The organism is Pseudomonas sp. GM48 (assembly GCF_000282335.1).
Taxonomy (GTDB): domain Bacteria; phylum Pseudomonadota; class Gammaproteobacteria; order Pseudomonadales; family Pseudomonadaceae; genus Aquipseudomonas.
Window position 1 is genome coordinate 55,579 of the sequence record NZ_AKJM01000075.1, and the last position, 51,423, is coordinate 107,001.

The 51,423-nt window shown below is 59.2% G+C and carries 48 protein-coding genes and 2 pseudogenes (1 of these 50 only partly in view); 35 read left to right on the plus strand and 15 right to left on the minus strand.

Annotated elements, in window-relative coordinates; translation table 11 throughout:
• The 4 genes from PMI28_RS15015 to PMI28_RS15000 form a co-directional block, all read left to right on the plus strand.
• A protein-coding gene (locus PMI28_RS15015) for a DUF1302 domain-containing protein (RefSeq protein ID WP_007986767.1) crosses the window boundary here: on the plus strand, positions 1–796 show its end. It extends 998 nt beyond the left edge of the window; 796 of the gene's 1,794 nt are visible here — the last part of the coding sequence; the start codon falls outside the window, past its left edge; it ends in the stop codon at positions 794–796.
• A 23-nt stretch (positions 797–819) separates the two neighbouring features.
• Positions 820–2,187 (plus strand): DUF1329 domain-containing protein, encoded by a 1,368-nt coding sequence (locus PMI28_RS15010; RefSeq protein WP_007986768.1) that lies wholly within the window; start codon positions 820–822, stop codon positions 2,185–2,187.
• A 141-nt stretch (positions 2,188–2,328) separates the two neighbouring features.
• Positions 2,329–4,866: a LuxR C-terminal-related transcriptional regulator gene (locus PMI28_RS15005; protein WP_007986770.1), complete on the plus strand. Its 2,538-nt coding sequence runs from the start codon at positions 2,329–2,331 to the stop codon at positions 4,864–4,866.
• A 162-nt stretch (positions 4,867–5,028) separates the two neighbouring features.
• Positions 5,029–5,724 carry a hypothetical protein gene (locus PMI28_RS15000; RefSeq protein WP_007986772.1) on the plus strand — a complete coding sequence of 232 codons (696 nt, stop codon included), beginning with the start codon at positions 5,029–5,031 and terminating at the stop codon, positions 5,722–5,724.
• Here PMI28_RS15000 and PMI28_RS14995 read toward each other — a convergent pair.
• Positions 5,689–6,513, minus strand: coding sequence for an IclR family transcriptional regulator (locus PMI28_RS14995; protein WP_007986775.1), 825 nt, complete (start codon positions 6,511–6,513; stop codon positions 5,689–5,691). The two genes, PMI28_RS15000 and PMI28_RS14995, sit on opposite strands and share 36 nt — an antisense overlap.
• A 163-nt stretch (positions 6,514–6,676) precedes the next feature.
• On the opposite strand from PMI28_RS14995, the gene hmgA reads away from it, so the two are divergent.
• The 3 genes from hmgA to maiA are packed head-to-tail and all read left to right on the plus strand — an operon-like array spanning position 6,677 to position 9,937.
• On the plus strand, positions 6,677–7,981 hold the full coding sequence (hmgA, locus tag PMI28_RS14990; protein ID WP_007986776.1) for a homogentisate 1,2-dioxygenase: 1,305 nt from the start codon (positions 6,677–6,679) through the stop codon (positions 7,979–7,981).
• Positions 7,982–7,984: 3 nt separating this feature from the next.
• Positions 7,985–9,289, plus strand: a complete 1,305-nt coding sequence (gene fahA, locus PMI28_RS14985; RefSeq protein WP_007986778.1) for a fumarylacetoacetase — start codon at positions 7,985–7,987, stop codon at positions 9,287–9,289.
• A 12-nt stretch (positions 9,290–9,301) separates the two neighbouring features.
• Entirely contained in the window at positions 9,302–9,937 is a 636-nt protein-coding gene (gene maiA, locus PMI28_RS14980; RefSeq protein WP_007986780.1) for a maleylacetoacetate isomerase, read from the plus strand.
• Positions 9,938–10,043: 106 nt separating this feature from the next.
• Here the strand turns inward: maiA and PMI28_RS14975 are convergent, their stop codons facing one another.
• Complete coding sequence (locus tag PMI28_RS14975; RefSeq protein ID WP_007986782.1) at positions 10,044–10,847, minus strand: SirB1 family protein; 804 nt, start codon at positions 10,845–10,847, stop codon at positions 10,044–10,046.
• A 183-nt stretch (positions 10,848–11,030) separates the two neighbouring features.
• On the opposite strand from PMI28_RS14975, the gene PMI28_RS14970 reads away from it, so the two are divergent.
• Entirely contained in the window at positions 11,031–12,050 is a 1,020-nt protein-coding gene (locus PMI28_RS14970; RefSeq protein ID WP_007986784.1) for a Glu/Leu/Phe/Val dehydrogenase family protein, read from the plus strand.
• 197 nt (positions 12,051–12,247) lie between these two features.
• On the opposite strand, the pseudogene PMI28_RS14965 reads toward PMI28_RS14970, so the two are convergent.
• A pseudogene (locus PMI28_RS14965) lies at positions 12,248–12,487 on the minus strand (YebG family protein); the annotation flags it as partial.
• A 275-nt stretch (positions 12,488–12,762) separates the two neighbouring features.
• On the opposite strand from PMI28_RS14965, the gene PMI28_RS14960 reads away from it, so the two are divergent.
• Positions 12,763–13,263, plus strand: coding sequence for a phosphate-starvation-inducible protein PsiE (locus PMI28_RS14960; protein WP_007986788.1), 501 nt, complete (start codon positions 12,763–12,765; stop codon positions 13,261–13,263).
• Here the strand turns inward: PMI28_RS14960 and PMI28_RS14955 are convergent.
• Positions 13,260–13,577, minus strand: a complete 318-nt coding sequence (locus PMI28_RS14955) for a DUF3509 domain-containing protein (protein WP_007986790.1) — start codon at positions 13,575–13,577, stop codon at positions 13,260–13,262. The two genes, PMI28_RS14960 and PMI28_RS14955, sit on opposite strands and share 4 nt — an antisense overlap.
• Before the next feature lie 309 nt (positions 13,578–13,886).
• A complete protein-coding gene (locus tag PMI28_RS14950; RefSeq protein ID WP_007986792.1) occupies positions 13,887–15,263 on the minus strand; it encodes an L-serine ammonia-lyase in 1,377 nt (458 codons plus the stop codon).
• A gap of 135 nt (positions 15,264–15,398) precedes the next feature.
• Here PMI28_RS14950 and PMI28_RS14945 point away from each other — a divergent pair, with 135 nt between their 5' ends.
• The 5 genes from PMI28_RS14945 (at position 15,399) to PMI28_RS14925 (ending at position 21,433) form a co-directional block, all read left to right on the plus strand.
• The gene (locus tag PMI28_RS14945) at positions 15,399–16,346 is read left to right on the plus strand and encodes a LysR substrate-binding domain-containing protein (RefSeq protein WP_007986794.1); all 948 of its coding nucleotides are present in this window, start codon (positions 15,399–15,401) and stop codon (positions 16,344–16,346) included.
• Positions 16,347–16,560: 214 nt separating this feature from the next.
• On the plus strand, positions 16,561–16,968 hold the full coding sequence (locus PMI28_RS14940; protein ID WP_007986797.1) for an HPF/RaiA family ribosome-associated protein: 408 nt from the start codon (positions 16,561–16,563) through the stop codon (positions 16,966–16,968).
• Between the two features lie 235 nt (positions 16,969–17,203).
• Positions 17,204–17,776: an RNA polymerase sigma factor gene (locus PMI28_RS14935; RefSeq protein WP_033063326.1), complete on the plus strand. Its 573-nt coding sequence runs from the start codon at positions 17,204–17,206 to the stop codon at positions 17,774–17,776.
• Positions 17,773–18,762 (plus strand): FecR family protein, encoded by a 990-nt coding sequence (locus PMI28_RS14930; RefSeq protein WP_007986801.1) that lies wholly within the window; start codon positions 17,773–17,775, stop codon positions 18,760–18,762. Before PMI28_RS14935 ends, PMI28_RS14930 begins: the two co-directional genes overlap by 4 nt.
• A gap of 241 nt (positions 18,763–19,003) precedes the next feature.
• Complete coding sequence (locus PMI28_RS14925) at positions 19,004–21,433, plus strand: TonB-dependent siderophore receptor (RefSeq protein WP_007986803.1); 2,430 nt, start codon at positions 19,004–19,006, stop codon at positions 21,431–21,433.
• 144 nt (positions 21,434–21,577) lie between these two features.
• On the opposite strand, the gene PMI28_RS14920 is transcribed toward PMI28_RS14925, so the two are convergent.
• Positions 21,578–22,453, minus strand: a complete 876-nt coding sequence (locus PMI28_RS14920; protein WP_007986805.1) for a helix-turn-helix domain-containing protein — start codon at positions 22,451–22,453, stop codon at positions 21,578–21,580.
• 151 nt (positions 22,454–22,604) lie between these two features.
• Here PMI28_RS14920 and PMI28_RS14915 point away from each other — a divergent pair, with 151 nt between their 5' ends.
• On the plus strand, positions 22,605–23,507 hold the full coding sequence (locus tag PMI28_RS14915) for a DMT family transporter (RefSeq protein ID WP_007986807.1): 903 nt from the start codon (positions 22,605–22,607) through the stop codon (positions 23,505–23,507).
• A gap of 26 nt (positions 23,508–23,533) precedes the next feature.
• Here the strand turns inward: PMI28_RS14915 and PMI28_RS14910 are convergent, their stop codons facing one another.
• Together PMI28_RS14910 and PMI28_RS14905 are read right to left on the minus strand one after the other, a co-directional pair.
• A complete protein-coding gene (locus tag PMI28_RS14910; RefSeq protein ID WP_007986809.1) occupies positions 23,534–24,043 on the minus strand; it encodes a DUF2165 domain-containing protein in 510 nt (169 codons plus the stop codon).
• A 190-nt stretch (positions 24,044–24,233) separates the two neighbouring features.
• Positions 24,234–25,208: a 2-hydroxyacid dehydrogenase gene (locus tag PMI28_RS14905; protein WP_007986811.1), complete on the minus strand. Its 975-nt coding sequence runs from the start codon at positions 25,206–25,208 to the stop codon at positions 24,234–24,236.
• A 198-nt stretch (positions 25,209–25,406) separates the two neighbouring features.
• Here PMI28_RS14905 and PMI28_RS14900 point away from each other — a divergent pair, with 198 nt between their 5' ends.
• Together PMI28_RS14900 and PMI28_RS14895 are read left to right on the plus strand one after the other, a co-directional pair.
• Positions 25,407–25,664 (plus strand): hypothetical protein, encoded by a 258-nt coding sequence (locus PMI28_RS14900; protein ID WP_007986813.1) that lies wholly within the window; start codon positions 25,407–25,409, stop codon positions 25,662–25,664.
• A 139-nt stretch (positions 25,665–25,803) separates the two neighbouring features.
• A complete protein-coding gene (locus PMI28_RS14895; RefSeq protein WP_007986815.1) occupies positions 25,804–26,946 on the plus strand; it encodes a transporter substrate-binding domain-containing protein in 1,143 nt (380 codons plus the stop codon).
• Positions 26,947–26,999: 53 nt separating this feature from the next.
• On the opposite strand, the gene PMI28_RS14890 is transcribed toward PMI28_RS14895, so the two are convergent.
• From PMI28_RS14890 to norR, 5 genes are all read right to left on the minus strand, one after another.
• Positions 27,000–27,749, minus strand: coding sequence for a YkgJ family cysteine cluster protein (locus PMI28_RS14890; protein WP_033063322.1), 750 nt, complete (start codon positions 27,747–27,749; stop codon positions 27,000–27,002).
• Positions 27,750–27,832: 83 nt separating this feature from the next.
• The gene (locus PMI28_RS14885) at positions 27,833–28,159 is read right to left on the minus strand and encodes a hypothetical protein (RefSeq protein ID WP_007986819.1); all 327 of its coding nucleotides are present in this window, start codon (positions 28,157–28,159) and stop codon (positions 27,833–27,835) included.
• Positions 28,160–28,334: 175 nt separating this feature from the next.
• Positions 28,335–28,793 carry a GNAT family N-acetyltransferase gene (locus tag PMI28_RS14880; protein WP_033063327.1) on the minus strand — a complete coding sequence of 153 codons (459 nt, stop codon included), beginning with the start codon at positions 28,791–28,793 and terminating at the stop codon, positions 28,335–28,337.
• A 27-nt stretch (positions 28,794–28,820) separates the two neighbouring features.
• Complete coding sequence (locus PMI28_RS14875; protein ID WP_007986822.1) at positions 28,821–29,723, minus strand: chemotaxis protein CheV; 903 nt, start codon at positions 29,721–29,723, stop codon at positions 28,821–28,823.
• A 274-nt stretch (positions 29,724–29,997) separates the two neighbouring features.
• Entirely contained in the window at positions 29,998–31,548 is a 1,551-nt protein-coding gene (gene norR / locus PMI28_RS14870; protein WP_007986823.1) for a nitric oxide reductase transcriptional regulator NorR, read from the minus strand.
• Between the two features lie 156 nt (positions 31,549–31,704).
• On the opposite strand from norR, the gene hmpA reads away from it, so the two are divergent.
• The 8 genes from hmpA to PMI28_RS14830 all read left to right on the plus strand — a co-directional run bounded on the left by hmpA (position 31,705) and on the right by PMI28_RS14830 (position 39,954).
• Positions 31,705–32,886: an NO-inducible flavohemoprotein gene (gene hmpA, locus PMI28_RS14865; protein ID WP_007986824.1), complete on the plus strand. Its 1,182-nt coding sequence runs from the start codon at positions 31,705–31,707 to the stop codon at positions 32,884–32,886.
• A gap of 272 nt (positions 32,887–33,158) precedes the next feature.
• The gene (locus tag PMI28_RS14860) at positions 33,159–33,668 is read left to right on the plus strand and encodes a disulfide bond formation protein B (RefSeq protein WP_033063323.1); all 510 of its coding nucleotides are present in this window, start codon (positions 33,159–33,161) and stop codon (positions 33,666–33,668) included.
• Positions 33,669–34,505: 837 nt separating this feature from the next.
• Positions 34,506–35,441: a ubiquinol oxidase subunit II gene (cyoA, locus tag PMI28_RS14855; protein ID WP_007986826.1), complete on the plus strand. Its 936-nt coding sequence runs from the start codon at positions 34,506–34,508 to the stop codon at positions 35,439–35,441.
• A 3-nt stretch (positions 35,442–35,444) separates the two neighbouring features.
• The gene (gene cyoB, locus PMI28_RS14850) at positions 35,445–37,475 is read left to right on the plus strand and encodes a cytochrome o ubiquinol oxidase subunit I (RefSeq protein ID WP_007986827.1); all 2,031 of its coding nucleotides are present in this window, start codon (positions 35,445–35,447) and stop codon (positions 37,473–37,475) included.
• 3 nt (positions 37,476–37,478) lie between these two features.
• On the plus strand, positions 37,479–38,105 hold the full coding sequence (locus tag PMI28_RS14845; RefSeq protein WP_007986828.1) for a cytochrome o ubiquinol oxidase subunit III: 627 nt from the start codon (positions 37,479–37,481) through the stop codon (positions 38,103–38,105).
• Complete coding sequence (gene cyoD, locus PMI28_RS14840; RefSeq protein WP_007986829.1) at positions 38,106–38,444, plus strand: cytochrome o ubiquinol oxidase subunit IV; 339 nt, start codon at positions 38,106–38,108, stop codon at positions 38,442–38,444. It abuts the gene before it with no gap.
• A gap of 11 nt (positions 38,445–38,455) precedes the next feature.
• On the plus strand, positions 38,456–39,343 hold the full coding sequence (gene cyoE / locus PMI28_RS14835; protein WP_007986830.1) for a heme o synthase: 888 nt from the start codon (positions 38,456–38,458) through the stop codon (positions 39,341–39,343).
• A gap of 296 nt (positions 39,344–39,639) precedes the next feature.
• Positions 39,640–39,954 carry a helix-turn-helix domain-containing protein gene (locus PMI28_RS14830; protein WP_007970375.1) on the plus strand — a complete coding sequence of 105 codons (315 nt, stop codon included), beginning with the start codon at positions 39,640–39,642 and terminating at the stop codon, positions 39,952–39,954.
• A gap of 59 nt (positions 39,955–40,013) precedes the next feature.
• Here PMI28_RS14830 and PMI28_RS30345 read toward each other — a convergent pair.
• Both PMI28_RS30345 and PMI28_RS14825 read right to left on the minus strand, forming a co-directional pair.
• Positions 40,014–40,157, minus strand: a pseudogene (locus tag PMI28_RS30345) (DUF3077 domain-containing protein); the annotation flags it as partial.
• A 217-nt stretch (positions 40,158–40,374) separates the two neighbouring features.
• Positions 40,375–41,793 carry an aminotransferase-like domain-containing protein gene (locus PMI28_RS14825; protein WP_007986833.1) on the minus strand — a complete coding sequence of 473 codons (1,419 nt, stop codon included), beginning with the start codon at positions 41,791–41,793 and terminating at the stop codon, positions 40,375–40,377.
• Between the two features lie 148 nt (positions 41,794–41,941).
• On the opposite strand from PMI28_RS14825, the gene PMI28_RS14820 reads away from it, so the two are divergent.
• From PMI28_RS14820 to PMI28_RS14775, 10 genes are all read left to right on the plus strand, one after another.
• Positions 41,942–43,042, plus strand: coding sequence for a hypothetical protein (locus tag PMI28_RS14820; protein WP_007986836.1), 1,101 nt, complete (start codon positions 41,942–41,944; stop codon positions 43,040–43,042).
• A 43-nt stretch (positions 43,043–43,085) separates the two neighbouring features.
• A complete protein-coding gene (locus PMI28_RS14815; RefSeq protein ID WP_007986838.1) occupies positions 43,086–44,366 on the plus strand; it encodes an ATP-grasp domain-containing protein in 1,281 nt (426 codons plus the stop codon).
• A gap of 49 nt (positions 44,367–44,415) precedes the next feature.
• Entirely contained in the window at positions 44,416–44,910 is a 495-nt protein-coding gene (locus tag PMI28_RS14810) for a RidA family protein (RefSeq protein WP_007986839.1), read from the plus strand.
• A gap of 84 nt (positions 44,911–44,994) precedes the next feature.
• On the plus strand, positions 44,995–45,480 hold the full coding sequence (locus PMI28_RS14805) for a cupin domain-containing protein (RefSeq protein ID WP_007986841.1): 486 nt from the start codon (positions 44,995–44,997) through the stop codon (positions 45,478–45,480).
• 231 nt (positions 45,481–45,711) lie between these two features.
• The gene (yfcF, locus tag PMI28_RS14800) at positions 45,712–46,356 is read left to right on the plus strand and encodes a glutathione transferase (protein WP_007986843.1); all 645 of its coding nucleotides are present in this window, start codon (positions 45,712–45,714) and stop codon (positions 46,354–46,356) included.
• Between the two features lie 32 nt (positions 46,357–46,388).
• Positions 46,389–47,729, plus strand: coding sequence for a KamA family radical SAM protein (locus PMI28_RS14795; RefSeq protein WP_007986845.1), 1,341 nt, complete (start codon positions 46,389–46,391; stop codon positions 47,727–47,729).
• 31 nt (positions 47,730–47,760) lie between these two features.
• The gene (locus tag PMI28_RS14790; RefSeq protein ID WP_007986847.1) at positions 47,761–48,633 is read left to right on the plus strand and encodes a branched-chain amino acid aminotransferase; all 873 of its coding nucleotides are present in this window, start codon (positions 47,761–47,763) and stop codon (positions 48,631–48,633) included.
• Positions 48,634–48,654: 21 nt separating this feature from the next.
• On the plus strand, positions 48,655–49,413 hold the full coding sequence (locus tag PMI28_RS14785; protein ID WP_007986849.1) for a TauD/TfdA family dioxygenase: 759 nt from the start codon (positions 48,655–48,657) through the stop codon (positions 49,411–49,413).
• Positions 49,414–49,480: 67 nt separating this feature from the next.
• Entirely contained in the window at positions 49,481–50,440 is a 960-nt protein-coding gene (locus PMI28_RS14780; protein WP_007986851.1) for a diiron oxygenase, read from the plus strand.
• A 14-nt stretch (positions 50,441–50,454) separates the two neighbouring features.
• The gene (locus tag PMI28_RS14775; RefSeq protein WP_007986853.1) at positions 50,455–51,255 is read left to right on the plus strand and encodes an N-acyl homoserine lactonase family protein; all 801 of its coding nucleotides are present in this window, start codon (positions 50,455–50,457) and stop codon (positions 51,253–51,255) included.
• The last annotated feature ends 168 nt before the right edge of the window (positions 51,256–51,423 follow it).

A 51,423-nucleotide genomic window follows, 5' to 3' on the forward strand; every position in this document is an offset into this window, starting at 1 on the left:
TACACTGGCGAGCATTCCAGGGATCGTCGCCGCCGCCAACCGCATCGTCCCCGGCAGCGGTTCAGGCCTCGCCCAGAGTGTGATGCTCGGTCGCGGCCAGTATTACCTCGAATACCCGGAGGACATCCGCCTCTACGGCGCAAGTTTCTCCACCACGTTGTCCACCGGCACCGCGTGGACCGGCGAAATCAGCTACCGTCCCAACGCGCCGGTGCAGGTCAACACCAACGACCTGACACTGGCCATGCTCAACCCGATCGCCGGAGGCGCGGCATCGCCGATTGCGACATCGCCCGGGGCCGACAACAAAGGCTATCGCCGCAAGGAAGTGACGCAGGTGCAGAGCACCCTGACGCACTTCATCGATCAGGTCGCGGGTGCGGACCGCCTGACCCTGGTGGGCGAGGCGGCGGTGGTCCGGGTTGGCGGTCTGGAGTCGCGTACCAAACTGCGCTACGGCCGTGACTCGGTGTATGGCCAGTATGGTTTCGGCGGTAATACCGATGGTTTCGTGACCTCGACTTCATGGGGTTATCGCGCCAGGGCCATCCTCGATTACAACAACCTGATCGCCGGGATCAATTTCAGACCCAACCTCTCGTGGTCCCACGATGTCTCCGGCTTTGGCCCCAACGGTCTGTTCAACGAAGGCGCCAAGGCGATCAGCCTCGGTGTCGATGCGGACTATCGCAACACCTATACCGCGAGCCTCAGTTACACCGATTTTTTCGGTGGGGACTTCAACGTCCTCACCGACCGTGACTTCGTGGCGTTGAGTTTTGGCGTGAATTTCTGATCTGGCTGAAAAGGATGATTTCAATGCGCAAGATGATTCTGCAATTGGGTGCTCTGACCCTGGGGTTGCTGGCCGCCAATGTGATGGCGGCGGTGTCGCCGGAGGAAGCCGGCAAACTCGGCACCAGCCTTACCCCGCTCGGTGCCGAAAAGGCCGGCAACGCCGATGGCTCGATTCCGGCCTGGACCGGTGGCATCCCGAAAAACGCGGGTGCGGTGGACAGCAAAGGTTTCCTCGCCGACCCGTTTGCCAAGGAAAAGCCGCTGTTCGTAATCACCGCAGCGACCGTCGACCAGTACAAGGACAAGCTCTCCGACGGCCAGATCGCGATGTTCAAGCGCTACCCCGAGACCTACAGGATTCCGGTCTACCCGAGCCACCGCACCGTGGCGTTACCGGCCGAGATATATGAGTCGGCCAAACGCAGCGCACTGAACGTAACACCGATCAACGACGGTAACGGTCTGGTCAACTTCACCGGCAATCGCTACTACGCGTTCCCGATTCCGAAGAATGGCGTGGAAGTGATCTGGAACCACATCACTCGTTACCACGGCGGCAATCTGCGCCGCACCATCACCCAGGCAACCCCGCAGTCCAATGGCGATTTCACTGTGATCCGCTTCAAGGACGAAGTCGCCGTACCGTCGTTGCTCGGTGATCTGAAACCGGGCAGCGACGATAACGTCCTCAACTACTTCAAGCAGGAAGTGACTGCGCCGGCGCGGCTGGCGGGCAACGTGTTGCTGGTTCACGAGACGCTCGACCAGGTCAGGGAACCGCGCAAGGCCTGGATCTACAACGCTGGCCAGCGCCGGGTACGGCGTGCGCCACAGGTGGCTTATGACGGTGTAGGCACCTCGTCCGACGGCCTGCGCACCACCGACAACTTCGACATGTTTTCCGGCGCACCGGATCGCTACGACTGGAAACTGGTCGGCAAGAAGGAGATGTACATTCCCTACAACAGCTACAAGCTCGATTCACCAGAACTCAAGTACACCGATGTGATCAAGGCCGGGCACATCAATCAGGACCTGACTCGCTATGAGTTGCACCGGGTTTGGGAAGTCGTCGCCACGGTCAAGCCGAACGAGCGGCACGTGTACGCCAGGCGCCACATGTACATCGATGAAGACAGCTGGCAAGTGGCGCTGGCCGACCACTACGACGGGCGTGGTCAGCTCTGGCGCGTCGCCGAGGGGCATGCCCAGTTTTACTACGATCACCAGGTGCCGGCCTACACCGTCGAAGCACTGTATGACCTGATCGCCGGTCGTTATATCGCCCTTGGAATGAAGAACGAAGAGAAGCGCAGCTTCGAATTCAACATCGATGCAAAAGCGGGGGACTACACGCCGGCAGCCTTGCGTAGCACGGGGGTGCGGTAGGTTTCCTACAGGCTCCTACACAAAAGGGTGACTTTACGGTCACCTTTTTTATAGCGGTCGATCAGTGTGTTGAATACTTCTTCAACAAGCGCTCGGGAGGGGTCTAGGGTGGCGCCAGAATTATAAAAAAGGCGCACAACAATGACTGCAATGACGCACTGTCCGGACCGCCCCGGCTTCCTGCCCCGACTGTCGTCCCATCATCTGTCCCGCGAGCGGCTGATTGAGCCCATGCTGGTCTCGACTGCGCGGGTGAAGTTGCTTTGCGCCCCGGCCGGTAGTGGCAAGAGCGCGTTGCTCACCGAATGCCTGCTGCGAGCGCCGGAGCAGTATCGGGTCTGTTGGCTGCCGCTGGCGGGGGAGTCATTGAGTGCGGCCGATTTTCTGTTGCTCCTGGCGCAGGCGCTGGGCCTGCCCTCGGCGGATGAGCCCGGGTTGCTGGCGCATCTGGCCCGATTGCAGACGCCGACCTGGCTGTTTCTTGATGACTATTGCCGCGCACCCAACCCGGAGCTCGATCGGATGCTCGATCGCCTGTTGGCCGTTGCCAGTCCGGCGCTGACCTGGTGGCTGGGCTCCCGTCGACGACCACCCTGCAACTGGCCACGGCTGCTGCTGGATGATGAGTTGTACGAGTGCGAAGGCCGGGCACTGGCGTTCACCGAGGCTGAAGTCGTGCAGTTGCTCGCTCACGTCGACCCGACCCTGGCTGCACAAACCGCCACAAGGGTGGTTGAGCGCAGCGGTGGCTGGTGCGCTGGCGTGCGGATCGCGTTACTCAATGGTTGTCCGTGGTCGGGTGAGCAGGGCCGTTCGGCGACGCTGCTCGATTATCTGCAACACGAGTTGTTCAACACCCTGCCGCCGGAGTTGGTTGAGGTCTGGCAGGTGTTGGTTCATCTGCCACGCTTCAACGCCAGCTTGTGCGAGCATCTTTTCGGTACGGGTGAGGGCGCGCAGTGGCTGCAAGCGTTGCAGGAAATGGGCTGCTTCATTGAACCCTGGGAAGACTCCGTCGAATGGTTGCGGGTCTTCGAGCCACTGGCCCGGGCGATGCGTGAAGAACCGACGACGACCGGGCTATCCTGGCATCGCCGCGCCTGCCAATGGTTCAGCGCCAAAGAGGACTGGCAGGGGGCGTTCGAGCAGGCGTTGCTGGCACAGGAGCACGAGGTCGCGGTCAGCCTGTTGCAGCACTTCAGCTTTGAGCATTTGTTCAAGCGTCAGAATGTCAGCCTGTTACTCAAGCTGCATGAGCGCCTGGGTGAGCAATTGACCCTGGGGACACCGCAGCGGGTGGGGTTGATCACCGCCGCCCTGCTATTTGCCGGGCGCTTCGAGCAGGCGGCTGCGTGCATTGGGCAATTGGCGCGATTCACCCCGCAGCCGACAGCGCCCTTGCAGCGGCAACTGCTGGCGCGCTGGCAGGCGCAACAAGGCTGGTTGCTGCATTTGCAGGGACGCATGCCGGCCGCACGGGCACATTTTATCGAGGCGCTGGACGAACTGGCGGCCGAGGCGTGGCCTGCGCGGTTGTTGTGCCTGTCCGGGTTGACCCAGCAGGCATTGCTCAATGCCGACCTCGACGGCGCCCAGGCCTACAATCGTGACGCACTGTGCCTGGCGCGGGCACAAGGTTCGTTGTTGTTTGAAGGTTTGCTGGAACTCGATCATGCACAGTTGCTGGAACAGCGTGGTGCACCCCGGCGAGCCGGGCAGTTGTTGGCCGATATCAATGAAATGCTCAGTCGGCAAGCGGATCGACCGACGCCACTGCTGGGGCGAATCGCATTGCGGCGTGGGCGGTTGGCCCTGTGCATGGGGCAAGACGAACTGGCCGGTGAGTGTTTCCAGGCTGGCCTTGATGATTGCCTGCACAGCCAGGACAAGCACGTTTTGTACGGCTTTCTCGGGCAAGCGCAGATGGCGGCCAATCAACGCGACTATGCCCTTGCGTTTGATCGTCTGCGTGAGGCCGAGCGGTTGATGCAGCAACGACAGATCCCCGACACGGTTTATCGCGGCGTGCTGCTGCAAATCAGCAGTCATTTCTGGTTGCAACAAGGGCGCCCGGAGTTGGCACAGGAGGCGCTGACCCGGGTCTTGCGGCATTACCGTGGACCCCGTGCGCGCCAGGCACCCCCGGCCACGCTGCAACTGATTGCCCGAATCGAATACCAACTGGTGCTGGCGCAGACTTATCTGCATCAAGCGCAAGACCCGCTGGATCGACTCAAGGAATTGCTCGAAGACGCGCAACGGCATGCCATGCTGGCGTTGGAAACGGAGTTGCAATTGGTGATCTGCGAAGTGGCCGACCTGATTGGCGAGCCCGTGTTGGCCAGGACGGCACTCGAGGCGGGCCTGGCGCAGGTGAATCGCTGTAACGGGCAGCAGGCATTGCGCGAGTTATGTTTGCGCCAGCCGGATTTGCTCAGTCGTGTGCGCGAAGAAGTACCGCAGGCCATACTGGCGGCCGATGCAGGTTTGCTGAGCTCTCGAGAACTTGAAGTACTCGGTCTTATTGCACAAGGTAACTCCAATCAACAAATCGCCGAACAATTGTTCATTTCATTGCATACGGTTAAAACGCATGCCCGAAGAATTCACAGCAAGTTGGGTGTAGAGCGACGTACGCAAGCGGTAGCCAAGGCCAAGGCAATAGGAATTGTCGGTTGATTAAATATCCTGAATCTTTGCTTAACGATTGCATACATGTGCGTTGTGTTGTTGGGTGGGCTGTCTGCTGTAGATTTGCGCTCAGTGAGTGACGTAAGTCAGATGCAAGTAACCAGCGGGTCGACAGGAAGTTCGATCCGAATAACATGACAGGAGGTTTTTATGAGTAAAAGTCTTTATTCTTATAGCGATCCACGAATTCTTGCCTTGAAGAAAACTCGCCCGGGTTTTGCAGTAGAGGTGCTTTTGACCGAGCAGCTTCAAAAATTTGGTGTCAACCCTTTCAACACCTACCTGAATACGCTGGTCGACGTACGGTATGACGATGTGGAGTCCTCCAGGACATTGTTCGATGAGACCCTGGAGTGGGTTGAAAAAGAACAACTGCCCAATTACGTACAAGGCATCAATGGCGTTTTCAAACGACAGTTTTCATTCGCATCGAAAGATCGGGTTGCGGGACTGGACTTGTTGAGTTTTGAAGATCTTGTCGTGCAGATCGTCAGGGTGTTAACCAGCACACCTTCGGTCAATCTTTCCAAACGCTCGGTAAAATCATTGAGCTTTGAAGAGGTTCATAGGGCGGTAAAGTATGGAATGCCCGAGGTTGATATTAATGCAGTGTATATAACCAGTTTCATTGAAGACTCCGGTGAGCGCAAAGTTCTGCACTCCCGAAGTCTGGCCGAAGATCTATACGGCTACCTGCAGCACAATGAAATTCCGTTTTACCATGGCGAGCATATCGGCGTTTTCTCGGTCGCCTACAGTGCAAAAGATGAACATATGCATACACAGGTTACAACTCAAGATATCAGCAGGCTAGTGATCGATATTGTTCCTGACTTCCTGATTTGATTGGGGGCGATGTTCATATCCCATCCGCCAACTGATGGCCCGGGTCGCGGCAAGCAATCGCTGCGCCGCCGGGCCATTTTCGTCGGCATGAAACAGCGACGTCGGCCCCACCACCGTCAGCACTGCCGCAATCTTGCCCATCGCGTTGAACACCGGCGCCGACAAGGCATCCACACCGGGCATCAACAATCCATGCACATGATGCAGGCCCCGTTGGCGGATCTGTTCGCACATCGTCGTGTATGCCTGCTGGTCGGCCAAGGCGTGGGCGGCGCTGTTCTGCAATTCCTGATCGCGCAGGTCCACGGTTTCACGCGCAGGCAGGTAAGCGCCGAAGACCAGTCCGGTGGAGGAGCTGAGCAGCGGCAACACCGAGCCCAGTTGTGTCACCACCGTCACCGCACGCACCGCCGGTTCGATATGCACCACGGTCGCGCCCTGATTGCCCCACACCGCCAGAAAACAGGTTTCGTTCAAGTCATCGCGCAATTCAGCCAGGGGCAGGGTGGCGACTTTCAGCACGTCCATACTGTTGAGTGCCGCCAACCCTACGCGCAAGGCTTCGCGGCCAAGGCCGTAGTGGTTGGTGGCGGCGTTCTGTTCGGCGAATCCACTGGCGATCAAGGCCTGCAAATAACGGTGAACCTTGCTCGCCGGCATCTGCACGTGTTCGGCCAGGCGCGACAGCGAAGTCGAGGGCGACAATTCGGCCAGAGCCTTGAGGATGTCGGTGCCAACCTCGGCCGAGCGGACTTTCTGTTTACCGTTGTTGTCGCTGGTTTTTTCCATGGTGGCTGGGATCCCGGGACGAATGGGCGTCTTTATAGCTTGACGGTCAATACCAATCAAATTACGTTATGCGTAATTGAATTACGATAAAAATAACCCAGGCATGCCACGAACTCTGCAACAGAGCGACCGGCCATTGCCGACTCCCTGTTCAGGAGGCTCCATGAACTCCGATTCAACGACGGCAGCGCTGGCTTACCTGTCAGGCTTCGGTAACGAATTCAGCAGTGAAGCGTTGCCCGGCGCACTGCCTGTCGGCCAGAACTCCCCGCAAAAAGCCCCGTACGGTCTTTACACAGAACTGTTCTCCGGCACGGCATTCACCATGCCGCGCAGCGAAGCGCGTCGCACCTGGATGTATCGCATTCAGCCATCGGCCAATCATCCGGCGTTCGTCAAACTTGATCGGCAACTGGCTGGCGGTCCATTGGGTGACGTGACTCCCAATCGCCTGCGTTGGAACCCGCTGGAGATTCCCGCCGAGCCGACCGACTTCATCGACGGTCTGGTAAGCATGGCCGCCAACTCGGGCGCAGAAAAACCGGCCGGGATCAGCATCTACAACTACCGCGCCAACCGCTCCATGGAGCGTGTGTTCTTCAATGCTGACGGCGAGATGTTGCTGGTGCCTGAACTGGGGCGCCTGCGCATTGCTACCGAACTCGGCGTGCTTGAGCTGCAACCGCTGGAAATTGCCGTACTGCCACGCGGTCTTAAATTCCGCATCGAACTGCTCGACCCGCAAGCCCGTGGTTACGTCGCTGAAAACCATGGCGCGCCGCTGCGTCTGCCGGACCTGGGGCCGATTGGCAGCAATGGCCTGGCCAACCCGCGGGACTTCCTGACCCCGGTGGCTGCCTACGAAAACCTGCAACAACCCACCACGCTGGTGCAGAAGTTCCTCGGCCAGTTGTGGGCGTGCGAGCTCAATCATTCGCCGCTCAACGTGGTCGCCTGGCACGGTAATAATGTGCCGTACAAATATGACCTGCGCCGTTTCAACACCATCGGCACCGTCAGTTTCGATCACCCTGATCCGTCGATCTTCACGGTGTTGACCTCGCCGACCAGCGTCCACGGCCTGGCCAACCTCGACTTCGTGATCTTCCCGCCGCGCTGGATGGTGGCCGAGAATACCTTCCGTCCACCGTGGTTCCACCGCAACCTGATGAACGAATTCATGGGCTTGATCCAGGGCGAATACGACGCCAAGGCTGAAGGCTTTGTGCCTGGCGGTGCATCGTTGCACAGCTGCATGAGCGCCCACGGTCCGGACGGTGAAACTTGCACCAAAGCGATCAACACTGACCTCAAGCCGGCGAAAATCGACAACACCATGGCATTCATGTTCGAAACCAGCCAGGTGTTGCGCCCAAGCCGCTTCGCCCTCGATTGCCCGCAACTGCAAAACACTTACGATGCCTGCTGGGCTACGCTGCCCGCCACTTTCGACCCAACCCGGAGATAACCCATGACGCAGACTTCCATCACTCGCAGCTGGGTTGAATCCGCCAACGGCCATGCTGATTTCCCGCTGCAAAACCTGCCACTGGGCGTGTTCAGCCTCAACGGCTCGGCACCGCGCAGTGGCGTGGCCATTGGCGAGCATATCTTTGATTTGCAAGCGGCCCTGGAGGCCGGGTTGTTCGAGGGCGCCGCGAAGGCTGCCGTCGAGGCCACCCGTGGCGGCCAGTTGAATGCTTTCTTCGAACTGGGCCGCGAGGCGCGTGTGGCCCTGCGCGAACGCTTGCTGGAACTGTTCACCGAAGGCAGCCCCCTGCACGGCAAGATTGAAGCCCAGGGGGCGAAACTGTTGCCACTGGCGGCGGATTGCGAGATGCACCTGCCGGCGAAAATCAACGATTACACCGACTTCTACGTCGGCATTGAGCACGCGCAGAACGTCGGCAAACTGTTCCGTCCCGACAACCCGTTGCTGCCGAACTACAAGTACGTGCCAATCGGCTACCACGGTCGTGCGTCGACCATTCGCCCGTCCGGTACCGATGTACGCCGTCCGAAAGGCCAGACATTGCCGGCCGGTCAAACCGAGCCGACCTTTGGTCCTTGTGCACGCCTGGACTACGAACTGGAACTGGGCATCTGGATCGGCCAGGGCAACGACATGGGCGACTCGATTGCCATTGGCGACGCCGCTGATCACATCGCCGGCTTCTGCCTGCTCAACGACTGGTCGGCACGGGACATCCAGGCCTGGGAATACCAGCCGCTGGGACCATTCCTGTCGAAAAGCTTCATCACCAGCATCTCGCCGTGGGTTGTTACCGCCGAAGCGCTGGAGCCATTCCGTCGCGCCCAGCCTGCGCGTCCGCAAGGCGATCCGCAGCCGCTACCGTACCTGCTCGACAAGCGCGATCAGGCCGCTGGCGGGTTCGACATCGAACTGGAAGTGTTGCTGCTCACCGAGGCCATGCGCGAACAGAACCTGCCGGCCCATCGCCTGACCCTGAGCAACACACAGCATATGTACTGGACCGTGGCGCAAATGGTCGCGCACCACAGCGTCAATGGTTGCCAATTGCAGGCCGGTGATCTGTTCGGCTCGGGTACGTTGTCGGGCCCTGAGAACGGTCAGTTCGGCAGCCTGCTGGAAATTACCGAGGGTGGTAAAAAACCGATCGAGCTGGCGTCGGGCGAAGTGCGTAAATTCCTTGAGGACGGTGACGAGATCATCCTGCGCGGCCGTTGCCGCCGTGACGGTTTCGCTTCCATCGGTTTCGGTGAGTGCCGCGGCAAAGTGCTGCCGGCGCGTTAACAGGAGAGGGGCATGGAACTCTATACCTACTACCGATCGACTTCGTCGTACCGGGTGCGTATCGCGTTGGCGCTCAAGGGCCTGGATTATCAGTCTTTGCCAGTCAACCTGATCGCACCGCAGGGCGGCGAGCATCGGCAGCCGGCTTATCTGGGTATCAACCCGCAAGGCCGGGTGCCGGCCTTGCGCACCGATGCAGGCGAATTACTGATCCAGTCTCCTGCGATCATCGAGTACCTGGAAGAACGTTATCCACAGGTACCACTGCTGTCCAGGGACCTCGCCACCCGCGCCCATGAACGCGGTGTGGCGGCAGTCATCGGCTGCGATGTGCACCCGTTGCATAACGTCAGCGTGCTCAATCGGCTGCGCCAGTTGGGCCACGACGAACCGCAAGTGGTGGAGTGGATCGGTCACTGGGTCGGCCAGGGGTTGGCCACGGTGGAGCAGTTGATCGGTGATGACGGTTACTGTTTCGGTTCCGAGCCGGGGTTGGCGGACGTCTATCTGATCCCGCAGTTGTATGCGGCCGAGCGCTTCAATGTTTCCCTTGAGGCTTATCCGCGCATCCGGCGAGTGGCGGCATTGGCGGCAACGCACCCGGCGTTCATCAAGGCGCATCCGGCGAACCAGCCAGACACGCCATAACCCAATGTGGGAGCGGGCTTGCTCGCGAAGAGGGCGTGTCAGCCAATAATAATGTGGCTGACACACCGCTTTCGCGAGCAAGCCCGCTCCCACAGGTGTTTTGTGATCAATGAACGATGGCGTTCGGCGGCAAATGCCCCAGCCGTTCCGTCAGGCGAATCCGCTGGATCGGGTCGTCGCTGAGCAGCAGCGCATGCTCAAGGTCAAATCGCTCGGCATTCGGGCAGTCCAGCCGTTGATACAGGCTGGCCCGGGCCAGGTAGTCGGCGGCAGTGGCATTGCCCAGTTCCAGGACGCGCTCGGCGTCGATCAAGGCATTGATGAAATCGTCGTGGGACAGGTACAACTGGCGCAGGTTGCGCGACAGCCGTTGCAGCATCTGCACCGGCTCGGCGGTCTCAAGGTGCTCGGCGCTGAGCTTTATGTTCGGGCCGTACTGGCGGTGCAGTAATTCCCGGCAATCGTTCGGATAAAGCCGACGGCCGCCGCAGGGGTCGAGCAAATGATCGGCGCCCGGCACCCGCAGCAGGAAATGTCCGGGGAAGTTGACCCCGACCAAGGGAATCTCCAGGCCCCGGGCCAACTCCAGTGCAATCAGCCCCAGCGTCAAGGGTTGCCCTCGTCTGCGTTCCAGTACTTTGTCGAGCAGTGCCACTTGCGGGCGCAATGGCGTGAAATCGTCCTGGGCAAAACCAAGATCGTTCATGCGCCGCAGCAGCGGCTGGGCCAGTTCACTGACCGGCAGCATCGGCAATCCGCCACTGACCCGTTGTTGCAACGCCTGGAAATCGGCCAGCAGCGCTTGCGGGTTCACCTCGCTATCGTGCTCGGCCGCAATCCACAGTGCCGCCTCGAACAGCGCGGGCGGTGAACGTTGCAAACAGGCGAAAAACGATTGGCGCGGGGTCATCAGAATCTCCGGGCAATGCCTCGTTTTAGCCCCCTCTCCGGCATTCGTCCAGTGCCGCACAAGGGCCAATACAGGTTATTTCCGAAAGCCAGCATCGTGGCCGTGCTTATTCCTGTGCGCTTCTGCAAATTTTGGGCGCAAGCCTATACTGGCGACTACAAGAAGTGATTCGGGAGCCTTACGATGTTCGCTCTCATGCAAAGCACTCGCCTTGAATCGCTGCATCTTAGCGTTGACTCGGTCACCGGGTTGAAGGCGGTCATTGCCATTCATAACAGCCGCCTGGGGCCTGCCCTGGGTGGTTGTCGTTACCTTGCCTACCCCAGCGACGAGTCCGCGGTCGAGGACGCTGTGCGCCTGGCCCAGGGCATGAGCTACAAGGCTGCGCTGGCTGGCCTGGCCCAGGGCGGCGGCGTGGCGGTGATCATTCGCCCCGTTCACGTGGCCAATCGCGCCGCGCTGTTCGAAGCCTTCGGGCGCTGTATCAATCAGCTCGACGGACGCTACATCACGGCCATCGACAGTGGCACCTCAGTGGCGGACATGGATTGCATCGCCCAACAGACCCAACACGTCACCAGCACCACCTCGGCGGGCGACCCCGCGCCGCACGCGGCGATGGGCGTATTCACCGGCATTCGCGCCACGGCGATGGCGCGACTGGGCAGCGATAACCTCGAAGGCCTGCGCGTCGCCATTCAAGGCCTGGGCAACGTCGGCTATGCCCTGGCAGAACAGTTGCACGCCGCCGGGGCCGAATTGCTGGTCAGCGATATCGATCACGGCAAGGTGCAACTGGCGATGGAGCAACTCGGGGCTCACCCCATCGCCAACGACGCACTGCTCAGCACGCCTTGCGATATTCTTGCTCCGTGCGGTTTGGGCGGGGTGCTGAGCAGCCACAGCGTGACGCAACTGCGCTGCTCGGCGGTGGCCGGTTCGGCGAATAATCAGTTGACGCATCTGGATGTCGCCGACCAACTGGAGCGGCGGGGCATCCTGTACGCACCGGATTATGTGATCAACGCCGGTGGGCTGATTTACGTTTCGCTCAAGCACCGCGGCGAAGAGCTGTCGACCATCACCGCACACTTGTCGAAAATCAGCTCGCGCCTGACCGAAGTGTTCGCCCACGCCCAGGCGGAAAAACGCTCCCCCGCACGGGTGGCCGACGAGTTGGCGGAGAAAGTGTTGTACCGGTGAATCAGCCATGAGTTTTCCACAGGCATGAAAAAGGCCCTGAGCCATTCGACTCAGGGCCTATTCAATTTGGGCTTTGCTTACTTGGCGGCTTTGGGGGCCTTGGCAGGCTTGGCCGGGGTGATCGGCTCAGCGGCTTCAACGGCCTCAACGGCCTCAACCGCTGCAACAGGTTCTGCGACTTCAACCGGTGCGCTGAGCAGTTCGGACAGGGCGTCCGGCTGGCTCTTGAACGCCTTGGCGAACACATCGCGATTCTTCGCCATGTAGATCCCGGCTTCTTCCACTTGCTGCTCGGTCAGGGACGGAACGGCTTTTTGCAACACTTCAGCCAGCAATTCGGCCAGTTCGAGCATTTTGTCATGACGGTCAGCTTCGGCTTTATCCATGAACAAGCGCTCCAGATCTCGGCTGCTGCGGTATACCACTTCGACGGCCATTCACCACCTCACATGCCTTCACATTGGTTGTCGGTTTCGACTACTGTATCTATATACAGCGAAAGGATAAGCGAAACCCTGTCTTTTGGGTAGTGGCTTTTTAATGTAGTCCGGATTCGACATTTGTCAGGCGAGGCGCTGCACAGGTGCGACCAAACGCCACGGCGCGCAATCCAGAGCAGCTCGCCATCATGGGCTGGCCTTTTTTCTGCATACAGAAAAACGTCACGTCCAACCCGCATCATCCGGTCGAGCCGACCTAAGGAAGCATCATCGTGAAAATCAACTGGGCCGAAAAATTGCGGCAGAGCGTGCATGACCTGGCCGAGTCCCTGGGCAATCTGTTCGTCGAAACCTTTCACTACCTGGCGCTGTTCGCAATTGGTGCGGTGACCGCGTGGGCGGCGGTGATGGAATTTCTCGGGATGATCGAAGAGGGGCACATCAAGATCGATGACATCTTGCTGCTGTTCATCTACCTGGAACTGGGGGCGATGGTCGGGATTTACTTCAAGACCAACCACATGCCCGTGCGTTTCCTGATCTACGTGGCGATCACCGCGCTGACGCGGTTGCTGATTTCCAACGTTTCGCATCACAACCCGCCGGACCTGGGGATCATTTACCTGTGTGGCGGGATCTTGCTGCTGGCGTTTGCGATTCTGGTGGTGCGTTACGCTTCGTCGCAATTTCCATCGGTGAAGATCGAAAACCCGCAACGCAAGATCGGTGCGGGCTCCAGTGAACATCCAGAGATCGAGAAGGGCGAAATCTAGAATCCGAGCGTGGGGCGCAGCCGCCCTTTGACGGCGGGTGGCGGTAAGGTCCGACCGCCGCCGGTGGTCATGGCTTGGAGAATGGTCACGGCGCTGTGGCCTTGTTCGATGGCAATGCCGAATTGAATGCTTTGAACCAGGCGCTTGAGACGTTGGGGGTCATTGCGTTGCTCGGCGCTGATCATGCGTTTGGCCACCACGCGGCCATTGTCGGAAAGGGTCAGCATGATGCTGCCGTCCAGGCCCTGAATGCTCAGGTTGATCTGATAATCCGCTGCGAAGGCATCGGTAATGAGCTGGAAAGGGTTGTCCATGATGCGTCACCGCTTGATTGAACCTGCAGTTGTTGACCGGCCGTGATCGGGTTGGTTCGCAATGCCAGACCACCGGCCATCTCGCCATCATTGTTCCACCAGGGAACTAGCAAGGCCCATGCCGGAAAATTGTCGGACAAAAAACACGTTCTGTAGGAGCGAGCTTGCTCGCGATGGTCGTCAACGATAACGCGTAAACCCAGACACCCCACGGTGCCTTTTGGTTTTTCGCGAGCAAGCTCGCTCCTACAGGGGGCCGCGTTTTCTGCACGTTTCAGGGCAATAATGGCTGGCGTGCAACCAAAACGGTCAACATTCCACCCAGTTCACCGCCAGTCCGCCACGTGACGTCTCTTTGTACTTGTCGTGCATGTCCGCCCCGGTGTCACGCATGGTACGGATCACCCGGTCCAGGGAAATGAAGTGTTTGCCGTCGCCGCGCAGGGCCATTTGCGTGGCGTTGATTGCCTTCACGGCGGCGATTGCATTGCGCTCGATACACGGCACTTGCACCAGTCCGCCAACCGGGTCGCAGGTGAGGCCGAGGTTGTGCTCCAGGCCGATTTCGGCGGCGTTTTCCAGCTGTTCCGGGGTGGCGCCAAGCACCTCTGCCAAACCCGCGGCGGCCATGGCGCAGGCGGAGCCGACTTCGCCCTGGCAACCGACTTCGGCTCCGGAGATCGAAGCGTTTTTCTTGCACAGGATGCCGACGGCAGCTGCGCCCAGGAAGAACGCGAGCACATCGTCGTCAGACGCCTCGGCATTGAATTTCATGTAGTAGTGCAGCACCGCCGGAATGATCCCCGCCGCGCCGTTGGTCGGGGCCGTGACCATGCGCCCGCCGGCGGCGTTTTCTTCATTGACCGCCAAGGCGTACAGGTTGACCCATTCCATCGCTGACAACGTGGAGGTGATGACATTCGGCTTGCCGATTTCCTGCAGGCTGCGATGCAGTTTCGCCGCTCGACGCGGAACATTCAGGCCGCCGGGCAGAATGCCTTCGTGGCGTAAACCCTGCTCGACGCATTCGCGCATTACCGACCAGATCTGCAACAGGCCCTGGCGGATCTGCGCGTCAGTGCGCCATGCCCGCTCGTTGGCCATCATCAGTTCGCTCACCCGCAGCCCGTGCTCGTTGCAGAGCTTGAGCAGTTCGGCGGCACTGGAAAAGTCGTAAGGCAGCACCACATCGCCAGTCGGTGCGATCCCGGATTCGGCCTCGGCCGCTTCGATGATGAAGCCGCCGCCCACCGAGTAATAGGTTTGCTCGAACAGTTCGCCGGATTCGCCGAAGGCTGTCAGGGACATGGCATTGGGGTGGTAGGGCAGGCTCTCGTCGAGCAACAGGAGATCGCGTTGCCAGTCGAAGGCAATTTCCGCAACGCCTGCCAGGCACAATCTGCCAGTTTCGCGCAGGGTGTGAATGCGGCTGTCGATGGTGCCGGGATCGATGCTGTCGGGCCATTCGCCCATCAGGCCCATGACGCAGGCGCGGTCCGTTGCGTGGCCGACGCCGGTGGCGGAGAGTGAACCGTAAAGGCGAATTTCCACTCGTCGCACGTCACCCAGCAAACCCTGTTCGACCAGTTGCCGGGCAAAGGTCGCGGTGGCGCGCATCGGACCGACGGTATGGGAGCTGGACGGGCCGATGCCGACTTTGAAGAGATCGAAAACACTGATAGCCATGCTAAAGCCTATACAAGCAATGGAAGAGGAATCGCCGCCATTTTTGTAGGACAAGCGCAATGTCGGCGATACTGCCCGTCAAGGTCCTACGTGACCAACGAAAATTCCTAAGACATCCTTTAGCAGGACTAAACGATGAGCCGTCAATTACACGCCCAGACATATGTCTGGCTGAACGTGTTTGCCTGTGCCGCGCGGCACCTGTCGTTCACCCGATGCGCCGAAGAACTGCACATCACACCGGGGGCGGTCAGCCAGCAGATTCGCCAGCTGGAAGAACGCCTGGGTTTTCGCCTGTTTCACCGTCGTGCCCGTGGCGTGGAACTGAGCGCCGAGGGCCAGCGCCTGGCCATTACCGTCAACGAGGCCTTTGGCAGCATCGACGCGGAATTGCGGCGACTGGACGCGGGCATGATCAGCGGAATTCTGCGGGTGCGCTCGATTCCATCGTTCCTGAGCAAATGGCTGACGCCGCGCCTGCCGCGTTTGCAGCAGCGTTTTCCGGACATTCAGTTGCGCCTGGTGGCCGAGGACAGCAGCGTGCCGTTGCATGAAGGCGACTTCGACCTGGCGATCGACCTGAACGACGGCAGCTATCCGGGCCTGTTATCCACAGCCTTGCTTGATGAACAGATTTTTCCGGTGTGCGCGCCGGGCCTGTTGCGTGGTCGTCCGCCGCTGCATGGTCCGGCAGACCTGATGCACTTTCCCTTGCTGCACGACATCACCGCCTGGCGCGGCAGCTACGAGTACGCGGAATGGGAGTTTTACCTCAATGCCATCGGCTTTGAGGGGGCGGATGTGCGACGCGGGCATACCTTCAATCGTAATCACCTGACCATCGAGGCGGCCATCGCCGGGATGGGCGTGGCAATTGCCCGACGAACGCTGCTTAACGACGAACTGGAGCGTGGGGCGTTGATCGTGCCTTTTGGCTTGGCGGTGCCTAATCACAAACGCTACATGTTGCTCTATGCACCGGGTGCGCTGAGCCATCCCGGCGTGCGTGCGGTGCATGACTGGCTGGTGGAAGAGGCGGGAATTTTTCGCAGCTTGCACCCGTTAGGGGAGCGGCAAATGTGAGCAATTATTACGTAAGAGCAGGGCGACCCAACTCCCGACCTTAACAGCGCTTTTACCGGTTGTCCGGCTTTTTTTGCGATTGAAAATTTATCTTTTTTAGGGGGTTGAATTGTTCAGCGTACAGACCGATTGTGTAACCAAGAGGTCACGGTGACGACGCCCAAGGGCTTAGCTGACCGGCCTCTCGCGAGCTAGCTGAAATAAGGGATGAACTATGCAAATCCAAGTCAATAGCGATAACCATATTCAAGGCAGTAAACGACTGGAGGAGTGGGTACGTACGACCATTGAGAGCACGCTCGAACGCTACGAAGAGGACCTGACACGCGTCGAGGTTCACCTGCGGGACGAGAACGGCGACAAGCCGGGTCCCCATGACATGCGCTGCCAACTGGAGGCGCGGCCAAAAGGCCATCAACCGGTTTCCGTCACCCATAAAGCCTCCACCATGGAGCAGGCGATCGACGGAGCGGCCACCAAACTTGAACATGCGCTGGAGCATATGTTCGGCAAATTACGCGGCAAACGAGCCAATGTGGTGCCCATCGAGAGTGGTGCCCATGCCGACCATCTGCTGGAAGAAGAGTTTCTGGAGAACGAACAGGCGGCGCTTAACGGCTGACACCTGATTCACTTTTTACCTTCCCATGAAAACGGGCCTGCATTGCAGGCCCGTTTTGTTTTCGCTGGCTTTTGGATTCCGTGGCCATTGGCATGGCTGTGGTGCAACCAATGGGCGTTATAGAGGGCTGCACCCGATCCTTTTGCGTATGAGAATATTTATCATTAATATTGCGACCTTGCCGGCCCCCTGACGCTGTCGTGGCCTCACCGGTTTTCAGGTCGAAACATGAATGATGATCACTCTCCCACCCGACCCCCACGATATCGAGCGCGACGAACAACGCTGCGATCGTGCGCATTTTCTCCAGGTCTTTCTTTCCCAGCGCTCGCAAATGGAGGCGTTGGTGAACCGTCGCGTCGGTTGCCGGGCGACGGCGGCTGACCTGGTACAGGATTTGTTCCTGCGTTTCTGGCGGCGGCCGCTGGTGCAGGTCGAGGAGCTCAGCACTTATCTGCTGCGCTGCGCCGGCAACATCGCCATCGACCATTTGCGCAGTGAAGGCACGCGAGTCCGGGCCAGTGAAGGCTTGCTGGTCGAACCGCCGGACAGCCACGGCAGCGGACCGCAGGCGGCATTGGAGGCGGGCAGCGATTTGCGTCATGTCGAAGCGGCGTTGCGCGCCTTGCCGGAGCGTACACGGCAGATTTTTTTGCTCAATCGTATTCATGGCCGTAAGTACGCGGAGATCGCCAAGGCTATGGGTTTGTCCCAAAGTGCCGTGGAAAAACATATGATGCGCGCCCTCGAAGCCTGCAAGGCCAGCCTTCGGGAACCCGAAACGCGTATGCCAGGGAAAGCACCGTGAACCACTTTGACCGCGTCATTCCGACGCCCGCGCAGGAGCAGGCCGCGCTGGCCTGGCTGAGCCTGTTGCATGACCAGCCAAGCAGCGGTGACCAGGCTACGTTCAGCCAATGGTTGCAAGCCGACCCTGCCCATGCCGAGGCGTATGCCCAGGCGCAAGTGCTGTGGGAGTTGAGCGAAGTGCCGGCGCGCACCCTCGCCCATGAAGACGCTTTTGCCTTGCAGGGGTACCTCAAGGCGATGAATCGCTCGCGGCGCAACACCGTCGGGCGCTGGTCCGGTGCCTTGGCCATGGCCGCTTGCCTGCTGCTAATGATCAGCTTCGGCACGGGTTGGCAGCCGATGCGCTGGATCGATGACCTGGGGGCGGATTACGTCTCGGCGCCAGGGGAAATTCGCACGGTGACCCTGGCCGATCAATCGCAAGTCACCCTGGACGCCGACAGTGCCATCGCGGTGGATTTCAGCCGTGGCGAGCGCCATGTGCAGTTGCGCCGCGGCGCCGGCTTTTTCAGCGTCACCCATACCGGCGAGCCGTTTGTGGTGGAGGCCGAGAAAGGCCAGACGCGGGTCCTGGGCACGCAATTCGAAGTCCGTTTACAGCCCCATGGCGCGCAGGTCACGGTGTTGTCGGGGCGGGTTGGCGTGTCGGCGGACAAGAACGCCGAACAGCAAATTCTCACCGCCGGCCAGCAAGTGGCCTACGGCGAAAGTTCGGCGCAAAAGCTCCACTCAGTGGACAGCGAAGCGCAGTTGGCATGGCGTCAGGGCTGGCTCAATTACTACAAGGCGACGCTGGCCGATGTGGTGCAGGATTTGGGGCGCTATTACCCCGGACGAATCGTGTTGCTCAACGATGAGCTGGCGACACGGCGGGTCAGTGGCAGCTTCCCGAGCAGGAACCCGCAGGCGGTGTTGAGTTCGTTGCAGGGGGTGATGGGGTTTGAGCAGCATCAGGTGTTGGGGCATCTGATTATTTTGCGTTGAAGCTGCCGGCCTCTTCGCGGGCAAGCCCGCTCCCACAGGTTTTGAGTCGGTCACCAAATTGGGGGACAACATAGAACCCTGTGGGAGCGGGCTTGCCCGCGAAGGGGCCAGTTCAAACACCACATCACCCTGAATAAAAATATTTTCAAATTTTTGCTGAGGTAAACCCGATTGCCATCCGTGTAGTGACTGAAACTGCGAGTCATTCGCATCCGTTGCGGTTCTACACAGGTCATGAGTCATGAAGTCCAGGGCAAAATCGGGTTCGGTCAAACAATGGTTGAGTGTGTCTGCGTTGAGCTATTCGGCATTGGCGTTGTTACCGCTGAGCGTGGCGCTGGCCGCTGAAGCCGGCAACAGCCAGCAACGTGCGCAGTTCAGTTTTTCCCTGGCCGCCAAACCGCTGCCCCAGGCCTTGAGTGATTTCAGCCGGGTGACCGGCATCAGCGTCGTCTACACCGATGAAGCGCCATACGGTCTCAATGCGCCGGCAATCAATGGCCAGATGAGCGCCGAACAGGCCTTGCAACGTCTGCTCAGCGGTTCGGGCTTGACGTTCCGTCGCACTGACGGCCACACCATGGCCCTGGAGCCGAAGCCTACCGAAGGCGCATTGAACCTGGGTGCGACCACCATCACTTCGGTGATGGACGATTCCATGAGCTACCAGCCGCCACCGATTTCTTCGGTGATGCGCTCCTCGGCGCCGATTCAGGACATCCCGCAGACCATCAACGTGGTCCCGGCCCAAGTCATCCGCGACCAGGCTCCGCGCAATCTCGATGACGCCCTGGCGAATGTCAGCGGCATTACTCAGGCCAACACCTTGGGCAGCACTCAGGATTCGGTGATGGTCCGCGGCTTTGGCGACAACCGTAACGGCTCGATCATGCGTGACGGCATGCCGATCGTGCAGGGTCGTGGTCTCAATGCCAGCGTCGACCGGGTTGAAGTGCTCAAGGGGCCGGCCTCGTTGCTCTACGGCATTCAGGATCCGGGCGGCGTGGTCAACATGGTCAGCAAGAAGCCCGAGCTTGAGCAGTACAACGCCTTGAACTTGCGCGGCTCGACCTATGGCGACAGCAAGAATGGCAGCGGCGGCGGTCTCGACAGTACCGGCGCCCTCGGCGATTCCGGGCTGGCCTACCGCATGGTGCTGGACTACGAAGACGAAGATTACTGGCGCAATTTTGGCGTGCATCGCGAGAGCCTGGTTGCACCGTCGCTGGCCTGGTACGGCGAAAGCACCAAGCTGCTGTTCGCCTATGAGCACCGCGAATTTCTCACGCCGTTCGACCGTGGCACGCTGATCGATCCGCGGACCAACCATCCGCTGGACATCTCGCGCAATGAGCGTCTCGACGAGCCGTTCAACAACATGGAAGGGCGTTCGGACCTCTATCACTTCGAAGCCGATCACGAACTCAACGACAACTGGAAAGCCCATTTCGGCTACAGCTGGAACCGTGAAACCTACGACGCCAGCCAGGTGCGCGTGACCGCCATCGACACCCAAAAGGGCACCCTGACCCGCAGCATGGACGGCACCCGGAATGCGATCAGCACTGATCGTTTCACCACCGCCAGCCTCGAAGGCAACGTGAACGTGCTTGGCATGCAGCACGACCTGCTGTTCGGAATCGACGACGAATACCGCAAGATCTTCCGCGAAGACCTGATCCGCCAGAAAAGCCTGACCACGTTCAGTTACGTTAATCCGGTCTATGGTCGGGAAGTGGCGGGCACCACCGTCAGTGCGGCCGACAGCGCGCAGACCGATGAGCTGCGCAGCGATTCGGTGTTCCTGCAAGACTCCATCCACCTCACCGAGCAGTGGATTCTGGTGGCCGGCGCGCGCTTTCAGGCGTATGACCAATATGCTGGCAAAGGCGTGCCGTTCCACGCCAACACCGACAGCAACGGGCAGAAATGGGTGCCGCGCGCGGGCCTTGTGTACAAGTACACCGATGCCTTGTCGTTCTACGGCAGCTACACCGAGTCGTTCAAACCCAACTCGACCATCGCGCCGCTGAGCGGTAGCAGTACCGTGCTTGACGGTGGCATCGCGCCGGAAGAAGCCAAGTCCTGGGAGCTGGGTGCCAAGCTGGATCTGCCGGGTCGCGTCACCGGCAACATCGCACTGTTCGACATCAAGAAACGCAACGTGCTGGTGGCCAACGCCGAAGGCCCGACCACGATTTACAGTGCCGCCGGCGAAGTGCGTTCCCGTGGCCTGGAAGTGGACTTGAGCGGTCAGCTCAGCGATCGCTGGAGCATGATCGGCAGCTACGCCTACACCGACGCCGAAGTCACCGAGGACCCGGTTTACAAAGGTAATCAACTGCAAAATGTGGCGAAGAACAGCGGCTCGTTGTCGGCCGTCTATGACTTCGGCACCGTCATTGGCGGTGATCAGCTGCGGGTCGGCGCCGGGGCGCGCTATGTGGGTGAGCGCGCGGGCAACGCGGTTAACGATTTCGACCTGCCGGGCTACACCGTGGCCGATGCGTTCGCCACCTACGACACCAAGGTCGAAGGGCAGAGGGTCAAGTTCCAGCTCAACGTGAAGAACCTGTTCGACCGCACTTACTACACTTCGGCGGCGAGCCGCTTCTTTGTGTCGATGGGCGATTCGCGGCAGATTTCGCTGTCCAGCACCTTGGAGTTCTGACGACAGACCGCGTCATCGTTCTTCGCGGGCAAGCCCGCTCCCACAGGGGAAGAGGGTGATTACAAAACAGCTGAGCACCACCAAACCTTGTGGGAGCGGGCTTGCCCGCGAAGGCGCTCATACAGGCCACGAAAAAGCTCGGGATTAGCGTAAAAACGCCTGCCGATACTCGCCAGGCGTTCCACCCAGGGCCTGGCGAAATCGGTTGGTAAAGTGGCTGGCACTGGAAAAGCCGCAAGCCAGTGCAATTTCCCCCAGAGGTTGCGAGGTCGTGCGCAGCAACTCCCGCGCCCGGTTCAGGCGCCGCGCCAGCACGTATTGGTGGGGCGGCAAGCCGAAGCTTTCGCGGAACATCCGCGCGAAGTGGTATTCCGACAATGCACACAACGCCGCCAGTTGACCCAGGCTGATGGCGTCGTCCAGATGGCTGTCGATGAACTCCACCAGATGCCGGCGCTGATGTGCGGCCAATCCGCCTTTTAGGCGCAAGCCCTGACGCACGTTGACCTGGCTGAGCAGGGCATGGCTGAGCAATTCGTGGGCCAGGCTGCTGGTGAGCAGGCGCTCGCCCGGCTCGTCCCAATTCAAAGTGATCAACTGCCGAAAGCGCAGCGCCTGCTGCGGATCATCGAGAAAGGTCTGCTCGCGCAGCTGCATTTCCCGTGGTTCGCGATCGAGCAGGGTGACGCAGCCGAGGGCAAATTGTTCGGGGCTGAAATACAGGTGCGCCAGGCGAATGTCGCCGTTGATCACCCAGCCTGACTGGTGATCGGCCGGCAGGACGCAAAGTTTGTCCGGGCCGCCCTTGTTGCCGGGCCGGTCGCGACGGAAGGTGCCGGTGCCGCCGGCTATGTAACAGGACAACGTGTGGTGGCTGGGCGCTTCGTATTCCTGGGCATCGTGGTGATTGCTCCACAAGGCAGCAGACAAGCCGTCACCGAGCTCGGCGCTGTGCTCGAGGCGAGCATTCGGCGAACGGTTAAGAGCTTGAAAGACTTGTAGGGTATCCAGTGCAGCCATGATCGTTGCTCTCTAACACCTGCATCCAACGCCCTGCATCCTACTCCGTAGACGTGTGCCTGCCAGCCTGTCGCCAGACAAAAGCGCAAGTTTATGCAAGTGCGCCCAGGCGTTGCGTCGGACACTGGGCACCTATCGAGGAGCCTTAGTCATGAACCTTTCGTTGTACTTGCTGACCGTGCTGATCTGGGGCACCACCTGGATTGCCTTGAAGTGGCAACTGGGCGTGGTGGCCATTCCCGTGTCGATCGTCTATCGCTTCGGCCTCGCTGCGCTGGTGCTGTTCGTGATCCTGCTGCTCAGCCGACGCCTGCAAGTGATGAACCGTCGCGGGCACCTGATCTGCCTGGCTCAGGGCTTGTGCCTGTTCTGCGTCAACTTCATGTGCTTCCTCACGGCGAGCCAGTGGATCCCCAGCGGTCTGGTGGCCGTGGTGTTTTCCACCGCGACCTTGTGGAACGCCCTCAACGCGCGGGTGTTCTTCGCTCAGAAAATCGCCCGCAATGTGCTGATGGGGGGGGCGCTGGGCCTGCTTGGGCTGGGGCTGCTGTTCTGGCCGGAATTGGCCGGGCATACCGCCAGCCCGGAAACCTTGCTCGGTCTCGGTCTGGCCCTGTGCGGCACCTTGTGTTTCTCGGCGGGCAACATGCTCTCAAGCCTGCAACAGAAGGCCGCTCTCAAGCCGCTGACCACCAATGCCTGGGGCATGGCGTACGGTGCAGCGATGCTCTCGGTGTGGTGTCTGGTCAAAGGCATTCCTTTCGAGATGGAAATGAGCGCGCGTTACATCGGGTCGCTGCTGTACCTGGTGATTCCGGGATCGGTGATCGGTTTCACCGCCTACCTGACCCTGGTCGGACGCATGGGGCCTGAGCGTGCTGCGTATTGCACGGTGCTATTCCCGGTGGTGGCGCTCAACGTGTCAGCGTTTGCCGAGGGTTATCAATGGACCGTGCCGGCATTGTTGGGGCTGGTGTTGGTGATGTCGGGGAACGTACTGGTGTTTCGCAAACCAAAAGCACCCCAGGTACTGGGTGGCGGCAAACTGGCCTGAGGTAGTGGCATCGAGCGTCGAGGGGCTCAGCGCTCGATTTTCATCGCGATGAATATTAATAACAAAAAGATGAAATCAACAATCTGCCGGGCCCAGTCCTTGTAGTTCCAGTTTTGCGATTCATCCATGTTGAACCATTCGACTCCAATCACTTGAAAGCCAACGTAATAGAGGGCGAGGGCGATCAGCAGTCCTATCAGTGCAGGTTTTTTGGCTTCGTGAAACTCTCCCGGGCCGGTGTTGATGTTTTTATAAAGGTAATAGGTTCCGAGTGCGCAAAATATGGTGTAGACCACCTCAAGTGTAATGATCAGCCAGTAGATGCGGTGATGCAGCATCGCTGAGGTAATAGCCCTGTAGCTGTATTTCTGGCTATCACTGGTGGTGTCCATGCTCAGGATGTGGGCGAGGTATTCATAGTTGGTCGCGTAATCCGTGAAGTTGCTGTAAAGCATCAGCAATCCAAAGAAACTGATAAACAACATCAGTGTGGCTTTGCTGAATCGAATGACTTGACTTGTTGTGAGTTGGCTCAAGATTGTTAATCTCCATTATTGTTCCCGTTATGCCTGGGTAAGTAAGGAGAGTCTATCGTGTGGTTTTATTGTTTGGTTGTTGACTGGATTGCAGGGTGTGTATTCAGAATACTTGCTTGATAAGTTGAGATTTATTTGTTTTTTGTTCTTTGAATTAACGGGCAGGCGCTTGTAACGCCTGCCCGTTTTTTCAACCCTTCCAGACTTGCGGGTTGACCAGGTCCTGCGGTCGCTCGCCCAGCAAGGCGCTGCGCAAGTTGGCCAGGGCGCGGTTGGCCATGGCATTGCGGGTTTCATGGGTGGCCGAACCGATGTGGGGCAAGGTCACGGCGTTTTTCAGCTGAAACAGTGGCGACTCGGCCAACGGCTCTTTTTCGTACACGTCCAGCCCGGCACCGCGAATGCGGTTGTTTTGCAGCGCTTCAATCAGCGCCGGTTCATCCACCACCGGGCCACGGGCGATGTTCACCAGGATGGCGCCTGGCTTCATCAGCGCCAGTTCGCGATGACTGATCAGGTGCCTGGTTTTTTCGCTGAGCGGCACCACCAGGCAGACGAAGTCGGCTTCGGCCAGCAATTCATCCAGGCTACGGAACTGCGCACCGAGCTCCTGTTCCAGCGCAGTCTTGCGGCTGTTGCCGCTGTAGATAACCGGCATGTTGAAACCCAGGCGACCACGGCGGGCAATGGCCGCGCCGATATTACCCATACCGACGATACCCAGGGTCTTGCCGTGGACATCGCAACCGAACAACGGTGCACCGACGGTCGCTTGCCATTGCCCTGCCTTGGTCCAGGCATCCAGTTCGGCTACGCGGCGGGCACTGCTCATCAACAAGGCGAAGGCCAGGTCGGCGGTGCTTTCGGTGAGCACATCCGGGGTATTGGTGAGCATGATCCCGCGTTCATTGAAGTAGGCCACGTCGTAGTTGTCGTAGCCCACCGAAACGCTGGACACCACTTCCAGTTTGGCGGCGTTCTCCAGTTGCGCACGACCGAGTTTACGGCCGACGCCGATCAAGCCGTGGGCATGGGGCAGGGCTTCGTTGAACTGGGCGTTGATGTCGCCGTTTTTCGGATTCGGCACGATGACGTCGAAGTCCTGTTGCAGGCGTTCGACCATTTCAGGCGTGACGCGACTGAAGGCGAGGACGGTTTTTTTCATGGAGGCGGCTCGTCGGGCGGTGAGGAATGCTTAGCAAGCTACAAGTTTCAACCGGCAAGCCGCAAGTCCAAAAGCCATCGCCACTGCTTTTGACTTGAAGCTTGCCGCTTGAAGCTCGCCGCTGCTAATCCGCTATACTGGCGGCCTTTCGCGGCTCGCTGACCGGGCCCGACACATTACGCATCACCCGGAGCTTTCATGACTTCCCCGAAACAACCGCCAGTCGCCGACGCCATGCGCGACGAGCCGGCCGCGCTGCCAGACAGTCTCGAGTCCAGTGCCGAAGGCGAAACCAAAGCCGGGATTCCGGCTTTCAAGTTCCCGTTCAAGCCGGGCGAACTGGCGTCGGCCAAGGGCTCTAATCAGCCGTGGTACAAGAATGGCGCCAAGAACGGCCACACCAAAACTCCAGGCATGGCGCCGCCGGGGACTCGTCGTTCGATGGGCAAGCGCTGACCCTCCGAGATTGCTGGCGGTTTTTTTCTCTCATTCATCAAGATATTTCCCACAAGAGTTGGCGATTACGCTGCTGGGAAATGCAGTGGCCATTCATTGAGCATTCCAGGTTCATGAATTCCTGATGAAGGCCGTCAATATGTCTCTGGTGAAATCTTTTTCGTTACTGTCGCTACTGGTCATGACCGCTGGTTGCGTGTCGTCCGCACCAGAGCCACAGATTCGTTTCGGTATCGAAGCCATTGTTCCACCGTTTGAAAGCCGTGATGACAAGGGTGAGTTGGTGGGGTTGAACATTGAGTTGGGTCATGCGCTCTGCGCCGAACTCAACACCCGCTGTGTCTGGATAGATCAGGACTACGCCTCCAATATTCACGCCCTTGAAGCTGGCCGCTTTGATGTGATCCTGCCGATGACCGCCACATCGGCGCGTAAAGAGCGGGTTGATTTCACCAACGATCTCTACCCCCTGAGCAGCCGCCTTGTGGCGCGCAAAGGGGCGAATCTGCAAGCGGATGCGCAATCGCTCAAAGGCAAAACAGTCGGCGTCCTCACGGGTACCAGCCGCGAAGCGTTCGCCAAGGCCCGTTGGGCTCCGGCCGGGGTAACGGTGCGCAGTTTCGATTTCAACCAGCAATTGATCGAGAGCCTGCTTGCGGGGGGAGTCGATGCCACCCTGCAAGACTCCATCGAAATCACTTACGCATTGCTCAGCCAGCCCCAAGGCCAGGCGTTCGATTTTTCCGGTCCGGCCCTCGAGGACCCCATGCTGGGCAGCGGCGTGGCCATGGCCTTGCGCAAAACCGATACTCAATTGCGCGACAACCTGAATCTGGCCCTTGAGCGGCTGAAGCAAGATGGCCGGTATCAGGCGATTACCCAGCGTTACTTGCCAGCAGCAGCCCCCGATTTTCCTCGGTACTTCCCAGGTGGAGAAGGCCTGCCGTTTGCCGATGCGGTACAGGTCGGCGAGATGATCCATCTGTCAGGTGTGATTGGCGTCAGCGCCGGTGACGAACTCGTCAAGGGTGGCTTCGGCCCGCAAATGGTCCAAACCATGGAGAATCTGAGCAGCGCCCTGCAACGCAGTGGTTCGTCTTTGGAGAACGTTGCAAAATGCACGGTCATTCTTGCGGACATGAAGGACTTTGGTGCGATGAACGAAGTCTACAAGCGTTACTTCCCGACAGATCGATTGCCTGCCCGGACAACGTTCGGTGCGAAAAAACTGGTAATGAATGCGCGGGTGGAAGTCGAATGCATGGCGGTTGCTACCCGCTGACCTAACGCTGCAATCGCTCTGACGCAAATCGAGTTTGCGTCAGAGTCAGGCGTTCAGGCCGTGCGCAATGAAATAAACGCATAGTTCGCCGGCGCATCCGTCGCCACTTGCGCACCGGCCGCAAGTACCTGCCCGGCGACATCCTCACCCGAGACATGGAACAGCCATTCGCTGCTCCATTGCGGCAAGGCCTGCCTGGTCAATTCATCGACGACCGTGGCGAACTCGTTCATGTCCGGCAGATAAGCGGTGAAGCCATCGCCCTTCAGCGCGGTTGTCCGAATCCCCAGCAACGCGCAAATCGCATCCTTGATCTGAATGTCATTGCGATCGGCCTGACGGGAACGCTGGATCAACTCCGATAGCTCCCGGTCTACCAGCTCACCGCCGACAATCAGATCCGGTCCTTTTTCCCACGACTCGGGCGGACATTCCTTCAGGGTGATGTTCAGGGGAATGTGCGGATTGATTTCCATCGGGTAGATGCGGCACACCAGCGGCCGGCGTTCGTAGATGCGACAGAGGTTGTCTTCGTCAAGATTCCGGCAGGGGCCGACATTGTAGGCGGCGAACGTGATGGCCACGTACGCATCGGATTCGCCGCTGCGCACCGCTGCCGAACGGCGTTCGGCATGTTCGCGTTGTTGCGCCGGCAGACCCAGGCCATTACCCAGAAACGCTTCGACTAGCACGATCAACTGACCGCCATCGGCTGCCCACATCCGGGCCTCGCTCAAGGTCAGGGGCACATGGTGGTCGTTGCAACATTTACCGCAGCCTACACAGGAAAACGTCGTACTCATTGAGCGTTTGTTCGTATCTCAGGACATGAAACGGCGACAGAATGCCGCCATAAAAGCCGCTTTCAAAGCAAGTTATGCGCCAATCAGTTTGCCTTGCCGGCCGGGCGGATAGAGTCCCATTCGGTGACGTACGCGGTTTTGCTCTTTTTGTTGTAGAGGCACAGTTCAGTGCCTTGTGCGCCTTTCATGTGTTTTTGCGGGTACTGGCCCTGGAGCAGGAGCGCGGTATAGCCAACCCGGTCATCGAACTGTGCGGCATTGCCCACGGGTTTGGCGTCTTTCAGGCCGCTGGCCTTGGTGCAACTGGCAAGTACGGCTTTGTCGTAGGTGGCCCAGGCGTCGGGGCTTGAGGCGTGGGCCTGAGAGGTGAGGGCGGTGAGGCAGAGGAAGATTAGGGTTGCGGGTTTCATGGGGCAGTCATCCTTGGATGTGCAATGGCCAAGGCTAGAGTATGCCTGAAGGATTTGGGTCGGTTGTGCCGGCCCCTTCGCGGGCAAGCCCGCTCCCACAGTGACCGAGTACGACCACAAACTCTGTGCACGACACATAACCTGTGGGAGCGGGCTCGCCCGCGAAGGCGGCGTATCAGTCCGGAACCGGCTCCCGGCGGACTGCGCGCATCCCGACACTTTCATACAATCGCCGCGCCCGGTGGTTGTCTTCCAGCACCTTCAAATCCACAAATCCTTCGCGCCGTTGCTGGAACACCTTGAACGCCTGCAACAACAAGGCGCGCCCCAATCCGCGGCCCTGAAACCGTGGATGCACCACCAGATTCTTGATGTAGGCGCTGGTCCAGCACTGGCACACGCCAACGATGCCTTCGGCATCCTGTGTGATGAAACACAGCGCCGGGTCATATTCCGGGTCGGTTTCGAACTGCCATTGCCACATGTCCAGCGCTGCTACGCGGCCGCCACCTTCGAGGTAACCGAACTCCATCAAACGGTGCACGGCTGCGCCGATTTCGGGGCGGTACTCGCTCAGTTGCAGGCCGGCTGGCCAATCGGGTGGCGGCACGACTACAGAGAGGTCGCGCCGCATCAGCCAGCAAAATTCCTCGGCCAAGACTCAGTAACCTTGCTCGGCGACAGCCTTTGCCGCCGTGATCAGGCATTGGGTCAATTCCGGCGAAGAGAACTTGGTCAGCACTGCATTGGCCCCGGCCAGACGCGCTTTCTCTGCGTTCATCGCACTGTCCAGTGACGTGTGCAGCAGCACATAAAGATGCGCGAAGTCCGGAGTTTCCCGCAGGGTGCGGGTGAAGGCGTAGCCGTCCATCTCCGACATCTCGATGTCCGAGACGATCAGGTTGATCTGCTGCGCAGTGCCTTGCAGGTCCAGCAGGCAGTCAATGGCTTCCTTGGCGCTGCGGGCTGTGTGGCATTGCAGGCCGAGGTTACGCAGGGTGTGTACCGATTGCTGCAAGGCGACCTGGCTGTCATCGACCACCAGAATGCGCGCGTTGCCGAGCAATTCGGCGTCTTCCATGCTCAGTTCGGTCGGCGCCATTTCGATTTGTGCCGGGGCGATGCCGTGGATGACTTTTTCGATGTCCAGCACTTGCACCAGGGTGCCGTCGACCGAGGTCACGCCGGTGATGTAGGCGCGCAAACCACCGGAGCCGAAGGGCGGCGGGCGGATGTCGGTGGTCAGGCAATGGACGATCTTGCTCACCGCCTGCACGTGCAGGCCCTGCTTGGAACGGCTGACATCGGTGACGATCAGGCAGCCGCCGTTCGGATCTTCCAGCGGACGCTCGCCGATGGCACGACTGAGGTCGATCACCGACAGCGACGCCCCGCGCAGGGTAGCGATGCCTTTAACGTGAGGGTGTGACTCCGGCAGCCGGGTCAGCGGCGGGCAGGGAATGATTTCACTGACTTTGAGCAGGTTGATCGCCATCAGCTTGCCGCTGCGCAAGGTAAACAGCAGAAGCGAAAGTGAGTCTGCGCGGGCTTTGTTGGAGGACATATGAACCTTCTCAGGAAAAAGGTGACGGGCAATCTCGGGATCGCCGATAACTTCGATGCCGGGTTATCGACTTGTCGAGGGCAGGCTTTAGGGGGAATGCCCATCTCGAACCAAACGGTGGACCTTTGTGGCGAGGGAGCTTGCTCCCGCTGGAGTGCGAAGCGCTCCCCAGCATTCCTTCAACCATATCTCGACTGCAGGTTGTACGACTGCTGCGCAGCCGAGCGGGAGCAAGCTCCCTCGCCACAGAAAACCCTTTTGCCAAATGTGCTGATTATTTCATCCCCAACCGCTTGGCCATCCGTCCCAGGTTCGCCCGATCCAGGCCTAGCTCACGCGCCGCGCTGGCCCAGTTGTTGTTATGCCGTTCCAGGCAGGCGCCGATCAGTTGGCGTTGATAACGCTCGGTAGCCTCGCGCAAGTCGCCGGTCACTGCTTGCGTTACGAGGGCGGCGGGTTGCTCGGCAGCGGCTTCAACATTGGCGTTGGGCAGATCCAGATCAGCCGCGCTCAGGCTGAGAATCTTCGGCCGTTCCTTGCAGTTGCCCAGCGCTTTCAAGGCGCTGCGGCCGATCAAGTGTTCAAGCTCGCGTACATTGCCGGGCCAGTCGTAGGCCAATAGCGCGGCCTGGGCGTCGCTGTTCAGGCGCAGGCTGTTGAGGCCCATGCGCGAGCGGTTCTGCTCCAGGAAGTAACCGCTGAGCAGCAACACATCACGCCCGCGATCGCGCAAGGCCGGGACCAGCAGCGGGTAAACACTGAGACGGTGATAGAAGTCGGCGCGATAGCGGCCGCTGCGCACTTCTTCGGCGAGGTCGCGGTTGGTCGCCGCGATCAGGCGCACATCGACCTGATGCTCCTTGTCCGAGCCCAGTCGTTGTAATTGACCGCTCTGCAAAACCCGCAGCAATTTGGCCTGCACCGTCAACGACAACTCACCGACTTCATCGAGGAACAGCGTGCCGCCATTGGCCAGTTCGAACTTGCCACGGCGGTCGTTCATCGCCCCGGTGAAGGCGCCGCGAACATGACCGAACAACTCGCTTTCCACCAAGGTATCGGGCAATGCGGCGCAGTTGAGACTGATGATCGGTTTGTCGGCACGGGGCGAGGCGGCGTGAATGGCCTGGGCCACCAATTCCTTGCCGACCCCGGTTTCGCCGGTGATCAACACGGTCAGGTCACTGCCGCCCACCAGATTGATTTCTTCCATCAGCCTTTTATGGGCTTTGCTTTGGCCAATCATCTCGCGGTGCTGCTGGCCGCTGGCCTGGCGGTAGACCTCGGCGCGCTGATGTTCATCTTCGACCCGGTTGTTCAACCGCTCGATGCGTTCGGCGGCGTTGACGGTGGCGGCGGCGAGGCTGGCGAAGGCTTCCAGCGCGCCCAGTTCAATCGGTTCGAATTGCTCCGGATTGAGGGCATCGAGGGTCAGCAGGCCCCACGGACGCTCGTCGATGAATAACGGGCAACCCATGCAGTCGTGGACTTCCAGATGATCATCCAGGCCATCGACCAGGCCGTCATAAGGGTCGGGCAAGTTGCAGTCGGCAGCGAAGCGGGTCGGGCCGGGGCTGCTAAGCAGCGCTTCGAAACGCGGGTGCTCGCTGACCTTGAAGCGTCGGCCGAGGGTGTCGGTACTCAAGCCGTCGACGGCCAGTGGCACCAGCCATTCGTCATCGAGGCGCAGCAGCGCGGCGGCGTCACACGGGAGCAGGGCGCGCATGGCTTCCAGCAGGCGTCGATAACGCTCGCCTTCGGGCAGTTCGCGGGACAGGTCGGCGACCAGGGGCAGCAGGGCGGTGAGCAAGGGTTTTGCAGTCATAGTGACTCCGTGTAGTCGGTATGACTATAAATCAGGCAGTGTCTAAATGACTATGTAGTTATTAACCTACTGATTTATAACGATTAAATAGTTGGCATGGAAACTGATAAGCAAAGGGTAACCCGTTAGCAACCCAAGAACTCCAGGAGTCACCTTATGCTGAGCGTTCAAGACCGTGCCATCGTCAAATCCACCGTGCCGCTGCTCGAAAGCGGTGGTGAAGCGCTGATCACGCACTTCTACCGCATGATGCTCTCCGAATACCCGGAAGTCCGCCCGCTGTTCAACCAGGCCCACCAGGCCAGCGGTGACCAGCCGCGTGCCCTGGCCAACGGCGTATTGATGTATGCGCGCCATATCGACCAACTCGACCAGTTGGGCGACCTGGTGGCGAAGATCATCAACAAGCACGTGGCCCTGCAGATCTTGCCGGAACATTACCCGATTGTTGGCAGCTGCCTGCTGCGAGCCATCGCCGAAGTGTTGGGCGAAGAGATCGCCACCCCTGAAGTGATCGCGGCCTGGGGCGCGGCCTACGGGCAGCTGGCGGACATCCTGATCGGTGCCGAAGCCAGCGTCTACGACCAAAAAGAACAGGCCCACGGCGGCTGGCGCGGAGCGCGGGAATTCATCCTGGCAAGCAAGGTCGAGGAGAGCACCGAGATCACTTCGTTCTACTTCGAACCCGCCGACAAAGGCCCGATCCTGGCGGCAGAGCCGGGCCAGTACATCGGCATGAAACTGATCCTCGACGGTGAAGAGATTCGCCGTAACTACTCGCTGTCGGCGCTGGCGAACAAAGGCCAGTACCGCATCAGCGTCAAGCGTGAAGCCGGTGGCCGCGCTTCCAACTACCTGCATGACCAGATGCATGTCGGAGCCAGCATCCAGTTGTTCCCGCCATCGGGCGAGTTCATCCTGACCGCCAGCGATAAACCGCTGGTGCTGATCAGCGGCGGTGTCGGCATCACCCCGACCCTGGCGATGCTCGAAGCGGCACTGGAAACCCGTCGGCCGGTGCATTTCATCCACTGCGCGCGTAATGGCAGCGTTCACGCGTTCCGCGACTGGATCGATGGCCTGGCCGAGCGTCATCCGCAGCTCAAGCGTTTTTATTGCTATTCCGAGGACGACGGCGTGAGCCCGGCGGCGCACAAGGTCGGGTTGCTGAGCCAACAGCAGTTGCATGCATGGCTGCCGGAACAGCGTGACCTGGATGTTTACTTCCTGGGGCCGAAAGGTTTCATGGCGTCCATCAAGCGTCACCTCAAGGCACTGGGCGTGCCGGAGAAGCAAAGCCGCTACGAGTTCTTCGGGCCGGCAGCGGCGCTGGAGTAAGCGGTTGCGGCGACTCGGGGGACCGAGTCGCCTGCCTCGCGAGCAAGCCCGCTCCCACATTTGATCTGTGAGCGACACGGACCAATGTGGGAGCGGGCTTGCTCGCGAATGCCGCACTGCAGTCCTGAATTGAAAAAATCGCTCGAAAGTTAATCCCTTCTTAACCGCCTTATCGTCTATTCCCCCCGAATCCCCCCGACATGCTCCAGACTCTCAAAGGTCCGGGCCAGCGTGTAGACTGGCGGGCAATCGAAATTTTCAAGGGAAACGCGATGAGCGAGGAAACCATGCGGTTGGGGCGTGAACGGCGCTATCTGGTGTTGTTGGGCATCATTTGCCTGGCACTGATCGGCGGCGCGCTGTACATGCAAATTGTTCTGGGCGAGGCACCTTGCCCGCTGTGCATCCTGCAACGTTATGCGTTGCTGCTGATCGCGATCTTTGCCTTCATTGGCGCCGCCATGCGCACCCGTCGCAGCATCACGGTGTTTGAAACCCTGGTGGTGATCTGCGCGCTGGCAGGCGTCGGCGTTGCCGGGCATCACGTCTATACGCAGTTCTATCCGGCTGTCAGCTGCGGCATCGATGTGTTGCAACCGATTGTCGATGGTCTGCCGCTGGCGAAGATTTTCCCGTTGGGCTTCCAGGTCGATGGTTTCTGCTCCACGCCGTATCCGCCGATCCTCGGTCTGTCGCTGGCGCAGTGGGCGCTGGTTGCCTTCGTGCTGATCGTGGTGCTGGTGCCGCTGCTGACTTCGCGCAACCGCAAGGCGCTGCGCTGAGATCCTCTGTCGATACGCATTGTCGGACAAAAAATGCCCCGGTCCTCGATGAGAGGTCCGGAGCATTTTGCTCTTGAAGAACGCACTTCAGAGGCCGGGTAAAAAGTCCCTGATGTGTGGCAGCCAAGGGTGCGACACATGTGCGACATGTTGTCACAGAGCGCGTGTCGCAGGGCATTCGCCGGAGACGGATTGACGCGTGGATGCGTAACGAAATTGGCCAATATTCAGCGTTGCCGATGTTCGCCGGATCGAGCTGAAGCAGGCAGTTTTAACAGGCATCGGCGAATTGCCAGAGCCCTTGTCATATCGGGGTTTGGGCGACGTCGATAGAGGCGTGCAAGCCTTCGATACTGTCTGAACTGCGGGTGGTAGGCCTACTTATTTTGGTGTTTTTGTTGAGAATCAATTTCGATAAGATGCGCCACTTTTGCGGAATTGGTTAATGATTGTTGCCGCATCGGATAAAAATTATTTCGGGATGAGACATGGTTTATGAAACGCTACATAACTACAATCGCCCGCACTGAATACCCGGCACTGCTCAATCCTTAACCAGGAGTCAGGCAGAAAGGGTGTCGAGAGGTCCAGTGGCTTCATGCGACGCCCTGGTGTCGGAGCCTCCAACTACCCGCACCAAATGGAATTGGTCTGTAACAAGGCCTTTGACCACGAATTCGAATAAGAACTCGCCGCAGGCCCAGGATTTGTCGAAACGCGTCTGACGCACGACGGGCATGCCCTTATTCAATCCAAGAAAATGCCAACCCTTGGCAGGGTGAAGTGTTGGCGATCAAAACCCAACTGCATTGCGCAAGCTGCTTTAGAGGTCGTGAGATGAGTAAAAACAGGTACCCCAGACTACTAGGCTTATTGCCGCTGATCGGCACATTGCTGCTGTCAGGCTGCAACATGACCTTGCTCAATCCCAAGGGCCAGGTTGGTCTGGACGAGCGAAACCTGATCATCACCGCAACGCTGCTGATGCTGTTGGTCGTGGTTCCGGTCATCATCATGACCTTTCTGTTCGCCTGGAAATACCGCGCGTCCAACACCAATGCTACCTACACCCCGAAATGGAACCACTCCACCAAGATCGAGATCGCGGTGTGGGCTGTTCCAGTACTGATCATCATTGCCCTGGGTTACGTCACCTACAAGTCGACCCACGCCCTGGACCCGTACAAGCCGCTGGAATCCGACGTGAAGCCGGTGACCATCGAAGTGGTCGCGCTGGACTGGAAGTGGCTGTTCATCTACCCGGAACAAGGCATCGCCACGGTCAACAAGATCGTGTTCCCGGCGCACACTCCGGTCAACTTCAAGATCACTTCCGACGCCGTGATGAACTCGTTCTTCATCCCTGCTCTGGGTGGCCAGATCTACGCGATGGCGGGCATGCAGACCAAGCTGCACCTGATCGCCAACGAAAACGCTGAAATGGACGGTATCTCCGCCAACTACAGCGGCGCTGGTTTCACCGGTATGAAATTCAAAGCGATCGCAACTACTCAGGAAGATTTCGACGCCTGGGTAAGTGAAGTCAAAACGGCACCTAAACAGCTTGAACAAGCTGAATACGCAGCCCTTTCCAAGCCAAGCCAGAACAACCCAGTCGAGCTCTACTCCTCGGTGACGCCGAACCTGTTCCAGACCATCGTCGACAAGTACGAAGGCATGAAACCGGGTCCTAAGGTGCACCACGAGAAGAAAGAGAAAGAAGTGGCCGCTACGGACATGAACTCGCATTCAGCTGCCGGGGCAGAGGAGTAAACGATGTTTGGTAAATTAAGTTGGGAAGCGATCCCGTTCCACGAGCCGATCGTCATGGTGACCATCTCCATGATCGCGCTCGGTGGTCTGGCGTTGTTCGCTGCAATCACCTACTTCAAGAAGTGGACCTACCTGTGGACCGAGTGGCTGACGTCGGTCGACCACAAGAAAATCGGCGTGATGTACATCATCGTCGCCATGGTCATGCTGCTGCGCGGTTTTGCCGACGCCATCATGATGCGTACCCAGTTGGCCATGGCCACCGAGGGTTCGCCTGGCTACCTGCCACCTGAACACTATGACCAGATCTTCACCGCCCACGGTGTGATCATGATCATCTTCATGGCGATGCCATTCTTCACCGGCCTGATGAACCTTGCAGTGCCGCTGCAGATCGGCGCGCGTGACGTTGCCTACCCGTTCCTGAACTCCCTGAGCTTCTGGCTGCTGGTTTCCGGCGTGGTGCTGATCAACCTGTCCCTGGGCGTCGGCGAATTCGCCAAGACCGGCTGGGTTGCCTATCCGCCGCTGTCGGGTCTGCAATACAGCCCTGGCGTGGGGATGGATTACTACATCTGGGCGCTACAGCTATCGGGTCTGGGGACAACGCTGACGGGGGTCAACTTCCTGGCCACCGTGCTGAAAATGCGTACCCCTGGCATGAAGCTGATGGACATGCCGATCTTCACCTGGACTTGCACCTGGGCCAACGTCCTGATCGTGGCTTCGTTCCCGATCCTGACCGCTACCCTGGCGCTGCTGACGCTTGACCGTTACATGGATTTCCACATTTTCACCAATGAACTTGGTGGCAATCCGATGATGTACGTCAACCTGTTCTGGGCTTGGGGTCACCCCGAGGTTTACATCCTGATTCTGCCGGCGTTCGGTATCTTCTCCGAGGTCATCTCGACTTTCACCGGCAAGAAACTGTTCGGCCACCACTCGATGGTCTACGCATCGGGCGCGATCTCGATCCTGGGCTTCATGGTTTGGCTGCACCACTTCTTCACCATGGGTTCGGGTGCCAGCGTCAACGCCTTCTTCGGTCTGGCGACGATGCTGATTTCCATCCCTACGGGTGTGAAGCTATTCAACTGGCTGTTCACCATCTACCAGGGCCGTCTGCGCTTCACCAGCCAGGTGCTGTGGACCCTGGGCTTCATGGTGACCTTCGCCATCGGCGGCATGACCGGCGTATTGCTGGCCATCCCGGGTGCCGACTTCGTTCTGCACAACAGCCTGTTCGTGATCGCGCACTTCCATAACGTGATCATCGGCGGTGCGGTATTCGGTTACATCGCCGGTTTCGGTTTCTACTTCCCTAAAGCGTTCGGCTTCAAGCTGCACGAAGGTTGGGGCAAGGCAGCATTCTGGTTCTGGATCTCCGGCTTCTTCGTCGCGTTCATGCCGCTCTACGCTCTGGGCTTCATGGGCATGACCCGTCGTCTGAACGCCACCACCAACCCTGAGTGGGTGCCGTACCTGTACGTCGCCATGTTCGGTGCGGTGATGATCGCTGTGGGTATCGCTTGCCAGCTGATCCAGCTCTACGTGAGTGTGCGTGACCGCAACAAGCCGGAAAACATGTGCGAACACGGCGACCCGTGGAATGCACACACTCTGGAATGGTCGACCTCGTCGCCACCACCGTTCTACAACTTCGCTGTTCTGCCAAAAGCCGACGTGGTCGATCCGTTCACCGAAGCCAAGGAAAACGGCACCGCATACAAGGCTCCGGCCAAGTACGAACCGATCCACATGCCAAACAACACCGCGACCGGTGTGGTCATGGGCGCACTGTTGACCGTGTTCGGTTTCGCGATGATCTGGCACATCTGGTGGCTGGCAATCGCGGGTCTCGCCGGTACCGTGATCTACTTCGTGATCCACGCGGCCCGTGATGATCAAGGCTACTACGTGCCGGTCGACGTGATCGAGCGCATCGAAGCCGAGCAGCACAAGCGTCTGGTAGCAGCCGGGAAAGTCCCAGCCACTGCCACCCGTGTTGAAACCTCGTTGGAACAGGCTTAAACCATGTCGAACTTAGTGACCAATGCTGGACACACCCATGTCGATGGACATGGGCATGATGACCATCACCACGACTCGGGCGAGATGACCGTATTCGGTTTCTGGCTCTACCTGATGACCGACTGCATTCTGTTTGCATCGATCTTCGCAGCGTACGCGGTACTGGTTAACAACGTAGCGGGTGGCCCGTCGGGCCACGACATCTTCGAGCTGCCATACGTGCTGGGCGAAACTGCTCTGCTGTTGTTCAGTTCGATCACCTACGGCTTCGCCATGCTGGCGTTCTTCCGTGGCAACAAGAAGCAGGTCCTGGGCTGGCTGGCCCTGACCTTCCTGTTCGGTGCCGGCTTCATCGGCATGGAGATCAACGAGTTCCACATGTTGATCTCCGAAGGCTACGGCCCTAGCCGCAGTGGCTTCCTGTCCGGGTTCTTCACCCTGGTCGGCACCCACGGTCTGCACGTGACCAGCGGTCTGATCTGGATGGCGATCATGATGTATCAGGTGCAGAAAAACGGCCTGACGGCGACCAACAAGACCCGTCTGAGCTGCCTGAGCCTGTTCTGGCACTTCCTGGACGTTGTGTGGATCTGTGTATTCACGGTTGTTTATCTGATGGGGACTATGTAAATGGCTAACGCTCATTCCCACCATGGCCACGACGACGCCGGTCACGGCAGCGTCAAGTCCTACGTCATTGGCTTCGTCCTGTCGGTAATCCTGACCCTGGTTCCATTCGGTCTGGTGATGTACCCGTCGCTGCCGAAGTCGATCACTCTGTTGATCGTCCTGGCATTCGCGGTCATTCAGGTGCTGGTGCACCTGGTGTACTTCCTCCACCTGGACCGTTCGGCCGCGCAGCGTAACAACGTGATTGCGTTTGTCTTTGCCGCGATCGTGATTGTCCTGCTGGTTGGCTTGTCGCTGTGGATCATGTTCAGCATCCACACGTTCATGATGGCGAAGTGAGGTAGATCCGCATGTCCCTTAAGCACTTTATCCAAATCACCAAACCGGGGATCATTTTCGGTAACGTGCTTTCTGTGGCAGGCGGATTTTTCCTGGCCTCCAAAGGGCATGTCGATCTGGCCATTTTCCTGGCCGCCATGATCGGCACGTCCCTGGTGGTTGCCTCCGGTTGCGTGTTCAACAACTGCATCGACCGCGACATCGACCTGAAGATGGAACGCACCAAGAACCGGGTGCTGGTCCAGGGCTTGATCTCCCTGAAACTGGCCCTGATCTATGCGACCGTCCTGGGTGTCGCCGGCGTTGCCCTGTTGTACAAGGTGGCCAACCCGTTGGCCGCGCTGTTCGCGGTGATCGGCTTCGTCATCTACGTCGGCTTCTACAGCCTGTACCTCAAGCGCAAGTCGGTTCACGGCACGCTGGTGGGCAGTCTGTCGGGCGCCATGCCGCCGGTGATTGGCTACGTCGCAGTGAGCAACACCTTCGACATGGCCGCACTGACCCTGCTGGTGATGTTCAGCCTGTGGCAGATGCCGCATTCCTACGCCATTGCGATCTTCCGCTTCAACGATTACCTGGCTGCATCGATTCCGGTGCTGCCAGTGAAGCGCGGGATCCAGGTGGCCAAGAAGCACATCCTGATCTACATCCTGGCCTTCCTCGTGGCGACCTTGATGCTGACCTTCAGCGGCTACGCCGGCATGAGCTACCTCGCCGTCGCCGCGGCCATGGGCATGTACTGGCTGTACATGGCCTGGACCGGCTACAAGGCAGTGGATGACACGGTCTGGGCACGCAAGCTGTTCGTGTTCTCGATCTTCACCATTACCGCGTTGAGCGTGATGATGTCCCTGGACTTCAAAGTGCCGACGGAGTTGCTGCTGACGTACGCGCCGTAAGCGTCGGATGCTGAATTGAAAAGCCCCGCCTTCGAGAGAAGAGCGGGGCTTTTTGTTGGTGTTCTCAAATGAATCGAGTTGCCGCCATCGCGAGCAAGCTCGCTCCCACATTGGACTGGCGTCATCGCTGATATCGAGCACGACGCTGACCTCCTGTGGGAGCGGGCTTGCTCGCGATGGCGGCGCAGCGGAATACCTGGCTCATCGAAATTACAGCCCATCTCAAAGAGCACTCTTGGTTTGCTTAGCTATAAGCAAGTTGCCTATAGTTACAAGTCGATACCACGAGGTACCCCATGAAAAAACGCGACCTGTTTGCAGAATTGATGCAGGGCGTTGATGAGATGGCGGCTCAACGCGAAGGCAAGATTACATTGCGCAATACGGTTGTGGAGGACATCCCTGCGCCTGAGGTGGGGGCGCAAGAGATCGTTGCGCTACGGGAAAAGCTACACATGTCTCAGGCCGTTTTTGCCAAGCGAATTCGCACCAGTCCCAGCACTCTGAGAAACTGGGAGCAGGAAAAATCGAAGCCCAATGCTCAGGCCGCCTTGCTGATCAGGTTGGTGGAGAAATTCCCGGATATGGTTGATCGACTGGCAGTCGTTTGATCACATCGTCGAATATCTGAAAAGCCCCGCGTTTCAAACTAAACGCGGGGCTTTTTCATTTATGCGCGGTTGTTACACGGTGCATCGAGCACCTTCACCACGTCATCGATGATTGCCTTGCTCATGTCCTGCAAAAAGTGCGAGGCCCAGGCGTGCCGGTCGGAGTCGCGAACCATGGCGGCGTCTGATGCGAGCAGTATGGCGAAGTTAGCCGGCAAGGATGAGGTCCGATCTGGTGGCCGGGGATGGCCGGGACACCGCAATCCCTGTGGGATCGGTGGTGCCGCCAGTTTTAAGTACGACGCTGAACCCTTGTGGGAGCGGGCTTGCTCGCGAAGGCGGTGTGTCAGGCAATATTGATGCTGGATTTGACGGCCTCTTCGCGAGCAAGCCCGCTCCCACAGGGTTGAGGGCAGTCAGTTACTTAAGTGGTTTATCGAGCAAGCGGAAAAACCGCTCGCGCACCTGCAGGCTGTCGCTGTGGGCTACGTTGAAGCGCAGGAACTGACTGGCATTCGGGGCTTTGCTCAGCAAGGTGCCCGGCGCCAATACCATATTGTTCTCCAGGCCTTGTCGAGCCAGGTTCTCGGCGTGCAGGCCCTCCGGCAATCGCGCCCAGATAAACACGCCCTCGCCGGGTAACGAGGAAAGCGAACACCCGGCTTCCGCCAACCAACTCGCCACGCGGCTGTTGGATTCATACAAGCGGTCCACCGTGCGCCGCGCATGTTTGGCATAGCTGCCGTCGCTGAGCATGGTGCAGGTGATCTGCTCTGCCAGCTCCGAGGTCACCCCGCCGCAGGCCATTTTCAACGCGATCATCCGCGCCGCCAGTTGTGGTGACAGCACGGTGTAGCTGACGCGGCTGTTGGCGGTCAGGGTCTTGGAGAAACCCGACACATAACTCACGTTATCCAGCCCGCTGGCCGCCAGGCGCGGGGTGCGGCGTTGCTGGATGTCGCAGTACAGATCGTCTTCGACAATGTGCAAGCTATGGCGGTGGCTCAGTTCCAGCAAGCGGTAAACCTGGGACGGGGTGAACGAGTGGCCGGTGGGGTTATGCAGCGTGCTGTTGGTCATGTACAGCACGGGTTTGTGGGCGATCAGCAGTTGCTCGAAAGCGTCGAGGTCCGTGCCGTCGCAATCCCGGGCGATGGTGATGACCTTGGCCCCGTGCAACGCCAGGTTGGCGTGCATGTTGAAATAGCAGGGGTCGTCGAGTAGCACGGTGTCGCCGGGTTTGACCAGCAGGCGCATCAGCAGGTCGATGGCCTGCATGGTGTTGGCGGTGGTGATGATCTGATCCACCGGCGCTTCGATGCCGAAAGTCGCCAGCTTGACCCGCAAGGCCTGGCGCAACGGCAAGTAACCGCCGGCCACGCCGTACTCGCCCATGCGCAACGACGTCGCTCGCAGGGTGCCGCGCACGGCTTTCTGCAATTCTTCGGCCGGCAGCCAGGAGGTCGGCAGAAACCCGCAGCCGGGGCGCAACGCGCCGTTGTCCAGCAACAGGGCGCGGCGTACCACGCTGAGGGTGTCCTGGGGTTGCAGGTCCGGGCCGGTGCCACTTTTCAGCGCCGCTTCGGAGCGATGCACGTAATGCCCCGAACCCTGGCGCGACACTACCAGCCCCTTGGCTCGCAAGCGGTCCAGCGCATCGACCACTGTGGATTTGCCCACGTTCATCAAGTCGGAGAGTTCACGAATCGGCGGCAGTTTGGCGCCGTGGGGCAGGCCGCCCGTGCTGATGGCCTGGGTCAGCTGATCGACGATCTGCTGCACCAGCGGCACGCCGGGCTGGAATTCAATGGCGGCAATGACTGCACGTTGAACCTGCATTTTACTGGTCTCTCCGGCAGTAAAGTTCGTTGGATTCTATACGAACTTGCTCTGATCAGGACAAGCCTCTGTCTCTACCATGCCCTTACAGACTTTTCTGATGGTCGACCTTTGCTGGGCGGCAATCGTGTGGTTCATGAGGTGTTGCATGAGTGTCGAAACAACGATCGCGGTCGCCAAACCGGTCATCAACCTGCGTTTGTTCACGATCCGGATCATCACCGCCGTGTCGCTGTTCGCGGTGCTGGGCAAGGCCAACGTCTGGCTCGACACTGCCACCAACAGCATCCTGGCCCTTGGATATCGCGCCTTGTTGCTGCTGTTGCCCCTGACATTACTGGTGCTTGGCCGTCGCTCCCTGAGCGTTACGCTGCTGTGTGCCGGGCTCGGCCTGGTATTGCTGGCACTGACCAGCAATCAAGGCATGGTGATGTTTGCTGCCGCACTGTTTGCCTACGGCATTGCCATTGCCGGTTACCTGATCAAGAGCGAAGCGGCCCAGACCAAGGAAGGTGCAGCCTACAACCGCGTGGCCATGAACATGGGCAGCCTGGTGGCCGGTTTGATCCTGTTGTCGCCGCTACTCACCCCGACCATGTTTTTCCTCGGCGCGGCGGCCTTCGTGTTGCTGTGCCTGCCGATCGCCCTCGGTGCGACCTTCACCAGCGAACCGGTGGTAGCCCGCCCAACCAATCAGGTCGGTAGCAACTGGGGCAACAAGCTGCCGTGGGTGATCGCCGGGATCATCATGGGCATCAAGCTGTTCGGGGTGTTCTCGATCCTGCCGCAAGCGATTCTGCTCAAGACCGGTGAATTGCCAGCCTGGTACGGCTTGATGCTGATCCTCAACAGCGCCGTGGTGGTGTTTGCCCAGGTGCCGGTGATGAAACTGATCGAGCGCACCGGGCGCTTCAAGGTCGTGGCGGTGATCGGGATCATCGTCGGCGGTTTTGCCGTGCTGTCTTCACCCGCCGCGTTCCATGTCGAAACCCTCGCCGGTGCACTGATCTGGGTGGCGCTGCTGTCCATCGCCGAATGTGCCTTCAGCTACCTCGATTACTTCTCGGTCAAGCAGAACAACATGTTCGTCAAGGAAGTGTCCCTGGGTGTCGGGGCCGGGTTGACGGTGTTGATCATGCGGGTGGTGCCTGCGCCATACAACGCGCTGGTGCTGGCCGTTATCGGGGCCGGAGGGATCCTGGCCTGGTACTGGCTCAACCGTAAATCCAATGCGTCGTTGCATGACTGAGTCATCGCTGTTGCGATTTTCACTTTGCAAGTCGGGGGGCATCATGAATACGACTTCATGCGTAGTAGTGGTCGGTTACAACGGCAATCGGGTTCACGATATCCAGAAACTGCGCGAGCTGTGCAAGTCGCTCTACAACGCCAGGCTCATCCTGCTGGTCGAGAAAATTCAGCCCCATGACGACCAGGTGGCCGATCACGTCTGCAGCACTTCACTGGCCGAGAAGGATGTGACGACATCCCTTGAACTGGTGGTGGGGTGCCTGAATGCCGACAGCTGGAAGCTGATCGGCGTATTGCCGTTCTCCGATCGCGGCGTGCTGCTGGGTGCTGCGCTGGCGAGCCACTTCGGCCTGCCGGGCATTACTCCCGACGAGGCGCGGGCGGGGCTGGACAAGCAGATCTTTCGCCGGCTTGAAGCGGCGGCCTGCACCTCACCCGAAGAGTATCGACCAGTGTTTTCCGTGCGGGTCGGAAGTCTACCGGAACTGCGCCAAAGGGTCGTCGAACTGGGCGGCAGGGCCTTCATAAAACCGGCCTGCGAAGGCGCCAGCCGAGGCTGTCGCGTCATCCATCACCCTTCGGAATGCGATGACGCCTGGCTCGCCCTGAAGCCTTATCGCGAAGGCGGCATCGTCCTTGAAGAGCTGGTGCAGAACGCCCGCGAATACAGCTGGGACTGCGTGGCCGGCAGCACTTGGGTCACTGAAAAAACCACCACCGAAGGCGCCTACCGCGCGGAGATCCAGCAAGTCGTACCGGCACCGCTTCCGGCTGAGGTACAGGCGCGTTTGTTGGCAGCCGGCCGGCATATGTCCGGTTTGGTGTCCGGGGACAATGGTGCCTGGCACAACGAAGTGTTCCTGCGCAGCGACAACCTGACCTCCGCCGTGGAAACCAACATGCGTCCCGGCGGCATGCACATCTGGGACCTGGCCAAACGAGCCTTCGTCAATTTCGATCCGTGGGAACGCTGGGTGCGCTGGGCGGTTGAGGGCACGACCGAACAATATGAGCCAGTGGCTCGCGGCTACTGCGGCATTCGCCTGCTCAGGGCACCGACCGACGGCATCCTGCGTGCAACGCCTGACATCGAGGCCCTGGCCCGCGCACTGCGTATCGACCTGGTGGAAGGGCAGTACGCCAAACGTATCGGCGACTCGGTCAGCGCGTTGGTCAAAGACAACTTCTCATTCATCGGCCACATCGTGTTGTTCAACGAGAACTACGGGCAACTGAGCAACGACCTGTTGCGCCTGGCCGAGGCGATTGAGTCCCGTATTGACGTCACTTGCCAGGCACCGGCCACCCGCGCCGTGTGTTGAGCCCGCAAGGACCAGGATTTTTGCATTACTGATTAAGAGGGTTCGATCAATGATCCAGCACATGACCTGCGATGAACGCTTCATCGCCCTGGCCAAAGAGTTTGGTTATGACATCTACGGCGAAAACACCGCAGGCGGGCATTACGCGCCGCTGATCCGCCATCACGATGAGCTGTACATCAGCGGCCTGGTGCCGCGCATGAACGGCAAGATCCATTACCCTGGCCGGGTCGGGCTGGACCTCAACATGGCCGATGCGCAAGCGGCGGCCAGCATCAGTGCGATGCGCGGCCTGGCGCTGATCGTCGATGCCATTGGTTCGCTGGACAAGATCAAGTCATTGATCCGGGTAACGGTCTATGTGAAGTCCACGGCAGACTTTGTCGATTTAAGCGAAGTAGCTAACGGCGCCTCGGATGTGTTCAGCCATGTACTGGGCGATGCCGGTAAACATACACGAACCACGATAGGTGTGTATCAGTTACCCAAGAATGCCGCGATAGAAGTGGACATGATCGCCGCCTTGCGTCCATCGGTTTTATAAATTATTCCCCCGGCTTTACAGCGCTGAACCGTTAACTTAAGGTTTAGCGCTAAAGTATGGGGAATAAAAAGAAAGGGCGTGCGAATGGATAACTTTCAAGGTGCGTTTTTTTCATATAAGGATTTTCGTCAGAGCCTGCATCATCGACCGTCAAGTCCCAAGGTATGGAAAGGCACCGAACTAGCGGATTTGCGTCAATCCCTTGAAGCCAGCGACGTTGATATTGTCGCGTTGGCTCACGACAAGAGCATTGAGGGCTGTGAAGTGACGCCTGGGATGGCGATCGCCATGCAATGGCTGAACCCAGGCGTAACGCTCAATGGCCATGCCCATTCCTGGTGGCATCTGTTTGTCATCCAGTGCGGCAGCGGCGTGCTGACCCTCGGCGATGCCGATGAGGTCAACGTCAGCAGCGGCGACGTGCTGCTGGTGCCGGCCTGGACCCGGCATGGCTTCGTCAACACCAGCAAACACGAGCCTCTGGCGATGCTGAATATGAGCAACATGCCACAAATGGCACTGCTTTCGAACTTCGCCGACAGCCATGGCCTGATCACCACCCAGCCGTAATTTCCCGCCGAATCAGCTCAGGGAGCCAACCTTCGTTGGCTCCCTTTTTTGTTTTACAGGCCTGACCCCATATCCCCGGTTGCAGCGGTTTTGGCTGCGTGTCTGCCGGTAAAAAACAACTTTCTGTATCGATTGAAACGGGCAAATTCTGTATCTATTCAGCCTTCGTTCAACTAACTACGATCACTTCAAATGCACGTTAATCCCTGCAGTCGGTGAATGGAGTGTTCTATGGAAAACAGGAAGCTAAAACTGTACGTTGGCGCTGATTATGTCAGCGCTTTTGCAATGTCGGCTTTTGTCGCGCTCAAGGAAAAGCAACTTTCATTTGAACTTGTTACGGTTGATCTAAAGGCTCGTGAGAACTATCTGGCGAGTTATCGCGATCTTTCGCTGACATGCAAGATTCCCACGTTAGTTCACGACGATTTTGCCTTGTCGGAATCATCGGCGATTGCCGAATACCTCGATGAACTTTCCCCGGGGCATAAAAAACTTTATCCACAGGACCTCCAGCAGCGCGCCCGTGCCCGTCAATTGCAGGCCTGGTTGCGCAGTGACTTGCTGGTGGTGCGCAAGGAGCGTCCGTTTGACCTGGTGTATTTCGGCAAGAAAAACACCGCGCTGTCCGACGAGGCCCAAGCCGCCGTCGAGCGCTTGTTGTTCGTCGCCGACCATTTGCTGGAAGAGGGTGCCGAGCATCTGTTCGGTGACTGGAGCATTGCCGACACCGACCTGGCAATCATGCTCAACCGACTGGTTGCCAACGGCGATCCGGTACCGGCACGACTCGAAGCCTATGTGCGTCGCCAGTGGGACCGCGACAGCGTCCGGGCATGGATGGACATAGAGCGCAAAGCGCCGGCCATCGCCTAACAACACTCGGGGCAATCACCAGGAGCGCGGCCATGCAAGGACTGTCGGAGCACGAACGCTACAAACCCTATAACTCACGCACCATCCGCGACACACCTTACTGGCACAAGCTGACGCCGGCGTTGCAGGAGGCCATGACCGTCGTGGCCCGGGTCATGCCGTTTCGTACCAATGAATACGTGTTGGGTACGCTGATCGACTGGAACAACATTCCGGACGATCCGGTTTTCCGCATGACCTTTCCCCACAAGGACATGTTGCTGGCGGAGGAATATGCCTCGCTCAAACAACTGATCGAGCTGGATGACAGCGCGGCGATCAAGCGCCGGATCGAGGCGATCTGGCTGCGCATGAATCCTCATCCGGCCGGGCAGTTGACCCACAACGTCGCCACCCTCAACGGAAAAGTACTGCCAGGCATCCAGCACAAGTACCGCGAGACCGTACTGTTTTTCCCCGGCGCCGGTCAGACCTGTCACGCCTACTGCACCTTCTGCTTCCGCTGGGCGCAGTTCATCGGCGATGAAGAACTCAAGTTCAATGCCCGTGAATCCCAGGAGCTGGTGAGTTACCTGAAGGTGCACAGCGAAGTGACGGACGTGCTGATTACCGGTGGCGACCCGATGATCATGAACACCCGCTCGCTGGCCAGTTACATCGAACCGCTGCTGGATTTGCCACACCTGAAGAGTATCCGCATCGGCACCAAATCCGTGGCGTACTGGCCGCAGCGTTTTGTCAGCGACAAGGATGCGCCCGAGCTGCTGGAGCTGTTCCAGCGTATCGTCGCGGCAGGTAAAAACCTGTCGATCATGGGCCACTACAACCACCCGGTGGAGATCCGCCAGGTCATTGCCCGCCAGGCTATCGAGCGCATTCGCTCGACGGGCGCGACGCTGCGCATGCAGGCGCCGGTGATCCGTCACATCAACGAAAACCCCGCCGACTGGGCCGCGCTGTGGACCGAAGGCGTGCGGCTCGGGGCCGTGCCTTATTACATGTTCGTCGAGCGTGACACCGGCCCCAGCCACTACTTCGCGATGCCACTGGCCCGGGCCTTCGAGATCTTCCAGGCCGCATACCGCACGGTATCCGGGCTGGCGCGCACAGTGCGCGGGCCGTCCATGAGCACCTTCTACGGCAAGGTGTTGATCAACGGCATCGAGACCGTCGCCGGCGAAAAGGTCTTTGTCTTGCAGTTCCTCCAGGCACGCAACCCGCAATGGGTGTTGCGCACGTTCTATGCGCGCTTCGATCCGCAAGTGACCTGGTTCGACGACTTGCAACCGGCTTTCGGCGAGCGTTTGTTCTTCTTTCAGACCGAGCTCGCCGCCGAGCTGGAATTGATACCTGTGTTGCTGGAAACGGCGTAGGAAAAATCAACAGCAATGGGGAGATATGGAAATGAGCAGTATCCCGTTTGATCAACGCGAGGGCGTTATATGGCTCGACGGTGAGTTCGTCGAGTGGTCCCGGGCGCAGTTGCATGTGTTGACCCATGGCCTGCATTACGCGAGCACCGTGTATGAAGGTGAACGGGTCTACAACGGCAGGATTTTCAAGCTGCGCGAGCACAGCGAGCGGTTGTATCGCTCGGCGCAAATGATGGACTTTGCCATCCCCTATGAGCTGGCTGAACTGGAAGCGGCGAGCCATGAACTGCTGCAACGCAACCAGGTGGTCGAGGGTTATCTGCGCCCGGTGGCCTGGCGCGGCAGTGAAATGATCTCCACCTCGGCGCGTTTCAATCGTGTGCACGTGGCCATCGCCTGCTGGCAGTGGCCGAGTTATTTCGACCCGGCGGCGCGCATGGCCGGCATCCGCTTGAAAACCGCGAGCTGGCGCCGCCCGCCACCGAACAGTAGCCCGTTCGAAGCCAAGGCATCCGGGCATTACCAGATCGCCACGCTGAGCAAGCACGACGCCGAGAACAGCGGTTATCACGATGCCTTGATGCTCGACTGGCGCGGCCATGTCGCCGAAGCCACCAGCGCCAATGTGTTCTTCGTCAAAGACCGGACTCTGCACACGCCGCTGCCGGATTGTTTTCTCAACGGCATTACTCGGCAGACCGTCATAGAGCTGGCCAAGGTTCTGGACTACCAGGTCGTCGAGCGCACGATTTTGCCTACAGAGCTTGGCGACTTCGACGAATGTTTTCTCACCGGCACCGCCGCCGAAATCACCCCGGTGCAGAGCATCGATGAGCAGCGCTACCGACCGGGCGATGCCTGTAGCGACTTCATTGCCGCTTACACCTCAACCGTAAACGCCTGATCACTTGCCAGGAATTTCACCATGTCAGATCAAGGGATTGTTGCGTCGCAACCTTACATTTCGCTCGGCCATCGTCATGAAGAGCTGTCGACGTTGGGCTGGACGGTGCTGACCCCGGACGAATTCGCCGATGATGTCGTAGGCACCTTGCATGAGTTCGGTCCGATCATTCCGCAGTTCAACGGCCAGATGGCCTTTCCCATTACCCGCAAACCGGGTTACGAAGACTTGCCGTATTCCCAGAGCATGAACGGCATCGGCCCGCACACCGAGGCGCCAGTGTACGGGCCGCCGCCGCGCTACCTGGCATTGCATTGCCATAAACAGGCGACCTGTGGCGGCGGGCACACCGGCCTGGTGGACGGCTATGAATTTCTCCGCGTCCTCGAACGCAGCGAACCGCAGCTGCGCAAATGGCTGGATGACACGCCGGTAGAGTTTGTCGCCACCGCCAAACCGGGCGAACCGGGACAACGCCGGGTCCAGGAATACATCCTGACGCCTACGGAGGACGGGGATATTTTCCGCTTCAGCTACAACCAGTTTCACTACGGCGATGTGAATCCGTCCAGGGAGGCGTTGCAGCAATCCCTGGTCGCCAACAGCACCTCGCCACTGGCCAGGTTTGCCGTGCTCGGCGAAGCGTACTTTGTCGAGCATAACGTTCCGGTGCTGATTCCCGACGGATGCCTGCTGATTTGGGATAACTGGCGAATGATCCACGCCCGCAGTCGTTACACTGACCCGGCGCGCCACCTGACCCGCTATTGGCTGGCCTGATTTTTCCGTCGCCCTTCATTCTTTTGGCGTACCCCTTGGCGGGTACGCGTCTTACAGGTATCGCGTCATGCAAACAGCAATCGAGATCGCCCAGGTCGATCATCAACTGATCGTGCGGCTCAATCAGGCCTGGACCAGGCGCGCCTCCGTTTGTGCGCCGGACAGGGCTCAGGTCATTGAGGCGTTCGACCCGGCGCGCCCGGATTACCCGGAGTGCATGGTGCCGTTTTTCCATCACCCGAAATTCCAGGCCTTGGGCGACGAGCTCAAAAGCAGCGTGGTGACCTGGGGCTGGATCGGCTACAACCTGCGCACCGTCACCGCCGAGGAGCATGTGGTCAACCCGGCACTCAGCGTCATCGCCAATCAGTACCTGGGCAAGGATGACTGGCATTTTCGCGAGGCCATGCAACAGACCCTGATCGACGAGCATTACCACACGCTGATGCACCTGCGCGCCATTGAGCGGACCAAGCTGGAGCGGGCACTGGATCAGGATCTGGACTTGCCGCCGTCCGTCACCTACTTGCGCCTGAAGGCCTTGCATGCAGAGCTGCCCGAGCAATGGCAGCGGGATCTGGTGGCGATCACTTTTGCGGTGGTGGCCGAGATCAGCGTCAACGCTTATCTGGACCTGCTGGCAGACGACCAGACCATCCAGCCACAGAACCGCCGGGTGGCTGAACTGCACAACCGTGACGAATATGCCCACAGCAAGGTGCTGGCCGAAGTGGCAAAGGTCATGTACGCGAACATGCAGCCGACCCAGCGGGAATTTTTCGCACGCAACCTGTCGGTGGCGCTGAGTGCTTTTATCGCTCAGGACTACTCGATGTGGGAGGCGATTCTGACGCAACTCGGGGTCGAGGATGCGGCGCTGATCATTGCCGACACCCGCGAAAGCAACAAGAACGCGACCATCATGCGCGACTACAGCGGCCTGCATAAGCTGGCACAGGACTTGGGCATCAGCGAGCAGATCGATTTCGATTTCCGCCCGACCCTCAAAACCACGGCGGCAGCCTGAACCCGGAGGTGTCTATGTCCGTTCCCGAGTACGAAGTGTTCGCTATCCGTGTCGGCGCAAACGCCCAGCGCACCGCCAGGGAGAACTTTCTCTACGACGCCTGCTGCGGTGATCCGAATGCGCCGATGCCGCTGGACTACTACTTCTGGGTCATCCGCAACGCGCAGCAGGTGATTGTGGTCGACACCTGTTTTCAACCGGCCACGGCGGACCGGCGCAATCGTCAGATGTACCGCCTGCCGGAGGAATCCTTGCGACAACTGGACATCGATCCGGCACAGGTCGAACACCTGATCCTTACCCATTTGCATTGGGATCATGCCGGAAACCTCGGGCTGTTTCCGAAGGCGACCATGCATTTGCAGGAAGCGGAGCTGCGTTTCTGCACCGGGCCGAAAATGGCTCATCGCGTGGTGAACAAAACCTACGAAGTCGAGGACGTGATGTCGGCGCTGCCGCCGCTGTTCGAAGGGCGGATGCGTTTGCACAGCGGCACGGTCGAGGTGCTGCCGGGTGTGACCCTGCACCCCGTGGGCGGACACACACCGGGCAGCCAGGTGGTGCGGGTGAGCACCGGGCGCGGCTGGATTGTGCTGGCCTCGGATGCCGCGCACCTGTGGGTCAACATTCGTGAGCGCAGCCCGTTCCCGATTCTCGATGACCTGGCGCAAACCCTTGAAGCCTTCAGCGAAATCGACCGCCTGGCCGACAGCCAGGACCACGTCATCCCCGGCCACGACCCGCTGATCGCCGAGCGTTTCCCGCACTGGAATGACGACCCACATATCATTTGCCTGCACCAACCCCCGATCTGAACCCCACCCCAAAAACCTGTGGGAGCGGGCTTGCTCGCGAAGGCGCCAGCACATCCAACATTGATGTGTCTGACACAGCGCTTTCGCGAGCAAGCCCGCTCCCACAGTTGATTGTTGTCGTTCATCGATTTTGTATTTGCCAAAGGCCCCCTTGTGGGAGCGGGCTTG

Bases quoted from the DNA above. Each gene is read 5' to 3' on its own strand.
- PMI28_RS14920 (WP_007986805.1), bottom strand. From the start codon at position 22,453: ATGGCTGCACTGGATACCCTACAAGTCTTTCAAGCTCTTAACCGTTCG.
- PMI28_RS14915 (WP_007986807.1), top strand. From the start codon at position 22,605: ATGAACCTTTCGTTGTACTTGCTGACCGTGCTGATCTGGGGCACCACC.
- PMI28_RS14860 (WP_033063323.1), top strand. From the start codon at position 33,159: ATGAGCGAGGAAACCATGCGGTTGGGGCGTGAACGGCGCTATCTGGTG.
- PMI28_RS14880 (WP_033063327.1), bottom strand. From the start codon at position 28,793: ATGCGGCGCGACCTCTCTGTAGTCGTGCCGCCACCCGATTGGCCAGCC.
- PMI28_RS15000 (WP_007986772.1), top strand. From the start codon at position 5,029: ATGAGTAAAAGTCTTTATTCTTATAGCGATCCACGAATTCTTGCCTTG.
- PMI28_RS14875 (WP_007986822.1), bottom strand. From the start codon at position 29,723: ATGTCCTCCAACAAAGCCCGCGCAGACTCACTTTCGCTTCTGCTGTTT.
- maiA (WP_007986780.1), top strand. From the start codon at position 9,302: ATGGAACTCTATACCTACTACCGATCGACTTCGTCGTACCGGGTGCGT.
- PMI28_RS14820 (WP_007986836.1), top strand. From the start codon at position 41,942: ATGAGTGTCGAAACAACGATCGCGGTCGCCAAACCGGTCATCAACCTG.
- PMI28_RS14795 (WP_007986845.1), top strand. From the start codon at position 46,389: ATGCAAGGACTGTCGGAGCACGAACGCTACAAACCCTATAACTCACGC.
- PMI28_RS14940 (WP_007986797.1), top strand. From the start codon at position 16,561: ATGCAAATCCAAGTCAATAGCGATAACCATATTCAAGGCAGTAAACGA.
- yfcF (WP_007986843.1), top strand. From the start codon at position 45,712: ATGGAAAACAGGAAGCTAAAACTGTACGTTGGCGCTGATTATGTCAGC.
- PMI28_RS14780 (WP_007986851.1), top strand. From the start codon at position 49,481: ATGCAAACAGCAATCGAGATCGCCCAGGTCGATCATCAACTGATCGTG.
- PMI28_RS14995 (WP_007986775.1), bottom strand. From the start codon at position 6,513: ATGGAAAAAACCAGCGACAACAACGGTAAACAGAAAGTCCGCTCGGCC.
- PMI28_RS14935 (WP_033063326.1), top strand. From the start codon at position 17,204: ATGATCACTCTCCCACCCGACCCCCACGATATCGAGCGCGACGAACAA.
- fahA (WP_007986778.1), top strand. From the start codon at position 7,985: ATGACGCAGACTTCCATCACTCGCAGCTGGGTTGAATCCGCCAACGGC.
- PMI28_RS14885 (WP_007986819.1), bottom strand. From the start codon at position 28,159: ATGAAACCCGCAACCCTAATCTTCCTCTGCCTCACCGCCCTCACCTCT.
- hmgA (WP_007986776.1), top strand. From the start codon at position 6,677: ATGAACTCCGATTCAACGACGGCAGCGCTGGCTTACCTGTCAGGCTTC.
- cyoD (WP_007986829.1), top strand. From the start codon at position 38,106: ATGGCTAACGCTCATTCCCACCATGGCCACGACGACGCCGGTCACGGC.
- PMI28_RS14970 (WP_007986784.1), top strand. From the start codon at position 11,031: ATGTTCGCTCTCATGCAAAGCACTCGCCTTGAATCGCTGCATCTTAGC.
- cyoB (WP_007986827.1), top strand. From the start codon at position 35,445: ATGTTTGGTAAATTAAGTTGGGAAGCGATCCCGTTCCACGAGCCGATC.
- PMI28_RS14845 (WP_007986828.1), top strand. From the start codon at position 37,479: ATGTCGAACTTAGTGACCAATGCTGGACACACCCATGTCGATGGACAT.
- PMI28_RS14830 (WP_007970375.1), top strand. From the start codon at position 39,640: ATGAAAAAACGCGACCTGTTTGCAGAATTGATGCAGGGCGTTGATGAG.
- PMI28_RS14900 (WP_007986813.1), top strand. From the start codon at position 25,407: ATGACTTCCCCGAAACAACCGCCAGTCGCCGACGCCATGCGCGACGAG.
- PMI28_RS14790 (WP_007986847.1), top strand. From the start codon at position 47,761: ATGAGCAGTATCCCGTTTGATCAACGCGAGGGCGTTATATGGCTCGAC.
- PMI28_RS14955 (WP_007986790.1), bottom strand. From the start codon at position 13,577: ATGGACAACCCTTTCCAGCTCATTACCGATGCCTTCGCAGCGGATTAT.
- PMI28_RS14785 (WP_007986849.1), top strand. From the start codon at position 48,655: ATGTCAGATCAAGGGATTGTTGCGTCGCAACCTTACATTTCGCTCGGC.
- PMI28_RS14895 (WP_007986815.1), top strand. From the start codon at position 25,804: ATGTCTCTGGTGAAATCTTTTTCGTTACTGTCGCTACTGGTCATGACC.
- hmpA (WP_007986824.1), top strand. From the start codon at position 31,705: ATGCTGAGCGTTCAAGACCGTGCCATCGTCAAATCCACCGTGCCGCTG.
- PMI28_RS14950 (WP_007986792.1), bottom strand. From the start codon at position 15,263: ATGGCTATCAGTGTTTTCGATCTCTTCAAAGTCGGCATCGGCCCGTCC.
- PMI28_RS14815 (WP_007986838.1), top strand. From the start codon at position 43,086: ATGAATACGACTTCATGCGTAGTAGTGGTCGGTTACAACGGCAATCGG.
- PMI28_RS14925 (WP_007986803.1), top strand. From the start codon at position 19,004: ATGAAGTCCAGGGCAAAATCGGGTTCGGTCAAACAATGGTTGAGTGTG.
- PMI28_RS14775 (WP_007986853.1), top strand. From the start codon at position 50,455: ATGTCCGTTCCCGAGTACGAAGTGTTCGCTATCCGTGTCGGCGCAAAC.
- PMI28_RS14825 (WP_007986833.1), bottom strand. From the start codon at position 41,793: ATGCAGGTTCAACGTGCAGTCATTGCCGCCATTGAATTCCAGCCCGGC.
- PMI28_RS15005 (WP_007986770.1), top strand. From the start codon at position 2,329: ATGACTGCAATGACGCACTGTCCGGACCGCCCCGGCTTCCTGCCCCGA.
- cyoE (WP_007986830.1), top strand. From the start codon at position 38,456: ATGTCCCTTAAGCACTTTATCCAAATCACCAAACCGGGGATCATTTTC.
- cyoA (WP_007986826.1), top strand. From the start codon at position 34,506: ATGAGTAAAAACAGGTACCCCAGACTACTAGGCTTATTGCCGCTGATC.
- PMI28_RS14975 (WP_007986782.1), bottom strand. From the start codon at position 10,847: ATGACCCCGCGCCAATCGTTTTTCGCCTGTTTGCAACGTTCACCGCCC.
- PMI28_RS14810 (WP_007986839.1), top strand. From the start codon at position 44,416: ATGATCCAGCACATGACCTGCGATGAACGCTTCATCGCCCTGGCCAAA.
- PMI28_RS14890 (WP_033063322.1), bottom strand. From the start codon at position 27,749: ATGAGTACGACGTTTTCCTGTGTAGGCTGCGGTAAATGTTGCAACGAC.
- PMI28_RS14945 (WP_007986794.1), top strand. From the start codon at position 15,399: ATGAGCCGTCAATTACACGCCCAGACATATGTCTGGCTGAACGTGTTT.
- PMI28_RS15010 (WP_007986768.1), top strand. From the start codon at position 820: ATGCGCAAGATGATTCTGCAATTGGGTGCTCTGACCCTGGGGTTGCTG.
- PMI28_RS14805 (WP_007986841.1), top strand. From the start codon at position 44,995: ATGGATAACTTTCAAGGTGCGTTTTTTTCATATAAGGATTTTCGTCAG.
- norR (WP_007986823.1), bottom strand. From the start codon at position 31,548: ATGACTGCAAAACCCTTGCTCACCGCCCTGCTGCCCCTGGTCGCCGAC.
- PMI28_RS14905 (WP_007986811.1), bottom strand. From the start codon at position 25,208: ATGAAAAAAACCGTCCTCGCCTTCAGTCGCGTCACGCCTGAAATGGTC.